At 70.2% G+C, this 54,809-nt stretch carries 62 protein-coding genes and 1 pseudogene (2 of these 63 cut by a window edge); 25 read left to right on the top strand and 38 right to left on the bottom strand.

Going from position 1 to position 54,809, the window contains the following annotated elements; translation table 11 throughout:
* The 4 genes from ABIC28_RS04720 to ABIC28_RS04705 all read left to right on the top strand — a co-directional run.
* Nucleotides 1-749, top strand: the 3' portion of a protein-coding gene (locus ABIC28_RS04720) for a LuxR C-terminal-related transcriptional regulator (protein ID WP_097212712.1). The gene continues 118 nt to the left of window position 1, outside the view; 749 of the gene's 867 nt are visible here — the last part of the coding sequence; its start codon lies beyond the left edge, outside the window; the stop codon is at nt 747-749.
* Nucleotides 750-851: 102 nt separating this feature from the next.
* Entirely contained in the window at nt 852-2,213 is a 1,362-nt protein-coding gene (locus ABIC28_RS04715; RefSeq protein WP_354577981.1) for an APC family permease, read from the top strand.
* Nucleotides 2,214-2,298: 85 nt separating this feature from the next.
* Nucleotides 2,299-3,075: a transporter gene (locus ABIC28_RS04710; protein WP_354577732.1), complete on the top strand. Its 777-nt coding sequence runs from the start codon at nt 2,299-2,301 to the stop codon at nt 3,073-3,075.
* Between the two features lie 24 nt (nt 3,076-3,099).
* Nucleotides 3,100-3,798, top strand: a complete 699-nt coding sequence (locus ABIC28_RS04705; RefSeq protein ID WP_354577730.1) for a GNAT family N-acetyltransferase — start codon at nt 3,100-3,102, stop codon at nt 3,796-3,798.
* A gap of 6 nt (nt 3,799-3,804) precedes the next feature.
* Here ABIC28_RS04705 and ABIC28_RS04700 read toward each other — a convergent pair whose 3' ends face one another.
* The 7 genes from ABIC28_RS04700 to ABIC28_RS04670 all read right to left on the bottom strand — a co-directional run bounded on the left by ABIC28_RS04700 (nt 3,805) and on the right by ABIC28_RS04670 (nt 11,832).
* Nucleotides 3,805-4,533, bottom strand: coding sequence for a hypothetical protein (locus ABIC28_RS04700; protein ID WP_354577728.1), 729 nt, complete (start codon nt 4,531-4,533; stop codon nt 3,805-3,807).
* A 10-nt stretch (nt 4,534-4,543) separates the two neighbouring features.
* Nucleotides 4,544-6,346, bottom strand: a complete 1,803-nt coding sequence (locus ABIC28_RS04695) for a penicillin-binding transpeptidase domain-containing protein (protein WP_354577726.1) — start codon at nt 6,344-6,346, stop codon at nt 4,544-4,546.
* A 106-nt stretch (nt 6,347-6,452) separates the two neighbouring features.
* Entirely contained in the window at nt 6,453-7,289 is an 837-nt protein-coding gene (locus tag ABIC28_RS04690; protein ID WP_097212707.1) for a GNAT family N-acetyltransferase, read from the bottom strand.
* Nucleotides 7,290-7,355: 66 nt separating this feature from the next.
* On the bottom strand, nt 7,356-8,516 hold the full coding sequence (ispG, locus tag ABIC28_RS04685; protein WP_027499323.1) for a flavodoxin-dependent (E)-4-hydroxy-3-methylbut-2-enyl-diphosphate synthase: 1,161 nt from the start codon (nt 8,514-8,516) through the stop codon (nt 7,356-7,358).
* Nucleotides 8,517-8,559: 43 nt separating this feature from the next.
* The gene (locus ABIC28_RS04680; protein WP_354577723.1) at nt 8,560-9,789 is read right to left on the bottom strand and encodes a M50 family metallopeptidase; all 1,230 of its coding nucleotides are present in this window, start codon (nt 9,787-9,789) and stop codon (nt 8,560-8,562) included.
* A 6-nt stretch (nt 9,790-9,795) separates the two neighbouring features.
* Nucleotides 9,796-10,944 (bottom strand): 1-deoxy-D-xylulose-5-phosphate reductoisomerase, encoded by a 1,149-nt coding sequence (dxr, locus tag ABIC28_RS04675; protein ID WP_257017554.1) that lies wholly within the window; start codon nt 10,942-10,944, stop codon nt 9,796-9,798.
* 81 nt (nt 10,945-11,025) lie between these two features.
* Nucleotides 11,026-11,832, bottom strand: a complete 807-nt coding sequence (locus ABIC28_RS04670) for an NmrA family NAD(P)-binding protein (protein WP_097212800.1) — start codon at nt 11,830-11,832, stop codon at nt 11,026-11,028.
* A gap of 46 nt (nt 11,833-11,878) precedes the next feature.
* On the opposite strand from ABIC28_RS04670, the gene ABIC28_RS04665 reads away from it, so the two are divergent.
* From ABIC28_RS04665 to ABIC28_RS04655, 3 genes are all read left to right on the top strand, one after another.
* The gene (locus ABIC28_RS04665; RefSeq protein WP_245220888.1) at nt 11,879-12,424 is read left to right on the top strand and encodes a DUF1990 domain-containing protein; all 546 of its coding nucleotides are present in this window, start codon (nt 11,879-11,881) and stop codon (nt 12,422-12,424) included.
* Nucleotides 12,425-12,492: 68 nt separating this feature from the next.
* Nucleotides 12,493-12,759: a DUF2631 domain-containing protein gene (locus tag ABIC28_RS04660; RefSeq protein ID WP_223263706.1), complete on the top strand. Its 267-nt coding sequence runs from the start codon at nt 12,493-12,495 to the stop codon at nt 12,757-12,759.
* 122 nt (nt 12,760-12,881) lie between these two features.
* Nucleotides 12,882-13,433, top strand: a complete 552-nt coding sequence (locus ABIC28_RS04655; protein ID WP_097212704.1) for a hypothetical protein — start codon at nt 12,882-12,884, stop codon at nt 13,431-13,433.
* 6 nt (nt 13,434-13,439) lie between these two features.
* On the opposite strand, the gene rlmN is transcribed toward ABIC28_RS04655, so the two are convergent.
* Nucleotides 13,440-14,549 (bottom strand): dual-specificity RNA methyltransferase RlmN, encoded by a 1,110-nt coding sequence (gene rlmN, locus ABIC28_RS04650; protein WP_097212703.1) that lies wholly within the window; start codon nt 14,547-14,549, stop codon nt 13,440-13,442.
* Between the two features lie 93 nt (nt 14,550-14,642).
* Here rlmN and ABIC28_RS04645 point away from each other — a divergent pair, with 93 nt between their 5' ends.
* The 6 genes from ABIC28_RS04645 (at nt 14,643) to ABIC28_RS04620 (ending at nt 19,375) form a co-directional block, all read left to right on the top strand.
* Nucleotides 14,643-15,026, top strand: a complete 384-nt coding sequence (locus ABIC28_RS04645; RefSeq protein WP_097212702.1) for a lipopolysaccharide assembly protein LapA domain-containing protein — start codon at nt 14,643-14,645, stop codon at nt 15,024-15,026.
* Between the two features lie 105 nt (nt 15,027-15,131).
* Nucleotides 15,132-15,968, top strand: a complete 837-nt coding sequence (locus tag ABIC28_RS04640) for an HpcH/HpaI aldolase/citrate lyase family protein (RefSeq protein WP_373560269.1) — start codon at nt 15,132-15,134, stop codon at nt 15,966-15,968.
* Nucleotides 15,969-16,284: 316 nt separating this feature from the next.
* Nucleotides 16,285-16,797, top strand: coding sequence for a YlcI/YnfO family protein (locus ABIC28_RS04635; RefSeq protein ID WP_354577717.1), 513 nt, complete (start codon nt 16,285-16,287; stop codon nt 16,795-16,797).
* 68 nt (nt 16,798-16,865) lie between these two features.
* Nucleotides 16,866-17,705, top strand: a complete 840-nt coding sequence (locus ABIC28_RS04630) for a DUF4097 family beta strand repeat-containing protein (RefSeq protein ID WP_097212699.1) — start codon at nt 16,866-16,868, stop codon at nt 17,703-17,705.
* A gap of 36 nt (nt 17,706-17,741) precedes the next feature.
* Complete coding sequence (locus tag ABIC28_RS04625; protein ID WP_354577714.1) at nt 17,742-18,542, top strand: ABC transporter ATP-binding protein; 801 nt, start codon at nt 17,742-17,744, stop codon at nt 18,540-18,542.
* A complete protein-coding gene (locus ABIC28_RS04620) occupies nt 18,539-19,375 on the top strand; it encodes an ABC transporter permease (RefSeq protein WP_097212697.1) in 837 nt (278 codons plus the stop codon). The genes ABIC28_RS04625 and ABIC28_RS04620 overlap by 4 nt, the downstream gene beginning before the upstream one ends.
* A gap of 93 nt (nt 19,376-19,468) precedes the next feature.
* On the opposite strand, the gene ABIC28_RS04615 is transcribed toward ABIC28_RS04620, so the two are convergent.
* The 7 genes from ABIC28_RS04615 to rpsB all read right to left on the bottom strand — a co-directional run bounded on the left by ABIC28_RS04615 (nt 19,469) and on the right by rpsB (nt 24,779).
* Entirely contained in the window at nt 19,469-19,819 is a 351-nt protein-coding gene (locus tag ABIC28_RS04615) for an iron chaperone (RefSeq protein ID WP_097212696.1), read from the bottom strand.
* Nucleotides 19,820-19,865: 46 nt separating this feature from the next.
* Nucleotides 19,866-20,570: a class I SAM-dependent methyltransferase gene (locus tag ABIC28_RS04610; protein ID WP_354577710.1), complete on the bottom strand. Its 705-nt coding sequence runs from the start codon at nt 20,568-20,570 to the stop codon at nt 19,866-19,868.
* A 16-nt stretch (nt 20,571-20,586) separates the two neighbouring features.
* A complete protein-coding gene (locus tag ABIC28_RS04605) occupies nt 20,587-21,450 on the bottom strand; it encodes a phosphatidate cytidylyltransferase (protein WP_257017551.1) in 864 nt (287 codons plus the stop codon).
* Nucleotides 21,450-22,007 (bottom strand): ribosome recycling factor, encoded by a 558-nt coding sequence (frr, locus tag ABIC28_RS04600; RefSeq protein WP_097212693.1) that lies wholly within the window; start codon nt 22,005-22,007, stop codon nt 21,450-21,452. The genes ABIC28_RS04605 and frr overlap by 1 nt, the downstream gene beginning before the upstream one ends.
* Nucleotides 22,008-22,044: 37 nt before the next feature.
* The gene (pyrH, locus tag ABIC28_RS04595; RefSeq protein WP_077041244.1) at nt 22,045-22,788 is read right to left on the bottom strand and encodes a UMP kinase; all 744 of its coding nucleotides are present in this window, start codon (nt 22,786-22,788) and stop codon (nt 22,045-22,047) included.
* Nucleotides 22,789-22,992: 204 nt separating this feature from the next.
* A complete protein-coding gene (tsf, locus tag ABIC28_RS04590) occupies nt 22,993-23,817 on the bottom strand; it encodes a translation elongation factor Ts (protein WP_077041243.1) in 825 nt (274 codons plus the stop codon).
* A gap of 89 nt (nt 23,818-23,906) precedes the next feature.
* Complete coding sequence (rpsB, locus tag ABIC28_RS04585) at nt 23,907-24,779, bottom strand: 30S ribosomal protein S2 (protein WP_209925968.1); 873 nt, start codon at nt 24,777-24,779, stop codon at nt 23,907-23,909.
* Between the two features lie 271 nt (nt 24,780-25,050).
* On the opposite strand from rpsB, the gene ABIC28_RS04580 reads away from it, so the two are divergent.
* Complete coding sequence (locus ABIC28_RS04580) at nt 25,051-25,548, top strand: M23 family metallopeptidase (RefSeq protein WP_209925966.1); 498 nt, start codon at nt 25,051-25,053, stop codon at nt 25,546-25,548.
* On the opposite strand, the gene ABIC28_RS04575 is transcribed toward ABIC28_RS04580, so the two are convergent.
* On the bottom strand, nt 25,545-26,522 hold the full coding sequence (locus ABIC28_RS04575; protein WP_502944994.1) for a MinD/ParA family ATP-binding protein: 978 nt from the start codon (nt 26,520-26,522) through the stop codon (nt 25,545-25,547). The genes ABIC28_RS04580 and ABIC28_RS04575 overlap by 4 nt on opposite strands.
* 383 nt (nt 26,523-26,905) lie before the next feature.
* Between ABIC28_RS04575 and ABIC28_RS04570 the strand changes: the two genes are divergently transcribed.
* On the top strand, nt 26,906-27,268 hold the full coding sequence (locus ABIC28_RS04570; RefSeq protein ID WP_209925964.1) for a cupin domain-containing protein: 363 nt from the start codon (nt 26,906-26,908) through the stop codon (nt 27,266-27,268).
* Nucleotides 27,269-27,274: 6 nt separating this feature from the next.
* Here ABIC28_RS04570 and ABIC28_RS04565 read toward each other — a convergent pair whose 3' ends face one another.
* A complete protein-coding gene (locus tag ABIC28_RS04565; RefSeq protein ID WP_209925962.1) occupies nt 27,275-28,225 on the bottom strand; it encodes a tyrosine recombinase XerC in 951 nt (316 codons plus the stop codon).
* 84 nt (nt 28,226-28,309) lie between these two features.
* On the opposite strand from ABIC28_RS04565, the gene ABIC28_RS04560 reads away from it, so the two are divergent.
* Together ABIC28_RS04560 and ABIC28_RS04555 are read left to right on the top strand one after the other, a co-directional pair.
* Nucleotides 28,310-29,497, top strand: coding sequence for a multidrug effflux MFS transporter (locus ABIC28_RS04560; protein ID WP_354577979.1), 1,188 nt, complete (start codon nt 28,310-28,312; stop codon nt 29,495-29,497).
* Nucleotides 29,498-29,564: 67 nt separating this feature from the next.
* Nucleotides 29,565-30,161, top strand: a complete 597-nt coding sequence (locus tag ABIC28_RS04555; RefSeq protein ID WP_209925960.1) for a hypothetical protein — start codon at nt 29,565-29,567, stop codon at nt 30,159-30,161.
* On the opposite strand, the gene ABIC28_RS04550 is transcribed toward ABIC28_RS04555, so the two are convergent.
* A complete protein-coding gene (locus ABIC28_RS04550; RefSeq protein ID WP_209925958.1) occupies nt 30,158-30,943 on the bottom strand; it encodes a siderophore-interacting protein in 786 nt (261 codons plus the stop codon). The genes ABIC28_RS04555 and ABIC28_RS04550 overlap by 4 nt on opposite strands.
* A gap of 198 nt (nt 30,944-31,141) precedes the next feature.
* On the opposite strand from ABIC28_RS04550, the gene ABIC28_RS04545 reads away from it, so the two are divergent.
* Nucleotides 31,142-31,774: a hypothetical protein gene (locus tag ABIC28_RS04545; RefSeq protein ID WP_209925956.1), complete on the top strand. Its 633-nt coding sequence runs from the start codon at nt 31,142-31,144 to the stop codon at nt 31,772-31,774.
* Nucleotides 31,775-31,781: 7 nt separating this feature from the next.
* Here ABIC28_RS04545 and ABIC28_RS04540 read toward each other — a convergent pair whose 3' ends face one another.
* Together ABIC28_RS04540 and ABIC28_RS04535 are read right to left on the bottom strand one after the other, a co-directional pair.
* Nucleotides 31,782-33,308 (bottom strand): alpha/beta hydrolase, encoded by a 1,527-nt coding sequence (locus ABIC28_RS04540; RefSeq protein ID WP_354577700.1) that lies wholly within the window; start codon nt 33,306-33,308, stop codon nt 31,782-31,784.
* A gap of 84 nt (nt 33,309-33,392) precedes the next feature.
* Nucleotides 33,393-34,160: a MerR family transcriptional regulator gene (locus ABIC28_RS04535; RefSeq protein ID WP_354577977.1), complete on the bottom strand. Its 768-nt coding sequence runs from the start codon at nt 34,158-34,160 to the stop codon at nt 33,393-33,395.
* A 338-nt stretch (nt 34,161-34,498) separates the two neighbouring features.
* Between ABIC28_RS04535 and ABIC28_RS04530 the strand changes: the two are divergent.
* Nucleotides 34,499-34,594, top strand: a pseudogene (locus ABIC28_RS04530) (DUF2510 domain-containing protein); the annotation flags it as partial.
* A 146-nt stretch (nt 34,595-34,740) separates the two neighbouring features.
* On the opposite strand, the gene ABIC28_RS04525 reads toward ABIC28_RS04530, so the two are convergent.
* The 4 genes from ABIC28_RS04525 to ABIC28_RS04510 form a co-directional block, all read right to left on the bottom strand.
* Nucleotides 34,741-34,863 (bottom strand): hypothetical protein, encoded by a 123-nt coding sequence (locus ABIC28_RS04525; RefSeq protein ID WP_257017550.1) that lies wholly within the window; start codon nt 34,861-34,863, stop codon nt 34,741-34,743.
* A 413-nt stretch (nt 34,864-35,276) separates the two neighbouring features.
* Nucleotides 35,277-36,395, bottom strand: a complete 1,119-nt coding sequence (gene dprA, locus ABIC28_RS04520) for a DNA-processing protein DprA (protein WP_097212680.1) — start codon at nt 36,393-36,395, stop codon at nt 35,277-35,279.
* Nucleotides 36,392-37,900, bottom strand: a complete 1,509-nt coding sequence (locus ABIC28_RS04515) for a YifB family Mg chelatase-like AAA ATPase (RefSeq protein WP_097212679.1) — start codon at nt 37,898-37,900, stop codon at nt 36,392-36,394. Before ABIC28_RS04515 ends, dprA begins: the two co-directional genes overlap by 4 nt.
* A complete protein-coding gene (locus ABIC28_RS04510) occupies nt 37,900-38,256 on the bottom strand; it encodes a YraN family protein (protein ID WP_097212797.1) in 357 nt (118 codons plus the stop codon). Before ABIC28_RS04510 ends, ABIC28_RS04515 begins: the two co-directional genes overlap by 1 nt.
* Before the next feature lie 166 nt (nt 38,257-38,422).
* Here ABIC28_RS04510 and ABIC28_RS04505 point away from each other — a divergent pair, with 166 nt between their 5' ends.
* From ABIC28_RS04505 to ABIC28_RS04495, 3 genes are read left to right on the top strand one after another with little or no spacing between them, the layout of a single operon-like run.
* A complete protein-coding gene (locus tag ABIC28_RS04505; RefSeq protein ID WP_354577697.1) occupies nt 38,423-39,001 on the top strand; it encodes a DUF7822 domain-containing protein in 579 nt (192 codons plus the stop codon).
* 40 nt (nt 39,002-39,041) lie between these two features.
* Nucleotides 39,042-39,800 carry a DUF2786 domain-containing protein gene (locus ABIC28_RS04500; RefSeq protein ID WP_097212677.1) on the top strand — a complete coding sequence of 253 codons (759 nt, stop codon included), beginning with the start codon at nt 39,042-39,044 and terminating at the stop codon, nt 39,798-39,800.
* Nucleotides 39,797-40,309: a TIGR04338 family metallohydrolase gene (locus ABIC28_RS04495; protein ID WP_354577694.1), complete on the top strand. Its 513-nt coding sequence runs from the start codon at nt 39,797-39,799 to the stop codon at nt 40,307-40,309. The genes ABIC28_RS04500 and ABIC28_RS04495 overlap by 4 nt, the downstream gene beginning before the upstream one ends.
* A gap of 106 nt (nt 40,310-40,415) precedes the next feature.
* Here the strand turns inward: ABIC28_RS04495 and ABIC28_RS04490 are convergent, their stop codons facing one another.
* The 6 genes from ABIC28_RS04490 to ABIC28_RS04465 form a co-directional block, all read right to left on the bottom strand.
* Complete coding sequence (locus ABIC28_RS04490; RefSeq protein WP_072750096.1) at nt 40,416-40,739, bottom strand: DUF2469 domain-containing protein; 324 nt, start codon at nt 40,737-40,739, stop codon at nt 40,416-40,418.
* 37 nt (nt 40,740-40,776) lie between these two features.
* On the bottom strand, nt 40,777-41,508 hold the full coding sequence (locus ABIC28_RS04485) for a ribonuclease HII (RefSeq protein WP_502944985.1): 732 nt from the start codon (nt 41,506-41,508) through the stop codon (nt 40,777-40,779).
* The gene (lepB, locus tag ABIC28_RS04480; protein WP_209925947.1) at nt 41,505-42,287 is read right to left on the bottom strand and encodes a signal peptidase I; all 783 of its coding nucleotides are present in this window, start codon (nt 42,285-42,287) and stop codon (nt 41,505-41,507) included. The genes ABIC28_RS04485 and lepB overlap by 4 nt, the downstream gene beginning before the upstream one ends.
* A gap of 65 nt (nt 42,288-42,352) precedes the next feature.
* A complete protein-coding gene (gene rplS, locus ABIC28_RS04475) occupies nt 42,353-42,694 on the bottom strand; it encodes a 50S ribosomal protein L19 (RefSeq protein ID WP_027499292.1) in 342 nt (113 codons plus the stop codon).
* A 154-nt stretch (nt 42,695-42,848) separates the two neighbouring features.
* Entirely contained in the window at nt 42,849-43,694 is an 846-nt protein-coding gene (locus tag ABIC28_RS04470; RefSeq protein WP_097212673.1) for a hypothetical protein, read from the bottom strand.
* Nucleotides 43,694-44,659, bottom strand: a complete 966-nt coding sequence (locus tag ABIC28_RS04465) for a formylglycine-generating enzyme family protein (RefSeq protein WP_502944984.1) — start codon at nt 44,657-44,659, stop codon at nt 43,694-43,696. The genes ABIC28_RS04470 and ABIC28_RS04465 overlap by 1 nt, the downstream gene beginning before the upstream one ends.
* 99 nt (nt 44,660-44,758) lie before the next feature.
* Between ABIC28_RS04465 and ABIC28_RS04460 the strand changes: the two genes are divergently transcribed.
* Entirely contained in the window at nt 44,759-45,430 is a 672-nt protein-coding gene (locus ABIC28_RS04460) for a GAP family protein (protein ID WP_097212672.1), read from the top strand.
* Nucleotides 45,431-45,498: 68 nt separating this feature from the next.
* Here the strand turns inward: ABIC28_RS04460 and ABIC28_RS04455 are convergent, their stop codons facing one another.
* The 5 genes from ABIC28_RS04455 to rpsP are packed head-to-tail and all read right to left on the bottom strand — an operon-like array spanning nt 45,499 to nt 49,877.
* Nucleotides 45,499-47,880, bottom strand: a complete 2,382-nt coding sequence (locus ABIC28_RS04455; protein WP_097212671.1) for a Tex family protein — start codon at nt 47,878-47,880, stop codon at nt 45,499-45,501.
* 27 nt (nt 47,881-47,907) lie between these two features.
* Nucleotides 47,908-48,639, bottom strand: a complete 732-nt coding sequence (trmD, locus tag ABIC28_RS04450; protein WP_209925945.1) for a tRNA (guanosine(37)-N1)-methyltransferase TrmD — start codon at nt 48,637-48,639, stop codon at nt 47,908-47,910.
* A gap of 2 nt (nt 48,640-48,641) precedes the next feature.
* Nucleotides 48,642-49,169, bottom strand: coding sequence for a ribosome maturation factor RimM (gene rimM / locus ABIC28_RS04445; protein ID WP_097212669.1), 528 nt, complete (start codon nt 49,167-49,169; stop codon nt 48,642-48,644).
* A gap of 4 nt (nt 49,170-49,173) precedes the next feature.
* Nucleotides 49,174-49,416, bottom strand: a complete 243-nt coding sequence (locus ABIC28_RS04440) for an RNA-binding protein (RefSeq protein ID WP_027499286.1) — start codon at nt 49,414-49,416, stop codon at nt 49,174-49,176.
* Nucleotides 49,413-49,877 (bottom strand): 30S ribosomal protein S16, encoded by a 465-nt coding sequence (gene rpsP / locus ABIC28_RS04435; RefSeq protein ID WP_097212668.1) that lies wholly within the window; start codon nt 49,875-49,877, stop codon nt 49,413-49,415. Before rpsP ends, ABIC28_RS04440 begins: the two co-directional genes overlap by 4 nt.
* Nucleotides 49,878-50,160: 283 nt before the next feature.
* Here rpsP and ABIC28_RS04430 point away from each other — a divergent pair, with 283 nt between their 5' ends.
* Both ABIC28_RS04430 and ABIC28_RS04425 read left to right on the top strand, forming a co-directional pair.
* Complete coding sequence (locus ABIC28_RS04430; RefSeq protein WP_354577688.1) at nt 50,161-51,108, top strand: DUF5336 domain-containing protein; 948 nt, start codon at nt 50,161-50,163, stop codon at nt 51,106-51,108.
* A complete protein-coding gene (locus ABIC28_RS04425; protein WP_354577686.1) occupies nt 51,105-51,947 on the top strand; it encodes an NADase-type glycan-binding domain-containing protein in 843 nt (280 codons plus the stop codon). The genes ABIC28_RS04430 and ABIC28_RS04425 overlap by 4 nt, the downstream gene beginning before the upstream one ends.
* A 6-nt stretch (nt 51,948-51,953) precedes the next feature.
* Here ABIC28_RS04425 and ABIC28_RS04420 read toward each other — a convergent pair whose 3' ends face one another.
* The 3 genes in view from ABIC28_RS04420 to ABIC28_RS04410 are tightly spaced (at most 50 nt apart) and all read right to left on the bottom strand, a layout consistent with a single transcriptional unit that may run on beyond the window.
* On the bottom strand, nt 51,954-53,063 hold the full coding sequence (locus tag ABIC28_RS04420) for an amidohydrolase family protein (RefSeq protein ID WP_354577684.1): 1,110 nt from the start codon (nt 53,061-53,063) through the stop codon (nt 51,954-51,956).
* A 2-nt stretch (nt 53,064-53,065) separates the two neighbouring features.
* The gene (gene ffh / locus ABIC28_RS04415) at nt 53,066-54,655 is read right to left on the bottom strand and encodes a signal recognition particle protein (protein ID WP_077041212.1); all 1,590 of its coding nucleotides are present in this window, start codon (nt 54,653-54,655) and stop codon (nt 53,066-53,068) included.
* A 50-nt stretch (nt 54,656-54,705) separates the two neighbouring features.
* Nucleotides 54,706-54,809 carry the 3' end of a [protein-PII] uridylyltransferase gene (locus tag ABIC28_RS04410; protein WP_354577681.1) on the bottom strand. The gene runs 2,425 nt beyond the window's last position, so the window shows 104 of its 2,529 coding nt (coding positions 2,426-2,529); the start codon falls outside the window, past its right edge; the stop codon is at nt 54,706-54,708.

Here is a 54,809-nt window from a genome sequence, read left to right as displayed (position 1 = left end):
CGAGTACGTTGCACCTGACCGAGTTCTTCGGGACCAGGACCAACGGGCTCAAGGGCCTGGTGATCCCGCCGAACTCGGGTCTGGGTGGACGGGTGGTCCTGCAGCGGCAGCCGGTCTCGATCCCCGACTACGGCAGCGCGATGTCGATCACGCATCACTACGACCGGCCGGTCCTCGGCGAGGGCATCCGCTCGGTGCTCGCGGTCCCCGTCCTTGTCGACGGCGCCTCGCGCGCGGTGCTCTACGCCGCGGTCCGGGAATCCATGCCGATCGGCGACCGCACCGCCGAGATACTGGTGCAGGCGGGCCGCAGGCTCAGCACCGAGCTCGCCATCCGCGACGAGGTGGACCGTCGCCTGCAGATGCTCGGGGTGCTCGACAGCAACCGGGGCAACGCGAGCGGGGCGGTGGCCGAGGGCATCCGCGACGCCCACGCCGAACTGCGCGGGCTCGCCCAATCGGTGCCCGAGGGCCCGCTCCGAGGGCGGCTGCGCGCGGTGTCCGACAAGTTGGCTGCGCTGGTCAACGACGAGACAGAGACCGGTGACGCCTCGGTCACGCTGTCGCCCCGGGAACTGGACGTGCTCGCCCACATCGCCCTCGGCTGCACCAACAACGAAGTGGCGCATCGGCTCTCGCTCCAGCCCGAGACGGTCAAGAGCTATCTGCGTGCCGCGATGGGCAAGCTCGACGCCCACTCGCGCCACGAGGCGGTGGTCACCGCCAGGAGGTTGGGTCTGCTTCCGTAAGCACCGCGGCCGGCCAGGCCGCCCTCACCGAGGGGATGCGCAGTGACGAAACCATCAGCCGCCGTGAACGAATCGAAGGACGAACCGACCCTCAAGCGGGTGATGGGCCCGTGGTTGCTGTTGCTGTTCATCGTCGGCGACATCCTCGGCACCGGCATCTACGCCCTCACCGGGCAGGTCGCCAACGATGTCGGCGGAGTGGTGTGGCTACCCTTCCTGGTCGCCTTCGTGGTCGCGCTGATCACCGCGTTCAGCTACCTCGAACTGGTCACCAAGTACCCGCAGGCCGCAGGCGCCGCGCTGTACACCCACAAGGCCTTCGGCATCCAGTTCTTCACCTTCATGGTGACGTTCGCGGTGATGTGCTCCGGGATCACCTCCGCCGCGACCGCCTCGCGGGCGTTCGCCGCCAACTTCGCCGAGGCCTTCGACCTGGACGTGCGGACCGGGATCGGGATCACGCTGATCGGCATCGTCTTCATGATCGCGGTGGCGGCGGTCAACTTCCGGGGCGTCGGCGAGTCCGTCAAGCTGAACGTGCTGCTGACCTGCATCGAGCTGTCCGGGCTGCTGATCATCATCTTCATCGGCATGTGGGCGCTCGGCATCGGCGAGGGCGATTTCTCGCGGGCGGCGACCTTCGACACCGGCGACCGGTCCGCGCTTGGCGGCGTCATCGCGGCCACCACCCTCGCCTTCTACGCGATGGTCGGCTTCGAGGACTCGGTGAACATGGCCGAGGAGTGCAAGGAGCCCAGCCGGATCTTCCCCAAGGTCCTGCTCATCGGCCTCGTCTCGACGGGCATCATCTACGTGCTGGTGTCGGTCACGGCGATCGCCCTTGTCCCCGCGAACGAGCTCGGCGAGGGCGACACCCCGCTGCTCAAGGTCGTGCAGGCGGGCGCGCCGGGCTTCCCGATCGGGATCTTCGCGTTCATCACCATGTTCGCGGTCGCCAACTCCGCGCTGATCAACATGCTGATGGCGAGCCGACTGCTGTACGGCATGAGCCGCCAGCACGTGCTGCCGCCGCAGCTCGGTAGGGTGCACCGCACCCGACGGACCCCGTACATCGCGATCGGGTTCACCACGCTGCTGGCGCTTGGGCTGATCACGATCGTCGGCGAGGTGCCCCAGCTCGGCGGCACCACCGCCCTGCTGCTGCTGTGCGTGTTCACCGTCGTGAACATCGCCGTCCTGGTGCTGCGCAAGGACACCGTGGACCACAAGCACTTCCGCGCGCCGACCGTGCTGCCGATCATCGGCGCGATCAGCTGCGCGTTCCTGGCCACGCCGCTCACCGACCGCGATCCCGCGCAGTACAAGATCGCGGGCGTGCTGCTGGCGATCGGCGTGGTGCTGTGGTTCGTCAACAACCTGGCCAACAAGAAGCTGGGCGTGAAGGCCGAGCTGCACCCCGAGTTCCTCGGCGAGGAGGGCGTGCCGCCCGGACCGATGAACTGAGCGGACGCGAGGACTGAATCTAGAACAAGTTCTACCTTTCCTGGCATACTCCGATCGACCGTCCGACGCCGATCCCAGGGGTGCCATGTCCGCGAATCCGTCCACCGACGACCTGCTGGCCCTCGCGCGCTCCTCCCCCACGGCGGTCGCCGTGCACGACAAGGCCGCGTGGCTCGGCCTGTTCGCGCGCCAGCACATCATCGAGGACCCGGTCGGCGGTCGCCCCGTGCTGGGCGGCCTGTACGACCGGAAGTCGGGCCGACGCGGCGGCGACCCGCTGGCCCGGTTCTGGGACACCTTCATCGCGCCCAACGACATCAGCTTCGACATCGAGCACGAGGACATCGTCGACGGCCTGCACGTGGTCCGCGACGTGACCATCGAGACCCGGCTCTCGGCCGGGGTCGTGGCCAGGGCGCCGATGCACCTGCTCTACGAGGCCACCCTCGACGACGGCGAGCTGCGGATCCGCCGCATCGCCGCACACTGGGAGGTGACGCCGATGTTCGCACAGGTCGCAGGCGTCAGCACCGAGCGGCTGACGGTCGCCGGCTCGATGAGCGCACGGATGCTGCGCCTGCAGGGCCTCGGCGGCACCCTCGCCTTCGGCAAGGCCGCGCTGAGCGTGGGCAAGAAGGGCAAGGACGCGGTCCGGCGACTGATCGACTCCGCGCAGCGCGGCGACGCGCCTGCGCTGAAGATGCTCGGCGGCAACGCGATCACCGACCTGACCAAGGTGATCGCCGCGGGCGACGCGGTCACCGCCACCGGGACCGTGGACGGCGCGCACGCGGTGCTGTTCGCCTACCTGGACCGCAAGACCCACACCGTCAGCGAGTGCAAGGTGTACCGCGCGGCCTGATCGTGGCCGGGTGATACTTCTCGGATGCCGCACCGCATCGCCGACCCCGTTCGCTTCGAACCGGTCCAGGACCCCCGACCGTCCGATCAGCCGTGGCCGGCGATGACGTGGCCGGTCCCGGCCGGTACCGAACTCGTCGGGACATCGGTCCGGCTGACGCCGCTCGACCCGGATACCGACGCGCCCGAGCTGTTCCGCGCCCTTGACCACGACCGCGTCTGGGCACACGTGCCCTGGCGACCGTCGGACCCGGAGCAGTTCGCGGAATTCCTCCGCGAGCGGTGCGCGCAACCGGAGTGGCAGCCGTGGACCGTACGCACGGTCGGCCCGTGCGGAGAACTCCCCGCGGGCGCCGTCGTCGGCATCAGCTCCTATCTGGATGTCGCGGTCCGTGACGCCCGGCTCGAGATCGGGATGACGCTCTACAACCCCGACGTCTGGAGCAGCGCCGTCAACCCCGAGGCGAAGTCTCTCCTGTTGCGCTACGCCTTCGAGGAGCTGGGGGTTGGGCGCGTCCAGCTCAAGACCGATGTGCGTAACGTCCGCTCCCAGCAGGCCATCGCCCGGCTCGGCGCCACCTACGAGGGGATGCTGCGCCGCAGTTTCCGGCGCGAGGACGGCACCGTCCGGGACAGCGTCCTGTTCTCGATCATCGCCGAGGACTGGCCCGACGTGCGGGCCCGGCTCGCGGCGCGACTCGACCGGGCGGGGTCGCCGGCCTGACCCCGCCTACGCCAGGCCGGATCCCTTCCGCGAGCGCAGAAGCCGCCGCCACCGCCCGGCACGCCGACGCCGGAACAACTCGTCGGCCATCGGTTCGTCCACCGCAAGGATCCGCACCTCCCCCTCCTGCCCGCACCACGACTCACCGAGGTGCCGAACGGAGACGCACACCCCGGTCTGCACGTCGAGGCGGATCACCGTGTCCGCATTGGGAACCCAGGTCATCTGATCGAGCGATTCCGAGCCGCTGAGCAGGGCACAACAGTCGCAGCGCGGTTCGTAGTCGGGCGTGGGCCGAACCCGCGCCTCCCAGGCCGAGCGCCCGTGGTGGGTGACCTCGCGGACATCGCCGATCTCGACCCCGACGGACAACTCGACGGGGTCGAGCAGGGCGACCCAGAAGTAGTCGGAGTGAAACGGCGGGTCGTAGTCGATGGTGGTGTCCTCCGGCCGCTCCGATACCAGCCCGTTGTCACCACAGGTTGGATCTACGTCCGTTGGCCACACTCGGGCGATGGGAACGCCCATGCCGCTGCTCGAGTACCCCACCCGTCCGAACGGCGGGGCCTCGGACTGGATGTACGCGACCTGGCCCTTCGATTCCACCCGCAGCCGATCCGGCCGCGCGATCCACGCATGCTCGACCGTCCCCGAGCGATCGACCTCGAACTCGAGTGTCGACCACCGCCACGGTGATGACCTGGCGAGCGCACGAAAGTCGGTGACTGCGGGCATCATCGCCCCCTCAGTAGCCCTCGGGCAACGCCGTGAACATGTCCCGGGTCACGGCCACCGCGTTGTCGGAGCTGCCGCCCCTGACCACCAGCGTCGCGAACGCGATGTCGCCGCGGTACCCGACGAACCACGCGTGCGAGCCGCCGTCGACCTCGGCCTCACCGGTCTTGCCGTAGATCTCGCCCTGGTCGGCGATCCGGGTGGCGGTACCGCTGGTGACCACGTCGCGCATCATCCCGCGCAGGCCCTCGACCATCTCCGGGCTGATCGGTGGGTGGGCGCCCTCGATCTTGGTCTCCTCCCCCGAGATCAGCGTCGGCACGGGCGTCGACCCGTTCGCGATCGTCGCCGCCGCCAGCGCCATCCCGAAGGTGCTCACGACGACCTTGCCCTGGCCGAAACCGTCCTCGGTGCGCTGCACCAGTTCCGGTGCGGGCGGGACGGATCCGGAATCCGTCGGCAGGCCCGGCACGTCGTAGTCGGGCCCGATGCCGTAGCGAGCGGCCGCCACCGTCAGGGCGTCGGGCGCCATCTCGCTGGCCAGCTTGGCGAAGGTGGTGTTGCACGAGCGCGCGAACGCGGTGCTCATCGGCACCGTGCCCAACGCGAACTCGTTGTAGTTGGGCACCGACCGTTCCCCGATGACGATCCGTCCCGGGCAGCCGACGGGGGTACCGGGCTGGGCGAGGCCGTTGTCGATCGCCGCGCCCGCGGTGACGATCTTGAAGGTGGAGCCGGGCGGGTACAGGCCCGTCGTCGCGACCGGGCCGTCCCTGTCGGCGGCCTTGTTCTGCGCGACCGCGAGGATCGCACCGGTGGACGGCTGCAGCACCACCATCATCGCCTGCTCGGCCCTGGCGTTGACCGCGTTCTGCGCGGCCACCTGGATGGGCCGGTCCAGGCTCACGGAGAAGGACGGCGCCGGTTGGGGTTTGGTCTCGGTGAGCACATCGATGTCCACGCCGTTCTTGTTGACGGTGACCACGCTCCAGCCGGCCTTGCCGTCCACCTCGTCGATGACCCGCTTCTTGACCTGACCGATCAGGTCGGGGGCGAAGTCGCGATCGGTGGAGACCAGGTCCGCCTCCTCGGTGACCGAGACCCCGGACACCCCGCTCAGGGCGGCGGCAACCGCGTCGTAGTCCTCCTGCCGCAGGCTCGCCACCAGATAGGCGCCGCTGACCGAGGTCGCCGACTCCACGATGGACTGCGGGGTGAGCGTCGAGTCGAACGGCTCCAGCACTGACGCCAGCGCGGTCGCGGCCGCGGTGGGGTTGGCGGACTCCTTGGCGTTGAACTTGATCCGCTGGATAGTCCCCGGCACCAGCACGTCCGAGCCTGCCCGCTCGTTGACGCGGGCCCGCGGCGCCGGGGTGGCCCGCAGCGTCATCGTCTGGGTGTCGCCGAGCTTCGGGTGCAGGTCGGTGGCGTTCCAGCGGACCGCCCACTCGCCGTTGCGCCTGCCCATCTGCAGGTCGCCGGTGTAGGTCCACACCCGGTCCTTGGGCAGATGCCATTCGTAGGTGTAGCCGACGGTCGCGGTGTCGCCGTCCACCCGGACCGAATCGGTCGTCGCGGTGAGGGATTCGGCCTGCAGCCCCTCCCAGGCGGCGTCGAGCGCGGAGCGGGCGTCCGCAGGCCGGTCGGACAGCGCGGCGGCCCGCTCGGTGTCCCGATCGGCGACGGCGTCGAGGAACTCCTGCGCGGCCGGTTCGGGGCCGTCCGGCTTCGGGGTGCACGCGACCGCGCCGAGTACGAGCGCGCCCGTGACGACGAGCGAGGAGAGGATGCGGGGTGCGGCGGTGGAGATCATCGCCTGCCATCGTAGGTGGGCTCACGGCCGAGACCGGGAAGGCACCCGCACCGTGCGCGCTTTTCACCCCGACCGGGGTACCACTCGCGCGCGGGCGGCGAAGCCGCTAGTCCAGCAGGACCGTCGAGAAGGTGCCGACCTGGGTGAACCCGATGCGCTGGTAGGTCCGCCGCGCCTGGTGGTTGAAGCTGTTCACGTAGAGGCTCGCGGTGCGGCCGGACGCCACCACCGCCGCCGCCACCGCGGCGGTCCCGGCCGCGCCGAGACCGTGGCCCCGGTACTGCGGGTGCACCCACACGCCCTGGATCTGGCCGACCTGCGCGGACATCGAGCCGACCTCCGCCTTGAAGGTCACCTCCTCGCCGTCGAACCTGGCCCAGGCCCGACCCGCGGCGATCAGGCCCGCGACCCGCCGCCGGTAGCCGCGGCCACCGTCGTTGGAGCGCGGGTCGACCCCGACCTCCTCGATGAACATCGCGACCGCGGCCGTGAGGTACGGCTCGAGCTGATCCATCCGCACCGGACGCACGTAGGGATCCGGCGCGACGACGGGCGGCGCCGAGAGCGCGAGCAGCGGCTGCTCGGCGCGCACCTCGCGCGCCGGACCCCAGTCGGTCTCGAGCATCTCCCACAGCGGCAGCGCCAGCTCGCTGCGGCCGACCACCGACGAACACATCCGCGGTCCCCGGCACGCCCGGTCCGCGAAGGCCCGCAGGTCGTCGAGGTCGCCGCGCAGCGGAACCATGTTCGCGCCCGAGAAGCACAGCGATTCGGCCGGGCCGCCCCTGCTCCAGAGCTCGCCATTGATCGCTCGCGGGTCGATCCCGAGGTCCTGGATCCGCGCCGCGACCATGCACGAGGCGATCGGGTCGGCGTCCAGCACGCGCAGCACGTGCACCCTGTCGCGCGCACCGAGCTGCCTGGCGCCGAGCAGTTTGAGCACCGAGTCACCCCCGCGTCGGGTCGTCGGGATTCGAATTGTCTGGTGTTCCCACGATACGTGCGAGTTTCAGCTGACGGTAACGACCGGGGAACCCGATGCAGATTGGTCCTCGCCGAACTCCTCGGCGATCCGCATCGCCTCCTCGATCAACGTTTCCACGATCATCGCCTCGGGCACCGTCTTGATGACCTTGCCCTTGACGAAGATCTGGCCCTTCCCGTTGCCGGACGCGACGCCGAGGTCGGCCTCGCGGGCCTCACCGGGACCGTTGACGACACAGCCCATCACGGCCACCCGCAGCGGGATCTCCATGCCCTCGAGGCCGGCGGTCACCTGCTCGGCGAGCGTGTAGACGTCCACCTGGGCGCGCCCGCAGGACGGGCAGGACACGATCTCCAGCTTGCGCGGACGCAGGTTGAGCGACTGCAGGATCTGCGTGCCGACCTTGATCTCCTCGGCGGGCGGCGCGGACAGCGAGACGCGGATGGTGTCGCCGATGCCCTCCGAGAGCAACGCACCGAACGCGACCGCGGACTTGATGGTGCCCTGGAACGCGGGGCCCGCCTCGGTCACGCCGAGGTGCAGCGGGTAGTCGCACTGCGCGGCGAGCTGGCGGTAGGCCTCGACCATGATCACCGGGTCGTTGTGCTTGACCGAGATCTTGATGTCGCCGAAGCCGTGCTCCTCGAACAGGCCCGCCTCCCACAGCGCCGACTCGACGAGCGCCTCCGGGGTGGCCTTGCCGTACTTCTGCATCAGGCGCGGGTCGAGCGAACCGGCGTTGACGCCGATCCGGATCGGGATGCCCGCGTCGCCCGCGGCCTTGGCCACCTCGGCGACCCGGCCGTCGAACTCCTTGATGTTGCCGGGGTTCACCCGCACCGCCGCGCACCCGGCGTCGATGGCGGCGAAGATGTACCGCGGCTGGAAATGGATGTCCGCGATGACCGGGATCTGGCTCTTCTTCGCGATCGTCGCCAGCGCGTCGGCGTCCTCCTGGCGGGGGCATGCCACCCGCACGATGTCGCAGCCGGACGCGGTGAGCTCGGCGATCTGCTGGAGGGTGGCGTTGACGTCGTGCGTCTTGGTGGTGCACATCGACTGCACCGACACCGGGAAGTCGCTGCCGACCCCGACCGATCCGACCTGGAGCTGTCGGGTCTTGCGGCGCGGCGCGAGGACGGCGGCCGGGCCTTCGGGCATGCCCAATCCGACGGGGCTGGTCACGTGGATGCCTTCTTTCGTAGCGTCAGGACAAGTTTAGCGAGCACTAGAAGATCTTGATCGGGTTGACGATGTCCGCGGTCAGCGTGAGCAGCATGTACGCGCCGCCCAACGCGATGACCACGTAGGTGATCGGCATCAGCTTCATGTAGTTGACGGGTCCGCCCGCGGGCAGGCCGCGGCGCGCGCGGATCGAGTCGCGGATCTTCTCGTAGATGGTCACCGCCATGTGCCCGCCGTCGAGCGGCAGCAGCGGCAGCAGGTTGAAGATGCCGAGGAAGAAGTTCAGCGTCGCCAGCAACCCGATGAACAGGTCGATGTAACCGCGTTCGGCCATCTGGCCGCCGATGACGGAGGCGCCGACGACGCTGATCGGGGTCTCGATGTCGCGTTCGCCGCCGGTGACGGCGGTCCACAGGTCCGCCACCTTCGACGGCATCTGGACCAGGGCGTCCACGCTGCGGACGAAGACGTCGCCGGTGTAGACGAAACTGCCCGGGATGGCGGAGAGCGCCGAGTACTCGAGGAACGTCGGCGGCGCCTTGATGCCGATCGCGCCGACGTCGCGGGAGACGGGCGGCAGCGGGTTGCTGTTCGTGGAGTCGGGGTTGTTGACCCAGCGCTGCGCCTGCTGCACCTGCACGTCGACCACCTGGGTCTGACCGTCACGGTCGACGGTGAACTCCGCGGTGCCCGAGAGCGGCTGCGTGGCCTTGACGACGTCACCGAAGGTCGAGGTCGGCGTCCCGTTGACCGCGACGACCACGTCGCCGGGCAGGATGCCCGCCTGCTGCGCGGGCCCCTCGCCGGTGCAGTCCGCAAGCGCGTAGTCGCCGTCCTTGCCGCTCTGCGTTGGCGCCACGCACGTGACGCCCTCCACGACGGCCCTGGTCTCGGTGTTCGGCAGCCCCCAGCCGACGGCCTGGATGTAGACGAGCACAAATCCGAGGATGAAGTTCATCGCGATGCCGCCGGACATGACGACCAGTCGCTTCCACGTCTTCTGCTTGTACATCGCCCGGTCGATCTCGTCGGGCGCGAGCTCGTCGTGCTGGGTCATGCCCGCGATGTCGCAGAAGCCACCGGCGGGGATCGCCTTGAGTCCGTACTCCGTCTCGCCGCGGCGGAAGGAGAAGATCTTCGGCCCGAAACCGATGTAGTAGCGGCGGACCTTCATCCCCAGCGCACGGGCGGTCCACATGTGGCCGGCCTCGTGCAGAGCGATGGAGACCGTGATGCCCAACGCGAACAGCACCACACCTATGACGAACACCATGCGGCTCTAGTCCTCCTGCTTGACGAGCTCGTGTGCCCGTGCGCGCGCCCACCCGTCCGCGGCGAGCACATCCTCCACGGTAGCCGGTGGCGCGGTCCACTCGTCGCCACCAGCGAGAACGCGTTCGACGGTGCGCACGATCGCCGGGAACCGGACGATCCCGTCGAGGAACGCCTGCGCGACGACCTCGTTGGCCGCGTTGTAGACCGCGGTCAGGCAGCCGCCGGCCTTACCTGCCGCCCTGGCCAGGTCGACGGCCGGGAACACCGATGCGTCGAGCGGCTCGAACGTCCAGGTCGACGCAGTGGAGAAGTCGCAGGCCGCGGCGGCACCGGGTACCCGGTCCGGCCAGCCGAGCGCCAGCGCGATCGGCAGCTTCATGTCCGGCGGGCTGGCCTGGGCGAGGGTGGAGCCGTCGGTGAAGGTGGCCATCGAGTGCACGATCGACTGCGGGTGCACGGTGACGTCGATGCGGTCGTAGTCGATGCCGAACAGCAGGTGGGTCTCGATCAGTTCGAGGCCCTTGTTGACCAGGGTCGCCGAGTTGAGCGTGTTCATCGGGCCCATCGACCAGGTCGGGTGTGCGCCCGCCTGCTCGGGGGTGACGGCCTCGAGGGCGTCGGCGGTCCAGCCGCGGAACGGGCCCCCGGAGGCGGTGAGCACCAGCCGGTCCACCTCCTCGGCGCGCCCGCCGCGCAGGCACTGCGCAAGCGCCGAGTGCTCGGAGTCCACCGGCACGATCTGACCGGGCGCCGCCGCGGCGGTGACCAGCGGGCCGCCCGCGACGAGCGACTCCTTGTTCGCCAGCGCCAGTCGAGCGCCGGATTCGAGCGCCGCGAGCGTCGGTTCGAGGCCGAGGGAGCCGACGAGAGCGTTGAGCACCACGTCCGCCTCGGTGGTCCGGACCAGTTCGGTGACGGCGCCGGGGCCGCTGAGGGCGGGGCCGTCGAGACGGGCGGCAGCCTCGGGGTCGGCGACCGCGACCGCGCTCACCCCGGTCTCGCGGATCTGGCGGGCCAGCAGGTCGATGTTGCCGCCGCCCGCGGCCAGACCGACGACGGTGAACTTGTCGGGATTGGCCGCGATGACCTCGAGGGCCTGGGTGCCGATTGATCCGGTGCTGCCGAGCAGGAGCACGCGCGTAGGTTCTGCCACCCGTCCATTGTTCACGACGGCACCTGAGAAGAAGCTGACAGGACACCGATGCGGGGCGTCGAAGTGATACCTACGCGCGGCCTAACGGAAGGTGTCGGCGTTGGCCGCGGCCCACTGCGCGAAGGTCGTGGCCGGGCGTCCTGCGACCTCCGCGACCGTGGCGGTCGCCCGCTGCGGCGCACCGACCAGCGACGCGACGGCGGTCTCGAGGTAGAACCGGGCATTCACACCCATGACCGGCTCGAGGATCTCGACGGCCTCTTCGACCGGCACCCGGACGTACTCCACGGGCCGGCCCAGCACCGCGCCGAGTTCGTGCACCCGCTCGGCGCGCGAGAGGGCCGTCGGCCCGGTCAGCTCGTAGGTGCGGCCCTCGTGCCCACTGCCGAGCAGCACGGACGCGGCGACCCTGGCGATGTCGTCCATCGCGATCGGCGCGCTGACCACATCGGGGTACGGGTCGCGCACCTGTCCGGTGCGTCGCACCTGGTCACCCCACACGAGGTCGTTCTCGAGGAACTCCCCCGCCCACAGGTGTGTCCAGGCGATCCCGGACCGCTCGACGGCCGAGGTGACCGCGCCCCACCACGATTCGTGCTCCCCGGACAGGTCCACGATGTGCCGGACCCCGGCCTCGGCGGCCAGCGACACCACCTCCTCGACGGTGTCCGGGGTCGGCGCCAGGTACATCCTCTCCACCCCATCGAAGGCGGCGGGCAGCGACTCGGGCCTGCGCAGGTAGCCCTCGGCGACCTCGACGCCACTCGGCAGCATCGCCTTTCTGGGGTTGTTCGTCAGGGCCCGGACATCGGTTGCGCCGGCCGCCAGGAGGTGGTCGACGACCAGTCGGCCGATGTTCGCGGTGGATCCGGTCACCAGAATCGTCATGTAGTACACCGTACGGTTCAGGCCGCCACCCGGCCACCCTGCCAGGATGGCGGGTATGGATCTCGCCAGGCTGCAGACCGCGCGGCTGACCTACCCCGAGGTCGGCGGCACCCGCGCCGTGCTGCCCGACGGGTACCACCACGTGCACGAGAGCGCCGTCATCGGAGTCGGCGTCGAGGACTTCGAGCGAGCGAAACGCGTACTGCTGCAGTGGGACATGCACCGCCGCGCCGGACTGCGCGTGCGGGCCACCGACGATGAGGCCGTCGAGGGCGCCGTCGTGATCCTGCGGCTCGGACCGGGTCCGCTGGCCGTCACGGCGCCGTGCCGGGTGGTGTACCGGATAGACGAGCCGCGGCGGTCCGGCTTCGCCTACGGCACTCTGCCCGGACACCCCGAGCGCGGCGAGGAACGCTTCGCGATCGAGCTCGGCGAGGACGGCCGGGTGCGGGTGGTCATCGACGCCTTTTCGACCGGCGGCGGTGCGCTCACCCGGCTCTTCGGCCCGGCGAATCGGGTGGTGCAGCGGTTGATCACGCGCCGCTACCTCGACGCGTTCACCCGAGCTCCCCTGGCGCGCCGACCCAGCTAGGTACGACGCACGGTCGTATGCCACGATATGCAGGCACACGCACACCCGTACGAGCAGGAGGATCGACCGTGGCCACCGAGCTGGATCCCAGCGTGAACGAGCCCCTCGTCGCCGCACACGTCGACACGGCAGAAGTTCCGTCCGCAGCCTGGGGCTGGAGCGGCGAGGCGCCGCGACTGTTCCGCTTCCTTGGCTGGTTCTTCGCAGCCTTCCTGCTCGTCTACACGATCGGCAACCACGAGGGCAAGGTCGAGGACCTGTGGCTCGTCGGAATCTCCGCCGGCATGGTGTTCCTGCTCGTGCGCGACATCATCCGTCGCCGCAAGCCCCGGTAGCCAAACACTTTCCACAACGGCCGCGCCGCTCCCCTCGGAGCCGCGCGGCCGTTGTGCGTCGAGGCTCGGATAGTGTCCCGGGTGCGATGCGCGCCGGGGGGCGCGCGAACGGGGGGAATCCAATGAGCGTCGTCAACTGTCTACGGGCACTGCGGTTCGCACCGCCGTGGGCGGTCGGGGCCATGTGCGCCTTCATCACCTGCGCTCTCGCTGTGGCGCTTCTCGGCACCCTCGGCCTCGATGTCGGGATCGGCACGGTCGTGCTCGGCCTGGCGTTCGGGCTGGGCGCCGGGGTCGCCATCGCATTCAGCACCGTCCATCGCCGACGCCGCTATCGCGATACCGCGACGATGCGGACCTTTTTCGCGGCGATCGACACCGGCCGCCTCCCCGAGCACCTCGACCAGGAGCAGTGGGGATCGATGATCGGAAGCGAGATCACCGAGCGTACCCGCGCGCAATCCTCGTCATGGGCGTTCCTGATCCTGGCCGCGGGCCTCGTCGTCAACGCCGCCGTCAACGAACCCCGCTGGTTCTACGTCGCGACCGCGGTCTTCCTGCTGGGCCAGTTCGCGTGGATTCGGGTGTCCACCCCGCGAATCCTCGCCTCACTGACCTCACTCGCCGCGCAGGGACGGGCGCGCGGATACCCCGCGATCACCCAGTTCCGCTGAACGGGCTCAGTTCTCGGCGGCGAGCTGCCCGCAGGCCGCGGCGATCTCCTGGCCGCGGGTGTCACGGACGGTGCAGGACACGCCCTGCGCGACGACCCGGCGCACGAACTCACGCTCGACGTCCTTGGGGCTCGCGTCCCACTTGCTGCCCGGTGTCGGGTTCAACGGGATCAGGTTCACGTGCACCCGCGAGCCCAGCGCCTTGTGCAGCTTCTTGCCGAGCATGTCGGCGCGCCACGGCTGGTCGTTGATGTCGCGGATCAGCGCATACTCGATCGACACCCGGCGACCGGTCTGATCGGCGTAGTACTTGGCGGCGTCGAGCACCTCGGCGACAGTCCAGCGGTTGTTGACCGGGACCAGGGTGTCGCGCAGCTCGTCGTCCGGGGTGTGCAGCGACACCGCGAGCGTCACCGACAGCCCCTCGTCGGCGAGCTTGCGGATGGCGGGCGCCAGCCCGACCGTCGACACGGTCACCGAGCGCTGCGACAGCCCGAGGCCGTCCGGCGCGGGCGAGGTGATCCGCCGGACCGCGGCGACCACCCGCTTGTAGTTCGCGAGCGGCTCCCCCATACCCATGAAGACCACATTCGAGAGCCGGCCCTCGCCACCCGCGACGTCGCCGTCCCGCATCGCCGCGGCCGCCGAGCGGACCTGATCCACGATCTCGGCGGTGGAGAGGTTCCTGGTCAGTCCGGCCTGGCCGGTCGCGCAGAACGGGCACGCCATCCCGCAGCCGGCCTGGCTGGAGATGCACAGCGTCGCGCGGTCCGGGTAGCGCATGAGCACGCTCTCGAGCAGCGTGCCGTCGTTCGCCTTCCACAGCGTCTTGCGGGTGGTGCCGTCGTCGCATGCGACGTGCTTGACCGCGGTGAGCAGCGTCGGGAATAGCGCCTCACTCACCTTCTCGCGCACCGACGCGGGCAGGTCCGTCATCTTCTCGGGATCGGCCTCGAGCCGGCCGTAGTACTGACGGGCCAGCTGATCCGCCCGGAATCCGGGCAGGCCCAGCTCCTGAACGGCCGCCTTCCTGCCCTCGGAGTCGAGGTCGGCGAGGTGCGTCGGCGGCATGCCGCGACGCGGAGCGTTGAACACGAGCGGGACTGAAACGGCCATAGTGTGCTCCAGTGTCCCATCCGGCACCCGCGACATGCGAATTCTCGTCGCGATGCGCGTGCAATCACACATCCGGTGCGAAATGATCGGGGCATGGCGCACAGCGACGGACCCAACCCGGACGACCTGAGCGACGACCCGCGTGGTGCGACCCAGCCGGCGCCCGCCGCCGAGCCGCCGGTGGACCCCGCCCAGGCCGCACTCGATCGGCACACCAGCCTCGGGCATACCAAGGCAGCCGCCACCTGGACCGGCCTGGTCATCGGCGTCCTGGTCCTGATCTTGCTGCTGGTGTTCATCCTGCAGAACCTCGACAAGGTCGGGCTCAAGCTGTTCTTCTGGGAGTTCTCGCTGCCGCTCGGCGTGAGCCTGTTGCTGGCCGCGATCGCGGGCGCGCTGATCATGGCCCTCGCGGGCGGCGTCCGCATCGTGCAGATCCGCCGGTTGGCGAAGAAGGCCAGTTCCACCACCCACTGACCCGCCTGTGCGACGGCGCACATTACTTACGCAAACTGGCTCGGCACCCCCGGCGAGAGGACGATGAAAGACGTCGTCCCGATCATCGGAGGAGTTGCTGTGACCATTCACGCGGAGCGTCGAGGGGTTGCCGCCCCACCCGATCTCGCCCGGTCCTGGCTGCTGGTGCCCGCCACCAAGCCCGAGGCTTTCACACCACCCGCCGAATCCGGGGTGGACGCGGTGATCCTCGACCTCGAGGACGCGGTGTCCCCGCCCGCCAAGCCCGCGGCCCGCGCCCGGGTGGTCGAGTGGCTCAGCCGCGGCGGCAGCGCCTGGGTCCGCATCAACGACGCCACCACGCCCTACTGGGCCGACGACCTCGCGGCCCTCGCGGCGGCTCCCGGCCTGGCCGGGGTGATGCTCGCCAAGACCGAGAGCGGCAACCAGGTCGACGCGACCGCGGACCGGCTGCCCGAGGGCACCCGCATCCTCGCGTTGATCGAATCGGCGATGGGCCTGGAGGCCGCGCCCGAGATCGCCAGGGCGGACGGGGTGTTCCGGCTCGCGTTCGGCAGCGGCGACTTCCGCCGCGACACCGGCATGAGCGACGACCCGATGGCGATGGCGTACCCGCGGTCCCGCCTCGTCGTCGCCAGCCGCGCGGCCCGGCTCACCGGACCGATCGACGGCCCGACCATCAGCACGAACGAGACCGTCCTGCAACGCGATTCGGCGCTGACCGCGTCCATGGGGCTGACCGGCAAGCTCTGCATGCACCCCGATCAGGCCCTCGCGGTCAATCGGGCGCTGAGCCCGAGCCAGGACGATGTCGTCTGGGCACGAGATGTGATCGCCGAACTCGGCGAGGACGGCGAACGCGTGCGTGACGGCAGCGACCTGCCGCGCCTGGCCAAGGCGAAGAAGGTCGCGGACCTCGCCAGGTCGTTCGGCCTGGACTAGGCCCCGGCTCCGCGATTCGCCGAACACGGCCCAGGTCCCGATCGCGGGACCTGGGCCTTTTCGGTGAATCCGCGCGGGCTCGTCGAGTGGTGTCGCCGCGACAACCCGTGGTGTCGTCGCGGCCGCAGGCACCGTCGTCATGCCCAAAACTCCCCAAGAACGCCCCATTGCGTCGCATCTCCAAAATCTTCTTCGCGAGCATAAGATCGCCTTGACCTGCATATTTATCAATTTCGCATCACAGTGACACCACTGTGATGCCAGAAGTGACACCCCACCCCTTGTGCCGACACCCGAGTGGTGTCATAGTGGTGTCATGAACCTGACAAGATACGTCGACGAGCTACAGCACCAGCTCGCCACCGCAGCCGCCGCAGGCGGCGACGAGGCACGTGAGCTCGCCGACCGCCTGACCGCCCCGCTCGACGCCGCCGTCCGACTCGTGCTGCTCGAGGCGCTCTCGACAGCGGCGAACGAGATCACGGCCGAGCTCGCCCCCGGGTCCGTCGACGTGCGCCTCCAGGGCCGTGAACCGGAGTTCGTCGTCACTCCCCCGCCGGCCTCGGCATTCGACAACGCAGAGCCCGCGACGGCGGAGCCCGCGCTGCCCACGCCCCTCGACCCCGACGACGTCAGCACGTCCCGCACCACGCTCCGCCTCCCCGACCAGCTCAAGGCCCAGGTCGAGGCGGCGGCGGCCCGTGAGGGCGTATCCCTCAACACCTGGCTCGTGCGCGCGGTCGCGGCCGCTGTTCAGCCCGCCGCACCGTCCCGCGCCACAGCACGCACCTCCAGCACCGCCGGTCGGCTGACCGGCTGGGTGCGCTGATCTAACACCCCGAACCCCAGACCCGCGCCCCGCCAACAGGGGCCGACACCACACCCCGAGGACACACCATGCCTATTTTCGCGACCCCAGAATCGATCACCGTCGCCGTCGACATCGCCGCAGGCGCCGTCAACCTCGTCGCCAGCGATCGCGCCGACACCGTGGTCACCGTCCGCCCCAACGACCCGAACAAGTCCGGCGATGTCAAGGCCGCCGAGGAGACCCGCATCGACTTCCACGACGGCACCCTCACCGTGCAGACGAACACCAGGTGGAAATACCTCACCAAGTCCGCCGTCGACATCACGATCGAGCTCCCGACCGGTTCCGCCCTGCAGGGCGGCGCGCTCGGCCCCCTGTTCGCCCAGGGTCGGCTCGGCGCCTGCTCATTCACGAGCCGCGCGGGCGACGTCCGGATCGACGAGGCCGGCCGGCTCGACCTCCGCGCGACGGCGGGCTCCGTCGTCGTGGGACGCGCCCTCGGCTCCAGCGAGATCGTCGTCACCGCAGGCGGCGTGCGCATCCGCGAGCTCGACGGAGACGCCAGCATCAAGAACCCGAACGGCCCCACCGAGATCGGCCAGTCCACCGGGATCCTGCGGGTGAACGGTGCCCACGGGCCCATCACGATCGAGCGGTCGCTCGGTGACACCACTGCCCGGTCCGCGCACGGAAACATCCGCGTCGAGCAGGCCATCAGCGGCCGGGTCCAGCTCGAGAGCTCGACCGGCGCGATCGAGGTCGGGGTGCCCGAGGGCACGGCCGCCTGGCTCGACGCCACCGCGCAGCACGGCAAGGTCCGCAACCTCCTGCACGACGCCACGGGCCCCGACGAGAACGACAGGACCGTCGAGGCACGAATCAGCAGCACCTACGGCGACATCGTCGTCCGACGTCCGCACGCCTGAACCGAGCCCCAACAACCCACCATCGAAGGAGAACCCATGACCACCACCGTCCGCGGTCCCGCGATCGAGGTCGCCGGTCTGCGCAAGTCGTACCGGTCGAAGGCAGGCGAGCAGCTCGTGCTCGACGGCGTCGACCTGATCGTCCCTGCCGGCACCGTGACCGCCCTGCTCGGCCCCAACGGGGCAGGCAAGACCACCGCCGTCGGCGTGATGTCCACCTTGCTCGCCGCCGACTCGGGCACGGTCCGCGTCGCGGGCCACGACGTGGCGAGTGAGCCCGAGGCGGTGCGCGCGTCCATCGGCGTGACCGGCCAGATCACCGCCGTCGACGAGCTGCTCAACGCCACCGAGAACCTGCGGCTCATGGCCGACCTCAACCACCTCGGCCGCACCGAGGGACGCCGCCGGATCACCGACCTGCTCGATCGCTTCGACCTCGCCGACGCCGCGCGCAAGCCCGTGGCGACCTTCTCCGGCGGCATGAAACGCAAGCTCGACCTCGCGATGACGCTCGTCGGCGCACCGTCCGTGGTGTTCCTCGACGAGCCGACGACGGGCCTCGACCCGCGCAGCCGTCGAGTCCTGTGGGACGAGGTGCGGACGCTCGTCGCCGCGGGCACCACGATCCTGCTCACCACGCAGTACCTCGAGGAGGCCGACAAGCTCGCCGACTCGGTCGCCGTTCTGAACGAAGGCCGCATCGTCGCCGAGGGGACGCCCGCCGAACTCAAGGCCGCGCACGACACCGGCTCGCTCGACGACGTGTTCCTCGCCCTCACCGAGCCCCCCACCGAGACCGAGAACGACCCCGCCACCACCGAGGAGAACGTCCGATGACCACCATCGCCACCACCGCTCCCGCCACCCTGCGCTCGCGCCCGGCGACGGATGTCCTCACCATGCTGCGGCGCAACCTCCTTCGCGCGGTGCGCTACCCGGGGCTCACCATGTTCCTCGTCGCCGGCCCGCTGGTGATGCTCGTGCTGTTCGTGTACATCTTCGGCGGCGCCCTCGGCGCAGGCGTCATGCCAGGGGTCGCCCCCGGTGCCGACGGGCGAGCGGCGTACCTGGACTACATCACGCCCACCCTGTTCATCCTCACCATCGTCGGCGCGGGACAGTCCGTGGCCATCAGCGCCGCCATGGACGCCGCGAGCGGGATCATGGCGCGGTTCAAGACCATGGCGATCTCGCCGGGGTCCGTGCTCTCCGGGCAGGTGCTCGGCACGGTGCTCCAGTCGCTGGCAGCGCTCGTCCTCGTGCTCGGCGCCGCACTCGCGATGGGCTACCGTCCCGACGCCGACGTGCTCGACTGGGCCGCGCTCCTGGGTCTGTTCGTGCTGCTGGGCCTCGCCCTCAGCTGGCTGTGCGTCGCCATGGGGCTGAACGCTCGCAGCGTGGAGACGGCCAGCAATACCCCGATGATCCTGCTGCTGCTGCCCTTCCTCGGTAGCGGGTTCGTGCCGGTCGAGACCATGCCGACGGCGGTGCGCTGGTTTGCGGAGTACCAGCCGTTCACGCCGATCATCGAGACCGTGCGCGGGCTGCTCGCCGGCGGCGCGGGGCTCGAGGGAGCGGTGGTTGCGCAGGCCGTCGGCTGGACCGTGGCGATCGGCGTCGCCGGATACGCATGGGCGCGCTCGCTCTACCGCCGCGAGCGTCGCCTCTGAACCATCCACGAGCTGTCAGGGTCGCACCGGGGAATCTCCCGGAGTGGCCCTCACAGCTCGTTGGTGGAGGGGATCGGTTGGGTCGCGAACCGGTCAGCGCGCGGCATCGATCTCCTCGCGGCGCAGGGCGATGATGCGGGTGAGCACCTGCGGCGGCAGCGGCCGGTCCGCGGTGAACCTGATCGTGCCCTTCGAGAGCGAGTAGCCGCCCAGCTCGGGCGCGACCGCCTCGACGACCGCCGCGCTGAACGGGAACACCGACAGGTGCGTGGCCGCGGCGCGCACGGCGAGCAGCGGCCTGTCCCGGTAGCGCAACGCCGGCATGCCGTAGCTCACGCCCTCGGTCGCGTCGGGGGCCAGTTCCAGCGCGCGCACCCGGATGCCGTCGAGCAACGACCGCTCGGGTTCGTCGAGCGTCGCCAGATAATCGGTCAGCTCAGCCATCGGGCCATCATGCCCCCGCCCGGCGGTCTCGGGCAGGCGGATCGACTCAATACAGCAGCCCGGCGGGCGCGCGCCTGGTGTGGATCCGGTAGCCGACCTCGAGCGACAGTCCCGGGGTCTGCGCATAGGCGCGCTGCGCGATCTTTCCGCTGAACTCGATCCCGAGCACGGCGCGCAGGGACCCCCTGCTGTCGAACTCCCACCGGGTCCGCACCCGCGAGAGCTCGAATCCCTGTGCGGCGAAGAAGGACTCGACTCGGGCCGGGTCGTAGTGCGGCAGGTCCGTGCGCATCCACTCGCCGTACGGGCCGACGGTGGCGTCCAGGTCGACCACCGCGAGCACTCCCCCTGGCCGCAGGACCCGCATGGATTCGATGATGCCCGGCCCGCAGCCCGCGCCGAAGAAGTACGCGGTCCGCGCGTGCACGATGTCCACGGAGTTCTCGGGCAGCGGGATCCGCTCGGCGGAGCCCGCCAGCACCGTGACGGTGTCGAGTCCCGCCGTGCGCCTGCGCGCCCGGTCGACCAGCGGTGGGTGCGGCTCGACGCCGACCACCGACCGGGCCCCCGCCGCGAACACCGGCAGGTGGAAACCGGTGCCGCAGCCGAGGTCCAGCACGTCGCGCCCGGCCCAGTCCGCGACCCGCCGCAACTCCGCGAAGACGGCGCCGTCGGCGTCCTGGGCGCGGTTCTCCACCTCGTAGACGTCCGGCCAGTGCCAGATGTTGGGGCTCGGGATCGGTGCCGTCACGACTGCGCTCGCACGGTCACAGCAGCGCGGTGAACACCAGCCAGGTGACGAACGCGGACGGCAGCAGCGAGTCCAGCCGGTCCATGATCCCGCCGTGCCCTGGCAGCAGCGTGCCCATGTCCTTGATGCCGAGCTCGCGCTTGACCTGCGACTCGATCAGGTCGCCGGTGGTGGCCACCAGGACCAGCACGACGCCGAGCACCACACCGACCACCGCGTCGGCATCGAGGATGAGGGTGACGGTGAGGACCGAGCCGATCACACAGAAGAGCAGGGAACCGGCGAAGCCCTCCCAGGACTTCTTCGGGCTGATCGCGGGCACCATCGGGTGCTTGCCGAACAGCACACCCGCCGCGTAGCCGCCGACGTCGGAGCACACCACCCCGATGATCAGGCAGAAGATCCGTCCCGGACCGTCCTCCTGACGCACCATCAGCGTCGCGAACGAGGCAAGCAGCGGGATCCACGCGGCGACGAAGACCGCGACACCGGTGTCGCGGAGGAAGTTCTGCGGGGTGGCCTTCAGCCCGCCCTGCAGCAGTCGCCACACCATGCACACGAGCACTGTGCCTGCGAACCCACCGAGTACGCCGGTGGTGCCGTACGGCCAGCCCAGCCAGATCGTGGCCTGCCCACCGAGCAGCAGCGGGACGAACGGGACCGCGATCCCGCCCTCGCGCAGCCGCTTGGTGACCTCCCACGTCGCGACGGCCATGGCGGCCGCCACGATGGCGAAGAACAGGTTCGGGACGTAGAGCAGCGCGACGACGAGCATCGCCCCGAGTCCAACGCCGACCCCGATCGCCGCGGGCAGGTCGCGTCCTGCCTTGGCGTTCACGGCCGCGGCGGCGCCCTGGGGCGCCGAGCCTTCGGTTGACACTAAACCTCCAGCAATTCAGCTTCCTTGTGCTTCACAAGTTCGTCGATGTGCGCCACATACTTGGCGGTGGTCTTGTCGAGTTCCTTCTCGGCGCGCCCGACCTCGTCTTCGCCCGCGTCGCCGTCCTTCTGGATGCGCGAGAGCTCGTCCATCGCCTTGCGGCGGACGTTGCGGATGGAGACCTTGGCGTCCTCGCCCTTGCCCTTCGCCTGCTTGACGAACTCGCGGCGACGTTCCTCGGTCAGCTGCGGCACCGAGATGCGGATGATGCTGCCGTCGTTGCTGGGGTTGAGCCCCAGGTCCGAGTTGCGGATCGCGGTCTCGATCGGACCGAGCTGCGCGGCCTCGTAGGGCTTGATGATGACCATCCGCGCCTCGGGCACGTTGATGCTCGCCAGCTGGGTGATCGGCGTGATCGACCCGTAGTACTCGATCACGATCCGGTTGAACATGCCCGGGTTCGCCCGGCCGGTGCGGATTCCGCCGAGGTCCTCCTTGGCCACCGCGACGGCCTTCTCCATCTTCTCCTCGGCGTCGAAGAGAGCTTCATCAATCACGGTGTTCCTCCAGGCTCGGCGGGTGCGGTGGGATGGTTCATGACTTGACGAGTGTTCCGATCTTCTCACCGGCCACCGCGCGCGCGATGTTCCCCTCGGTGAGCAGGTTGAACACCAACATCGGCATCTGGTTGTCCATGCACAGGCTGAACGCGGTGGCGTCGGCCACCTTCAGTCCCTGCTCGATGACCTCGCGGTGGGTGATGTCGGTGTACATGGTCGCGTCCGGGTCCTCGCGCGGATCCGCGGTGTAGACGCCGTCGACGGCCTTGGCCATCAGCACGACCTCTGCCCCGATCTCGAGGGCGCGCTGCGCGGCCGTCGTGTCGGTGGAGAAGTACGGCATGCCCATGCCGGCACCGAAGATGACGACGCGGCCCTTCTCGAGGTGCCTGCGCGCCCGCAGCGGCAGGTACGGCTCGGCGACCTGGCCCATGGTGATGGCGGTCTGCACGCGGGTGGCGACGCCCTGCTTCTCGAGGAAGTCCTGCAGCGCAAGGCAGTTCATCACGGTGCCGAGCATGCCCATGTAGTCGGACCGGGACCGGTCCATGCCGCGCTGCTGCAGTTCGGCGCCGCGGAAGAAGTTGCCGCCGCCGATGACGACCGCGACCTGCACGCCGGAGTTGACGACATCGGCGATCTGCTCAGCCACGGTCTGCACCACGTCGGGGTCCAGTCCGACCTCGCCACCACCGAACATCTCGCCACCGAGCTTGAGGAGGACGCGCTTGAAGCCGTCCCGTCGGGGCGCGGAATCGGTCGGTGCGGGTTCGGTCATGGCTCTCCTCGATCGTCGGTGCCGCGCTGGGCGGTGTGTGGCCAGCATGAATGGGCCACCCGGTGTTCTGGCCACAGATGACCACTCCATCCTGCCTTATCCACCCCCGCGAACGGCGCCCGGGGCCGACGACGCGCGCGGCACACGCAGAAAGGCCCCGCACCCGGAAACCGGGGCGGGGCCTTTCGGTGGAGCTGGTGCCGTCTAGCTGGCGCCGACCTCGAACCGCGCGAAGCGGGTGATGGTCACGCCGGCCTCGTCGAGAAGGGCCTTGACGGTCTTCTTCGAGTCGGTGACGGACGACTGCTCGGTGAGCACGACATCCTTGAAGAAGCCGTTGACACGGCCCTCGACGATCTTGGGGAGTGCAGCCTCGGGCTTGCCCTCCTCCTTGGCGGTCTCCTCGGCGACGCGGCGCTCGGCCTCGACGATCTCCGCGGGGACCTCGTCACGGGTGACGTACTTCGCCTTCAGCGCGGCGACCTGCATGGCGGCGGCGCGAGCGGCCTCCGCAGCGGCGTCGCCCTCGCCCTGGTACTCGACCAGGACGCCGACGGCGGGCGGCAGGTCGGCACTGCGCTTGTGCAGGTAGGTCGCGACCGGGCCGTCGAACGCGACGACGCGACGCAGCTCGAGCTTCTCGCCGATCTTCGCGGACAGCGCCGCGACGAGCTCGTCAGCGGTCTGGTCGCCCGCGGAGGCGGCCTTGAGTGCGTCGAGGTCGGCAGGCTTGGCGGCGGCGGCCGCGGTGACGACCTTGTCCGCGAGCTCCTGGAACTCGGCGTTCTTGGCGACGAAGTCGGTCTCGCAGTTGAGCTCGACCATGACGCCGTCCTTGGCGACGACCAGGCCCTCGGCCGTGGTGCGCTCGGCGCGCTTGCCCACGTCCTTGGCGCCCTTGATGCGGAGCAGCTCGACGGCCTTGTCGAAGTCGCCGTCCGTCTCGGCAAGCGCGTTCTTGCAATCCATCATTCCGGAGCCGGTGAGCTCGCGGAGCCGCTTCACGTCAGCGGCGGTGTAGTTCGCCATTGGGGGCGAGCCTCCTTGAGTGAGATTCGATGCCTGGGGTGGAGCATGAAGTGAAGCGGCCCTGACCTTGGAAGGTCAGGGCCGAGTCACTAGGCCTGCGGGGCCTCGGCTGCGGGAGCCTCGGTCGCCTCGGCTGCGGGAGCCTCAGCTGCGGGAGCCTCGGCTGCTGCCTCCGCCTCGGCGGCGGGGGCGGCCTGCGAGAGCAGCTCCTGCTCCCACTCGGCGAGCGGCTCGGCGCCGGCCTCGGGCTTCGCGTCGTCCGCGGAACCGCGGCCCGCGCGGGCCTGCAGGCCCTCGGCCACCGCGGAGGCGACGACCTTGGTCAGCAGAGCGGCGGAGCGGATCGCGTCGTCGTTACCCGGGATCGGGTAGTCGACCAGGTCGGGATCGCAGTTGGTGTCCAGGATCGCGATGACCGGGATGTTCAGCTTGCGGGCCTCGGAGACCGCGAGGTGCTCCTTGTTGGTGTCGACGACCCAGATGGCCGACGGGACCTTGGCCATGTCCCGGATGCCACCGAGGGTGCGGTCGAGCTTGGTCATCTCACGCGTGAGCATGAGGATTTCCTTCTTGGTGCGACCCTCGAAGCCACCGGTCTGCTCCATCGCCTCGAGATCCTTGAGACGCAGCAGACGCTTGTGGACGGTGGTGAAGTTGGTCAGCATGCCGCCGAGCCAGCGCTGGTTCACGTAGGGCATGCCCACGCGGGTCGCCTCTTCGGCGATGGACTCCTGCGCCTGCTTCTTGGTGCCGACGAAGAGGACGGTGCCGCCGTGGGCAACGGTCTCCTTGACGAACTCGTACGCCTTGTCGATGTACGTGAGGGTCTGCTGCAGGTCGATGATGTAGATGCCGTTGCGGTCCGTGAGGATGAAACGCTTCATCTTCGGGTTCCAGCGACGGGTCTGGTGCCCGAAGTGGGTACCACTGTCGAGCATCTGCTTCATGGTTACGACAGCCATGGCTGTGTACCTCTTTCATAGCCGGTTGACGCAGGCGATCGGTGATCCCTGCCCTGGCGCCCGCCAGCCCCCGGACCTGCACGAGTGCAGGACCAGCCGGAGGCCGTTGTTCATGCGCGGGCGCGCGAAGTCGGACTGTGCGTGCACAGACCGCATGGACAGTGTACGGGCTGAGACCAGCAGGTCATAACCAGCGCTGTGGACAGCCGATCTGTCCACAGATCGCCCGACGCGGCCCCGGCGGCGACCCGGCGTGGCCCAGGGTGAAGTGATGCGGATCCTGACCGTTCTCGGATTGTGCGCGATCGTCCTGCTCGGTGGTCCGTCACCGAGCACGGCCGCGCCCGACGGCTACTCCTGGCCGCTGCGTCCGCGCCCGGCGCTCGCGCGGGCCTTCGACCCACCCGAACACGACTGGCTGCCCGGGCACCGCGGCGTCGACCTGGTCGGCAGCCCCGGCCAGGCGGTGCTCGCGGCGGGCGAGGGGGTGGTGGCGTTCGCGGGCGTGGTGGCGGGCAAGCCGGTGGTCTCGATCGATCACCCCGGCGGGCTGCGGACCACCTACGAGCCGGTCCGCGCGGCGGTCGCCGTCGGCGGGCGGGTGGGGCGCGGAACGCCGCTCGGCACCCTGGAGCCCGGACATCCCGGGTGCGGGACGTGCCTGCACTGGGGGCTGCGGCGGGGCCGCGAGTACCTCGACCCGCTCGGCCTGGTGCGCACGGCGCCGGTCCGGCTCAAGCCGCTGGGCGCGGAGGGCAGGCGGAACTAGCTCCACTCGGCGACGGCATGCCTGCCCGAGGAAGCCGGGAAGTCGTCGGCGACCATCGCCGCGAGCTCGACGAAGGCCCGTCGGGTGGCGGGCCGGAGCAGGTTGAGGTCGATCTCGGCGCCCTCGGCCAGGTGCTCGTCGAAGGGCACCACCTGCACGGCCCGGCACCGGGCGAGGAAGTGCCTGCTCAACTCGTCGAGATCGATCGTCGACGCGCCCGGCCGGGCCGAACTGATCACCACGACCGTCCGTTCGACCAGGTGCCCGTAGCCGTGATGTTGCAGCCAGTCCAGGGTGGCCGCGGCGCTGCGGGCACCGTCGATCGCGGGTGAGCTCACCAGCACGAGCGAATTGGCAAGCTGCAGAACGCCGTTCATCGCCGAGTGCATGATGCCGGTGCCGCAGTCGGTGAGGATGATGTTGTAGTACACCTGCAGGATGTCGATGACCGACCGGTAGTCGGCCTCGCTGAACGCCTCCGACATGGCCGGATCCTGTTCGCTGGCCAGCACCTCCAGCCGACTCTCGGCCTGCGAGGTGTGCCTGCGTACATCGGAGTAGCGGCGCAGGTTCGGCGCGTCGGCGAGCAGATCGCGCACCGTCGAGGCGGTCCGCAGCGGGACCCGGGTCGCCAGGGTGCCCATGTCCGGGTTCGCGTCCACCGCGATCACCTGGTCCCCGCGCATCGAGGCGAAGGTCGAACCGAGCCCGACCGTGGTGGTGGTCTTGCCGACTCCGCCCTTGAGCGAGAGGAACGCGATCCGGTAGTCGCCTCGGATCGGCTGGTTGATCCGCTCGACCAGCGCCTGCAGTCGCTGTTCCTCGCCGGACTGACCGGGGTTGATGGCCCCGCCGGAGATGCGGTGCACGGCAGCGCGCCAGCCGGCATCGGGGGCACGTCGCGGCCGCTTGAGCAGCGCCCCGGCGACCAGGTCCCGGTTGGTGGGCTGGTGCGGCGGCGCCGGTGGGCGGATCGGCTCGGTCCAGGTCTGCTCGACCGGGGCGGGTTCGGGCTGTGCCCAGTCGGGTTCGACGGCGCGGTTGGGCCCGGTCCACGGCCCCTCTGGTGCGACGGCGCGGTTCGGCCCGGTCCACGGTCCCTCGGGGGCGGCTGTCGACCACGCGGGCACGGCGGCGGGCGGCGCACTCCGATCCGTCCAGGCCGGCTCCTCCGCGGGCGCGGCGGCTCCCTGCAGCCAGGCCGGCGTCGAATGATCGCGGTTCACAATTCCCCCGAATGTGTGGCAGATCTGCGGGTTCGACCCGCAGCAGTCTGGGCGAGGCTACCAAGTGGAGCCTGGACATCGCCCCCCGCCGGGGAGAAGCATCGGTGACAGGCAACCACAGGAGGCAAGCCATGTCCGGATTGGTTCGCAAGAGTTTCGATTCACCCGAGGAGACCCGCCCGTTCGCGGACGGCAAGGGCAAGATCGATCTGGTCGACCTCGCAGGCGGAGCGGTCGGGCGTGGGGTTTTCGAACCCGGCTGGAAGTGGTCCGACCACGTCAAGCCGATCGCCAAGACCGACAGCTGCCAGGCGGCCCACGTGGGCTACTGCGTCTCTGGACGCATGGTCGTGGTCATGGATGACGGCGAACGGCAGGAGTTCGGTCCCGGCGACGTGATGATCGCCCCGCCCGGTCACGACGCGTGGGTGGTCGGCGACGAGGCCTGCATCCTGGTGGACTGGCAGGGCTTCGCCGACTACGCGAAGCAGTAACCGCCGTCAGGCCCGTGGGTGCGCCTGATCGTGCACCGCGCGCAACCGCGCCACCGACACGTGGGTGTAGAGCTGCGTGGTGGCCAGGCTGCTGTGCCCGAGCAACTCCTGCACCACCCGCAGATCGGCGCCGCCCTCGAGCAGGTGGGTCGCCGCCGAGTGCCGCAGCCCGTGCGGGCCGAGGCTCGGCGCGCCGGGCACCGCCTCGAGGACCTCGTGCACGACGCTCCTGGCCTGCCGCTGATCGATCCGGCCACCGCGCCGGCCGAGCAGCAGCGCCCGGCCGGAGCGCTCGTTCACCAGCGCGGGGCGTCCCGACGTCAGCCAGGCGTCGACGGCGGCGGCCGCCGGTCCCCCGAACGGCACCGAGCGCTGCTTGTTGCCCTTGCCCAGCACCAGGAGCACCCGGCGTTCGAGGTCGACGTCGTCGAGGTCGAGGCCGCACAGCTCCCCGACCCGGATTCCGCTGGCGTACAGCAACTCCACGATAAGCCGGTCCCGCACCGCGATCGGTTCGAGCTGCGCCGCACCGGATTCCGCGGCCTGCATGGCCTCCGCCGCCTGGCCCTGGCGCAACACGGCAGGCAGGGTGCGGTGGGCCTTGGGCGCGACGAGGCGGACGCCGGGATCGCGCGGGATCCGGCGGGTGCGGGTCAGCCAGGAGGTGAACGTGCGGGCGGCCGCGGTTCGGCGGGCCAGGGTGGTGCGCGCCACCCCCGCCGACGCCTGCGCCGACAGCCAGGACCGCAACGCCCGGAGGTCGATGTCCTCGAGATCCGCCTCCGGCGAGGCGGCCGCGACGTGCGCGAGCAGCGACCGCGCATCGGCCAGATACGCCCGGACCGTGTGCTCGGACCGGCCGCGCTCGAGCGACAGGTACTCGCCGTAGGCGTCGAGGTGCGACGCCAACCGCGTTGGCACCTCGCCCGGTTCCTGCCGCTTCGCATGCGAACTCATGTTCGCACCGTCTCCCCCGGACGGGAATAAATCAAGCACCCGCGCCGCTGGGTCCCTCATGTGAGCCGAACCATTCCGATCCCGATGCTGTTGATCCTCGCCCTGCTGTCCGCGATCGCGCCGCTCGCGACGGACATGTACCTGCCGGGCCTGCCCGCGCTCGGCGAGGACCTCGGCACCTCGGCCTCGACGGTCCAGCTCACCCTGACCACCTTCATGGCGGGCCTCGGCATCGGCCAGCTGATCATCGGCCCGCTCTCCGACGGATGGGGGCGGCGCAAGCTGCTCATCGGCGGCACCATCGTCTGCGCGATCAGCGGCGTGGCCTGCGCGCTCGCACCATCGGCGGAGGTGCTCATCGGCGCCCGACTGCTGCAGGGCCTCAGCGGCGGCGCGGGAATCGTGTTGGCGCGCGCGGTGATCGCCGACCGGGCCAAGGGCGACAACGCCGCAAAGCTGTTCAGCATCATGATGATCATCGGCGGCGTCGCCCCCGTGCTGGCCCCACTGATGGGCGGCGCGTTGCTCGGACCGATCGGCTGGCGCGGCATCTTCTGGGTGCTCGCCGCGGCCTCCGTGGTGATGCTCGTCGGCGTGCTCACGCTGGTGCCCGAGACGCTGCCCGTCGAACGAAGGCACGGCGGCGGACTCTCGGCTCTCGCGCACAACATGCGGTACGTGACCGGCAACCCCCGCTACGTCGGGTACGCGCTGACGTTCATGTTCGGATTCGGCGCGCTGTTCTCCTACATCTCCGCCTCCCCCTTCGTGGTCCAGGACGTGCTCGGCCTGACCCCCGGTCAGTTCTCGATCGTGTTCGGCGTCAACTCGATCGGCATCGTCGCGGGCAGCATCGTCAACACGAGACTGATCGGGCGGTTCCACGCCCACCAGCTGCTGAGGTTCGGGGTGTCGATGCTGCTCACCGCAGGCACCCTGCTGCTGCTCGAGGTGACCGTCGGCGCCACCGCGACCGCGGTCGTGCTGCCCCTGCTGTTCCTGGTGACCACCAGCCTCGGATTCATCATGGGCAACGCCACCGCGCTCGGGCAGTCCGAGGTGACGGCCGCCGCGGGCACCGGGTCCGCGCTGATGGGCGCGGGCCAGTTCGGCCTGGCGGCGCTGATCTCGCCGCTGGTCGGCGGGTCCGCGCTGGGGATGTCGATCGGCATCGTGGTCTGCGCGGTCGCGGCGATGACAGCGCTGCTCACCCTTGGCAGGCCGGCAAAGCCGGCGGACACGGGTGCCGACGTCGCGGCGGCCCGGGTCTAGACCGACGGCGTGACGCGCCCGGCGGCAACTACACCGTCTGGGACCCGGTGTCCGCGATGATGATCCGGTGAGCAACCGCAACGGGACGGGCAGCAGGTTCCTGGCACTGGTCGCCGCGCTGGCCGTGTTCGGGCTGGCCGCGGGGGTGCTCGGCGCGATCGGTTGGCGCCACGCGACCCCGTACGCCGACTACTCACCCACGGAGCCGAACGGCCGCCTTGGCGTGCGGACGATCTACTACGGGTTCATGTACTTCCCCGGCCCGCCGTGGCTCCCGGCGCTGCTGATCTTCCCGGCCGTCGGTGCGACGATGCTGGCCGCCGTCGGTGCGCTGGTGGGGTTGTCCGGCTGGCGGTTGGTCCGCCGCGGGGGCGACGGCCGAGGACCGTTGTTCGCGGTCTTCGTGATCTGCGGCCTGGTCTACGGCGCGATCGTCGCGCTCGTCGGCGGCATCCATCCGCCCCAACTGGGCCAGCCCTTCGCGCTGGACCGAACACCGACCGGCGATCCCACCACCGCATCACTGCCGTGGCACGTCGACCTCGGACCGACCTGGCTCAGCTTCCCCGCCATCGGCCTCGCGCTGGGCCTGATCATCGCGATAACGCTCAGCGGCACCGGGATTCGTCTGGTTCGCCGCGGTGCGCCGGTCCCCGTCGGCTAACGCGGGCGTTCCGGGTTCTCGGTGGCCGCGAGCTCCGATTTCCACACCCGGAACCCCTCCTCGGTGCGGCCGCGTCGCCAGTAGCCGGAGATCGACGCCCATTCGGCGGCGACCCCGCGCTCCTTGCGGATGTAGGCGCGCAGACCGTGCATCACGGCATGCGCCTCGCCGTGGATGAACACGTGTGGCTGCCCGGGCAACCACGGCACGGCCTTGACCGCATCGATCAGCGGCGCGTTGTCGCCCGCCCGGTCGTCGCCCACCTCGTCGGCGGCGCCGCCGCGGTGCACCCAGGTGACCTGCACTGGCGCGGGCGATGGCAGGGGCACCTCGTCGTCCGGGCCCGCGACCTCGAGCACCACCCGCGCCACCGCGTCCGCGGGCAGCGCCGCGACCGCCGCCGCGACCGCGGGGATGGCCGATTCGTCGCCTGCGAGCAGGTGCCAGTCGGCGTCCGCGCGCGGCGCATAGGCCCCGCCGGGCCCGTACAGTCGCACGCTCTCCCCCGGCTGGGCGGACGCCGCCCACGGTGCGGCCACTCCCTCGTCGCCGTGCACCACGAAATCGATGGCGACCTCGCGGTTTTCGTCGTCCACGGAGCTCACCGTGTAGGTGCGCAGCACCTGATCATCGTCCGGCCCGAAAATCAGCTTGACGTAGGCGTCGGTGAAGTCGTTGGGGACGAACTCCTCGAATCCGGGGTCGCCGAGGAAGACGCGCACCAGGTGCGGGGTCAGCCGCTCGGTGCGCGAGACCGTGAGTGTGGTGATTCGCCTGGCCATTCCAACACCTCTCGCTAGTTAGCGTTACCTAACACAGTACCGGCTGACTCGAGATGGATGGCGTGATTCCCCTCTCGTTCGGCCACGGCCTGAGATACTGCTGCCTGGCCGATTCGCCGTGTGCGTTCGACCGTCCACGCCGGGGCGAGGTGAACCAACCCCGCCGCCAACGACTTCCGCGTCTTTTCTCGAGGGGCAATGACACACATCCGCCGCATCCGTTCGCTCGCCGTCCTCCTGCCGCTGACCGCCGTCCTGCTCGGCGGGTGCTCGGCGGCCTCCTCCGAGCCCGGAACGGCGGAGGCGGCGGCATGCGTCGACGCGACGCTCCCCAACGCCACCGCCGAGGAGCTCGTCGACGTGCTCCGGCCGAGGGGCGACGGGACCACAGACTCCGTCGAGCAGAACCTGGTGGACCAGTTCGCCGCCTCGCGCCCGGCCCAGGTCGAGCGCGTCGGACAGAGCACGGTCTTCCGGAACGTGCCCGAGGGCGGCGACGCCGGGTACGCGAGCGCCGTCTGCGCGGACAGCCGCTGGGACGACATCACCGCGGGCGCGATCACGCTGAGCCCGCGCGCCGAACGCGCCGCCATCGTGTCCGCGGGCCACGGCTACTGCGAGGCCTACGAGCAGATGCTGCCCGCCGCTGTGTCGACCGGCTCCTGGGACGACTGGGCGGGATACACGGCGGCCCTCATCGGTGCCCGGCAGTCCGCCCTGGACGCCGCGAAGGCCGCGGGTCGCGACTCCTCGGCCGAGCAGCAGGCGCTGGAGGAGGAGACCAGGGCCTACGACGCGGCGCGGCAGCACATCTGCCCGCAGTTCGGCTGACGCCCGGCTACGCCTCGCAGACGACGTCTTCGCTCGGCAGTGTGCCTTCCCTGAGGTAGTCGTTCACCGCGTCGCGCGCGCAATCGTTGGGGTAGTCCGGGAACACGGCATGCGTGCGTCCCGGCACAGTGACCAGCCTCGACCCTCGCATTGCCCGGTGCATGCCAAGGCCCTCCTCGTAAGTGGTCCTGGTGTCCCCGAGCGACTGCACCTGCAGCGCGGGGGTGTCATTGCCGATCTCGACCTGCTCGATCGGTTCCCCACGCCAGAACGCACACGGCGTAATGGAATTGTGCACGGATCCGAAGATGGGCTGGTCGGCGCGAGCGCGTTCGATGTTCTGCCAGTACCACTCCGGGTCCGTCGGCATCGCGCGGTCGCCGCAGAGGATGGCCAGGGTCGACGCGTAGTCGGGTCCCGTGCCTGACTCCGGGCGGAACATCGCTTGCAGCAGGCCCGCGAGTTTCGGCATCGGCGTCACCTGCTTGCCTGCCGCGAACTGACGGAGCTGCACCAGGGCGTCCGCGAAGGCGGCGTTGTCCGTGTCGCTGGTGGCATAGAAGTACAGCACGAACGGCAGCGTGTGGTCGTCGAGCGTGAACTGCCCCACCGTGATCGGGGTCGCCGCCGCGTCGGCGATCAGTTGCTCGATGCCCGCCCGCACCTGCGCCGGGGCGGCCCCAAGGCCGTAGTCGTCGTCGCGCTGCGCCGCCCAGCCGGCGAAGTCGTCGATGGCCTTCTCGTTGGCCGGGCCCATGTCCCGGAACATCTCGATGCCGTACTTGGCCGGATCGGCCGCGCTGTCGAGCACCAGGCGATCGATCCTCTCCGGAAACATCTGGCTGTACGTCGCGCCCAGCACGGTGCCGTAGGACCAGCCGTAGTACGAAGCGGTCTCCTCCCCCAGTGCCTCGCGAATTACGTCGAGGTCCCTGGCGATGTTGGCGGTGTTGATGTGCGGCAACACATCCGGATACTTCTCCCAACACAGGTCGGCGGCCTTCGAGGCCCGTTGCACGTTCTCGTCGAACCCCGATCGCCCGGCGCCGGTCGAGCGGAACCAGGTCATGTCCGTCAACCCACAGTCGAGCGGGGTACTGGCGCCTAGCCCGCGGGTGTCCATCCCGATGATGTCGTAAGCGGCGGACACGTCGGGGGTCATCCCTTCGCGCAGGTTGGCAGGCATACCAAGGCCGCGGCCGCCCGGTCCACCGGGGTTGGTCAGGAGGATGCCGCGCCTGCTGTCGGGGCCGGTGGACGCCATCCGGGAGATCGCGAGTTCGATGGTCGCGCCCTGCGGATCCCGGTAGTCGAGCGGGACGTCGACAGTGGCGCACTCGCTGCCGGTCGCCGCGAGTTGCTCGTCGGCGCAGGCCGCCCACGAGACGGGCTGCCGGTAGTAGCGGTCGAGGTCGGCGGCCGACGCGCTCGATAGCGGGCCTGTGGCCTCCGGATCCGCCTGGGGCTGAGCGCATCCGGCGAGCATGGCGCCCACCGCTGCCGCCGCGGCCGTGATGACTGTCAGTTTTCGCATGCGCGTGTACCTCCTGAATTCGGGCATGACAGATGGACCCGCATGTGACGCGGGCATGAATGGGTGAATCGGTGGTGTGCGGCGCTAGGCGCCGTCGGCGAGCCGGGCGGCCACCGCCCGGACGAACCTCGCGTAACCGGATGAGGCGTTGTTGAAGCGGTGCTCATCCATCAGGGCGGCCATCCGCTCGTCGTCCCTGATGTACGGGACCTCACTGGGACGCATCTGGTCGGGCAGCACCTCCGCCATGAAGGCGCAGTAGTCCGTTGCGAGCGCTTCGATCTCGGCGGCGCCGGCGTCGTCCCCTAGCCGCGAAACCCGGCCGATAAGATCGACGCCGCGCGCCCGATGGGGTTGTGCGAGCACCCGCCGGTGGATACTGAGCAGCCGCTCGCTCACGTCGGGACTCCCGGCCGAGACTGCGAGCACGAGCAGCAGGAACTCCTTCTCCTGCGCGACCCATTCCGGCGACACCCCCGCGGCGAGGTACTCCGACATCACCTTCGCGAACTCGTCGGGCAGCTCCGGATCGAGGCTTCCTCGCAGGTCCGCGATGGTGCGGCGGCGGAGCGCGATGAGCCGGGACTGCTCGGCCAGTTCATGGTCCAGCGCGTCGAGCGCCTGGTGGATGCCGCCGGTCTCGCCATCGAGCAGATCGCCGATCTGGGCGATGGACAGTCCGAGGTCGCGAAGCCTGCGGATGCGGCTGAGCTGGACCAGGTCCTGCGCGCCGTAGCGGCGGTACCCGTTCGCCTCCCGCGGGGGCTCCACGAGCAGGCCACGGGCGTGGTAGTGCCGCACGGTCTTCACAGTGGCGCCCGCCAGTGATGCGAGTTCGCCGACCGTGAGCATCACCGATCACCGCGCCTTCGGGCGTCGCTCGGGGTCTCGGTGCTCGTCATGCCGACCATTCTGCAAGCCTGCCCCAGGGGCAGGGTCAAGTCACAGCGTCATCCCCGCCTGAACCATCGTCTCGTCCGATCCCACCAGCTCCAGCACCGACAGCGCGCCCCACACCGACTCGATCGGCACACCCGCCCCCCAACCGCTCGTGCAACTGGATAACCTCAGCTCAGGCGGTGTCGTCTGACTGAACGACAGCAGTTTCAGGGGACTGCCGACCCGTACCGTTCGGTCTGTCAAACTCTCCGAGCAATCACTGAGCTTGACCCTCAAGAGACGGACTTGGAATGCTCCCTCCCGCTGGCTGGCACTCGGACCCATACGATCCAAGCGCAAGTGAGCGCTACTGGGACGGCGAGAGATGGACCGACCAGGCGCGTCCGCGTGTGGCCGGTAATGGGGCCAAGAAGAAGCATCAAAATTGGCCTTGGCTGGTCGGTGCGGCTGTGGTTGCGTTCATCGCATTCGGGGCAATGACCGACGGCGGTGATACCGGATCCGATGCCGGAACGACGGTTACCGCTACGGTTCAACCGGTTTCCTCGACGCCGCGCGCAACGACAACAACGAGGACGGTTCCGCCCTCATCGCAGCCGGCCACGGTACCGGTTTCACCGGTTGTCGAGTCCACGACGCAGCGGCCGATCACCATCGAACCCACACTGTCACTCGAAGCCTCGTGCAGCGACTCGGACTGGCGGGAGTCGATGGGGCTCGAGGGCGACAGACTCTGCGGATCGACGTGGGTCCCGAGAAACCAGCCGCCAGCTCCTGCACCGCTATTCTCCCCTCCCACGACAACGGTGGCACCTGCGCCCGCACCGGTCTACTCGCCTCCAGCAGTGGAGCGATCCGGAGGAACAGTTCACCCGGGGTCGTTCTGCTCCACTCCAGGAGCGACTGGTGTCACCACGAAGGGCAAATCAATGGTGTGCGATGTCGCCAGCGACGGAAAGGATCGTTGGCAGTCCGCGTACTAGCCGGTGCCCAGCAGCCTGAGTCCCGAACCCTCCGGGCCTGCCACGATGGCCGGAACCCGCGGATTCGTAACTCTTTCTCCCGATTTCACCCGCGCCTGAACCACCCCGTCCCGTCCGAGCCGACCAGCCCTGCCAGCTCCAGCACCGGCAACGCGCCCCGCACCGATCCGATCGGCAGCCCCGAGCCCTCCGACAGCTCGCGGACGCCCACCGACCCCGATGCGGGCAGCGCGTCGTACACCAACGCCGCCTTGGCGGAGAGACCGTCGAGCGCGCGCACCGGGCCGCCGTCCTCGCCTGCCACCCCCACCGGCCCGGCCGCCTCCACCACATCGGCGGCCCGCGCCGCGAGCAGCGCCTCACCCTCCCGGATCATCCGGTGGCACCCCACCGAGGACGCCGAGGTCACCGGGCCGGGCACCGCCAGGACCGGACGGCCCAACCGCGACGCCCACGTCGCGGTGTTACGCGCCCCGCTGCGCGCCCCCGCCTCAACCACCAGCACCGCGTCCGCGAGCGCGGCGACCAGTCGGTTGCGGGCCAGGAAGCGGTGCCGGGCCGGAGGCGTGCCCGGCGCATATTCACTGACGACCGCCCCCTCCCTGGCGATCTCGCGCAGCAACCGCGCGTGCCCCGCCGGATAGGCCCGGTCCACCCCGCACGCCAGCACCGCCACCGTCGCACCACCCGCGGCCAGGGCGGCGCGGTGCGCAGCACCGTCGATCCCGTACGCACCTCCCGAAACGACTGTCCAGCCCCGGCCCGCGAGGTCGTCGACGAACTGCCCGGTCACGTGCTCGCCGTAGCCGCTGGCGGCCCGGGTCCCGACCACCGCGACCGCCCGATCGGTCAGCTCGGCCAGCGGCCGCTCCCCCAACACCCACAGCGCCAACGGCGGCGCCGACTCCCGCTCGCGCCGCGAGTCGAGGCCGTCGAAGGCCAGCAGCCGCCACGCCGGCCAGTCCTCGTCGTCCGGCGTGAGCAGCCTGCCGCCGAGCCGCCCGACGAGGTCGAGATCGCGAGCCGCGGAGTCGATGTGCCTGCGCGCCTCCGTCCGCGTCCGCAGCGCCTCCGGCAACTCCGCCCCGCGCACCGCCCGCGCCGCCTCCAACGGCCCCACCGCCTCGACCAGTTCCACCAGCGGGGCACACGGACCCTGCGCCACCTGCGACAGATACGCCCAGGCCTCCCGTCGCGCACTCATTCGCCCCGCCGATCCCGGTAGCCCAGCGCACACCCCACCTGGTCCTCCCCTGGCAACGCCAGGCCGGACAGGTCCGCGAGCGTCCACGCGACCCTGAGCGCGCGGTCGGCGCCGCGGGCGGTGATCTGCCCCTCCCGCAGCGCCCCCTCCAGCGGGCGGAGTGCCCCACGAGAGATCCGGAACCGTTGCCGCAGAGCCGGGCCCGGCACCTCCGCGTTGGTCCGCCAGCCGAACTCACGCCACCGCTCGACCGCCGTCGCCCGGGCTGCCGCCACCCGCGCGCGAACCTCCGCCGTCGACTCGGCGGCCTCACCGTTCAGTGCGCCGACCGAGAGCGGCTGCATGCTCACCCGCAGATCCACCCGGTCGAGCAGCGGACCCGACAGCTTCCCCAGGTAGCGCCTGCGCGCGGTCGGCGCGCAGACGCAGTCCTCGGTGCGGGGCGGCGCGCACGGACACGGATTCGCCGCCAACACCAGCTGGAACCGCGCCGGATAGCAGGCCACCCCGTCCCGCCGCGCGATCCGGACCTCACCGTCCTCGAGCGGGGTGCGCAGTGCCTCCAGCGCCTTGACGCCCAACTCGGCGCACTCGTCAAGGAAGAGCACGCCCCGGTGCGCCCGGCTCACCGCGCCCGGCCTTGCCATCCCGGACCCGCCGCCGACCAGCGCGCTGATCGAGCAGGTGTGGTGCGGGGCGACGAACGGCGGTTCGGTGATCAGCGGCCGCTCGCTGGTGAGCAGTCCCGCCACCGAATGGATCGCGGTCACCTCGAGCGCCTCCTGCTCGCTCAGCGGCGGCAGCACCCCCGGAAGACGTTGCGCCAGCATCGTCTTCCCGATACCGGGCGGACCGGTCAGCATCAGGTGGTGTGCCCCCGCAGCCGCCACCTCCAGTGCCAGGCGCGCTTCCCCCTGGCCCGCCACGTCGCTGAGGTCGGCCGTCGTCCGCTCGGGCGGCACCTCCAGCGGGGCAGGCCCCGGCAGCACCAGCTCCCCGCGCAGCCACTCGATCACCTCCCGTAGGTTGCGCGCGCCCCAGACCTCGATGCCGTCCACCAGACCGGCCTCGGCCAGCGCCGGGTACGGCACCACCACGCTGGGTCGTCCCGCGGACTTGGCCGCCAGCACCGCGGGCAGCACGCCGCGGACCCCGCGCAGCCGGCCGTCCAGGGCGAGCTCGCCGAGCAGCACCGCCTTGTCCAGGTCCGTGCTCGGCACCCGTCCGTCCGCGACCAGGACCGCGCAGGCCAGCGCGAGGTCGAATCCGCTGCCGCCCTTCGGCAGGGTCGCGGGCGAGAGCGCCAGGATCACCCGCGAATCCGGCCATCGCTCACCGGAGTTGGTGACCGCGGCACGCACCCGGTCCCGCGATTCCTGTAGCGCGGTGTCGGGCAGCCCGACCAGGTGCACCCCGGGCAGCCCGCGGCCGATGTCCGCCTCGATCTCCACCAGCTGACCGTCGACACCGCGCACCGCCACCGCGTAGGCCCGCCCGAGCGCCATCAGAACACCGCGCGCAGGTGCTCGAGCACCGGATCCCGGCCGGACTCCACGACGACGGCGACCACGTCGAACCGCACGTGCCGCCAGCCGTGTGGCTGCTCGGCCAGCCACAACCCGGCCAGCCGGCGGATCCGGCCCTGCTTCGCGAACGTCACCGCCTCGGCGGGCGTGCCGTAGCCCCGGCCCGATCGCGTCTTCACCTCGACGAAGACGACCGCGTCCCCCTCCCGGGCGATGAGATCCAGCTCGCCGTAGCGGCACCGCCAGTTCCGCGCGAGGATCGTCAGGCCCGCTCGGGCGAGGTGGCCCGCGGCCAGCTCCTCACCCCATGCCCCCAGCTCCAGGTTTCGTGCCATGACCAGACCCTGCACCGCGTCCGGGACGAATCACGTCCGGCGGCGGCCGATTTCGCGTTACCTGTGGACGGATCCCGGCCTGTGGAGAACGCAGCCGACCGACCCTGTCACCGGCGACACCTACACTCGGCCGGTCGCCCGATCCCGCACACAGACAGGAGGCGGCGTGGCCAACCGCACGTACCTCTACACCACTCCCCTTGCCCCACAGACGGATCCGGCCGCGGCCCGTACCCAACGTGTCGCGGGCGTCTCCGAGTGGTCGTACGCGATACCGCTGGTCCCCCGGATCCTGGTCTCCGTGGACCCCTGCACCCGCCAGTCGATCATCTGGGACGACACCCCCGGCCTGATCGCGGTCACCGCGCGCTGCGGCCCCGGCATCGCCCGGCTCGAGAAGTTCCTCAGCCGCATCGACCACCCCGGTCTCGGCACGATGGCCGAGGACGCGCTGCGCTTCCTGCGCGCCCACACCGACCCCGACGACCACTTCGTCCTCGAATGCGGCGAGATCTTCGCGATGGACGACGAGCCGTTCGCCGACCAGGGCGCGGCACTGGTGGCCGGGCTTGCCGACATCGACGCCGAGATGGAGGCCGCGCTTGCCGGGCTCGCGCCCACCGAGCCGAGCTTCTGGCAGCGGCTGTTCACGCCGTCGCAGGAGAGCATCGAGGAACCCCTCCGCGAGCTCGGACTGGGCTACTGGTCCGACGCGCTGTACTTCGAGCTCGACGGCCCGCGATAGGCCCGGCCGCGCGTCGGTGCCGCGGTCTACGCTCGTCCGGGTGAGTTCCGAGAAGATGCTGGCCCGGATCGGCGGTCTGCTCCGCCAGGCCGAGTCCACCACCAACCCGCACGAGGCCCAGGCCTTCATGGAGGCCGCGCAGCGCCTTGCCACCGCGACCTCGATCGACCTCGCCGTCGCGCGCTCGCACACCTCGCGCCGCGAGCAGCGCGTCACCCCCACCCAGCGGGTCATCGCGATCGGCGAGACCGGCAAGAAGGGCCTGCGCACCTACGTGCACCTGTTCGTCAGCATCGCTGCCGCCAACGACGTGCAGTGCGACGTCGCGCACAACTCGACGCAGGTGTTCGCCTACGGCTTCGGCACCGACATCGACGCCTGCGAGGCGCTGTACTCGAGCCTGCTCGTGCAGATGGTGCGGGCCTCCGACGCGTTCATCAAGTCGGGCGCTCACCGCCCGGTGGCGGGGGTCACCGCCCGGCTGAACTTCCAGCTCGCGTTCGCGGCCCGGATCGGCGAGCGGCTGGCCACCGCGAAGAGGGCCGCCGAGGCAGACGCGGTGCGCGCGGACGAGTCCACGGGCCCCGAACTGACCGGCACCGCGCTGGTGCTGCGCGACAAGCAGCTCGAGCTGTCCGACTTCTACCGTCAGACGTCGCAGGCGCGCGGGACCTGGCGGGGATCCAAGGCCACCGCGGGGCACTCCTCGACCGCGCGGCGGGCGGGCGACCGGGCAGGCAGGGCCGCACGCCTCGGCCACGCGCCGGAGCTGGCGGGCGCGAGGAAGCAGCTCGAGTGAGCACCGACCGCGACAGCCAGCGCTCCCGGGTCTACGAGGCCGAGACCGTGGTGCGGACGGTGTTCGACCGCGCCGACAAGGGGGCACGCGAACTCGAGCTGTTCGGCTCCACGATCACCCTGCCGGTGGAGCGGAAGTTCGCCTCGGTCGACTCGGTGCAGGACTACGCGGACCGGGTCCTGGCCCTGAACTGGGTGCGCGCACGCTGGTCGGGCGCGGCCGTCCCGGTCACCGTCCGCGCGCGAGCCGGGGCGGCCGCCGCCCACTACGAGGCCGGCGCGGCGACCATCGCTGTCCCGCTGCACACCCGCGGCACGGCATGGGCGCTGCGCGAGCTGGTGATGCTGCACGAACTCGCCCATCACCTCGAGCCGGACGGCGCGGCGCTCGCCCCGCACGGCCCCGAGTTCGTCGACCGCTACCTGGTCCTGGTCGACAAGATCATCGGCGGCGAGGCCGCCTTCGTGCTGCGGACCACGATGCTGGAGAACGGCGTCCGGATCGCCTGACCCGCGCCTGCCCGACATCGCGCACCCCCATTGACGAGAACGCACACCCCGTGAGCGATCAAGGGGTGTGCGAACTCGGCAAAAAGTGTGCGGCGGTGCGCTCGCCCTACTCCCCGAACGGCCCGTTCTCGGGCAACCGCAGGTCGGACTTCTCCAGCTCCTCGATGTTGACGTCCTTGAAGGTGATGACCCGGACGTGCTTGACGAACCGCGCGGGGCGGTACATGTCCCACACCCAGGCATCGGCCATCCGCACCTCGAAGTAGATCTCCCCGTCCGCGTTGTGCGGGATCAGCTCGACGGAGTTCGCCAGGTAGAACCGGCGTTCGGTCTCCACTACGTAGGCGAACTGGCCGACGATGTCCTTGTACTCACGGTAGAGCGAGAGCTCCATCTCCGTTTCGTACTTCTCGAGATCTTCGGCACTCATCTGTTTCGCCGTCCTCCTGCTCTGTGGTGAACCATCATCATCCCGCACGCACCTCCGCGGTGTACATTTCGCCCACCTCATCGGCCACCAAGCGGTCCTCGCGCACCGGATCGCGCTGCCTCAGTCGCGCTGCTGCGACGTTCGCGTACGACATCCGGTGCTCACGACTCGGGCCGAGCGCGGCCATCGCCGCGGTGTGCGCGGCCGTGCTGTACCCCTTGTGCGCGGCAAAACCGTACCCGGGCAGTTCCGTGTCCATCGCCACCATCGTGCGGTCGCGCGAGACCTTCGCCAGCACGCTGGCCGCCGCGATGCACGCCGCCGACGCGTCGCCGCCGATCACCGGCAGCGACGGCGCCGGCAGGCCCGGCACCCGAAACCCGTCCGTCAGAACGTATCCCGGGGACAACGCCAGGCCCGCGACCGCGCGCCGCATGCCCTCGATGTTCGCCACGTGCACGCCGAGCGAGTCGACCTCCCACGCCGGGATCTCCACGATGCACCAGGCCCTGGCGATGCGCGTGATGGCGGGGAACAGTTCCTCCCGCGTCCGCTCGGTCAGCTTCTTGGAGTCGTCGAGGTTCGCCAGGGCCGGGTGCAGCTTGGGCCCGAGCGCGCAGGCGGCGACCACGAGCGGACCCGCGCACGCGCCGCGGCCGGCCTCGTCGACGCCAACCACGGGGCCGAGGCCGCTACGGATGAGGGCAGACTCCATCGTCCGCAGGCCAGCCGCTCTGCGGATGATCGTCCTCGGTGGCCAGGTACTCACTGTCCTTGGATATCAGGCGAATCGATGAGGCCCCAGCGCGAGGGCGGCAGCACGATGGCGACGGCCTTGCCGATGACGTTGTCCACGGGCACGCTTCCGTTGTACTCGTCGCCGACGTGATAGCGCGAGTCCGCGGAATTGTTGCGGTTGTCGCCCATCATCCAGAGGTTGCCCTCGGGGACGGTGACGGGACCGAAGCAGCGCCCCGACTTGAGCGGGGTGTCGCAGGTCTGGGTGCCAGGGGTGAAGGGGAAGTCGGTGACGACGTACGGCTCGTCGATCGGCTTGCCGTCGACCAGGATCCGGCCCTGGTCGTCGCAGCATTCGACGGTCTGACCACCGGTCGCGATGACCCGCTTGACGAGATCGTTCTCGTCCGGCGGCACCAGGCCGACCAGGGAACCGAACTCCTCCAATCCGCGGACCACCGGGTTGTCGGAGCGGGTGGATGACCAGCCGGCGTTCCAGGACTCCGGGCCCTTGAACACGATCACGTCACCGGGCTGCGGGTCGCCGAAGCGGTAGCTGATCTTCTCGACGGCGATCCGGTCGCCGGTGCAGCCGGCGCAGCCGTGCAGCGTGGGTTCCATCGACTCCGACGGAATCAGGTACACCCTGACGATGAAGGTCTGCAGCAGAAAGCTCATCACGAGCGCGACGAGAATGAGGATGGGGAGTTCCCGCCAGAACGAGCGGGGTTTCTTCTCGACCCTCCCCGACGTCGGTTCGGGGGATTCGGCACCGTCCGGCGCCGTCGATTCCTGAGGGGTATTTACCACCGGAACAGGTTAGCCCGGCCCCGGAACGGTCGTGCTGTTCCGGGGCCGGGCCGACGTGAAAAAGATCAGCGCTTTTCCTTGATCTTGGCGGCCTTGCCACGCAGATCGCGGAGGTAGTACAGCTTGGCGCGACGGACGTCACCACGGGTGAGGACCTCGACCTGAGCGATGTTGGGGCTGTGCACCGGGAAGGTGCGCTCGACGCCGACGCCGAAGGAGACCTTGCGAACAGTGAAGGTCTCGCGGATGCCGCCGCCCTGGCGACGGATCACGACGCCCTTGAAGACCTGCACGCGCTCCTTCGAGCCTTCGATGACCTTGACGTGCACGTTCAGGGTGTCGCCGGGACGGAACTCCGGAATGTCGTCGCGGAGAGAGCGGGCGTCCAGAAAGTCCAGGGTGTTCATCGGTTGTTCCATCCTTGCGTTTTCGCACGAGTAGAGGAACCGAGCGGCACTGCTCACGCTGTGCTCGGCTGGTTCGTACTCCGATTAGGTAGGTGTTGCCTGTACAGGCAACCCGTCAATTGTGCCAGACGACCAGGACGGGACGAAATCGGGACTACCGAGGCACCCGCTCGTGGTGCGGGGCCGGGGGCGCGGCCTGCACTGTCCGCTCCAGCTCCTGCTCGGTCGCGACCTTCGCGTGCTCGACGCTCGGCTTGCCCGCGACGAGGTCCTGGACATAGATCTTCGCCCGGACCACCGGCCGGTGGTAGCGCTTCTCCCGTTCGATGGCCCGCAGCATCCGCTTCGGCCGCTCCTCATAGCGCCACCGCGCCCACGGCGCCCCCGGTCGGCTCAACCGGATCGCGCCGACCAGGAGCACCGGGAAGACGAACATCCCCAGCATGGCGGTCCAGATCTTGCCCTTGGCGATCACCACCGCCGCGACCATCAGGCCCAACACGGTGATCAGCACCACCAACCCACGCACCCACCAGGGCTCCTGCCCGCGGAAGTCCTCGACGTCCAGGATCGCCGTCGGGCGGGCACCGAGCAGCAGCAGTCCGGTGACCCCGATGGCGACGAACACCGCATCGACGGAGGTTCGGCCCTGCTCCGCCCAGTAGACGTCCTTGAGGTAGAAGATCAGCGCGAACTCGTCGAGGACCAGCGCGGCGCCGACCCCGAAGACGCCGGCGAGCACCGCGCCGGTGGTCGAGCTGCCGTCCTCGAAGACCGCGATCAACCACCCGCCGCTGACGAGCATGGCCACCACGCCGAACACCACGTGATGCACGTGCTGGCCGCCAGGGGTGACGTTGCCGGGCCACCACCGGACCTGGGCGCGGATCATCCGCACGCTGAGCCGGATGAACGCGAAGCCACCGATGAAACCCAGGAAGAACATGAGCAGCGGCAGCTTGCCCGGCTCGATGATCGCCCGCTGCAGCCAGTGGTTCATCAGCGCGGCCCCGGCGACCTGACGATGCAGCGGAACCCGACGTGGCAGGTGGAGGTCTCCTCGGTCTCCCCCTGGCGGGCGGCGGGGCGATAACGGAGGCAGTAGTTGGGCGCGCACAGGTGCGAGCCGCCCTTGATGACCCGGCGCGGGTAGCTCTCGCCCTCGGTCCGCGCCGCCGACTCCGACCTCGGGTTGCGCGGGATGCAGCACGAGCTCGCCGGGTTGACGTTCTTCCCGCCCGCGCTGTGATCGGCGGTGTGGAAGTCGGTGGTCCACTCCCAGACGTTGCCCGCGACGTCCAGGAGCCCGTAGCCGTTGGGCTTGAAACTCCCGACCGGCGAGGTCCCGACGAACCCGTCCTCGACGAGGTTCTGCCACGGGAACTGGCCCTGCCAGGTGTTGGCCTGCTGCTTACCGCCGGGGGTGTACTCGTCGCCCCACGCGTAGGCCGTGCGGTCGAGACCGCCACGGGCGGCGAACTCCCACTCGGCCTCGGTCGGCAGTTCCTTGCCCGCCCACGCGGCGTAGGCCTGGGCGTCCGCGTACGCGACGTGCGTCACCGGGTGCCGCTCGCGCCCGCCGACGTTGGTGTCCGGGCCCTCCGGGTGACGCCAGTCCGCGCCCGGCACCCAGGACCACCACTGCTGGTAGTCGTCGAGCGAGACCGGGCCGGGCGGCGGGGTGAACACCAGCGAGCCGGGCACCAGCAGCGCCGGGTCGGCGCCGGGATAGTCGGCGGGGTCGGGCGCGGTCTCGGCGACGGTGACGTGGCCGGTGTCCTTCACGAAACGCCGGAACTCCGCGACGGTCACCTGGTGGGTGTCCATCCAGAAGCCGTCCACCTCGACCTGATGGACGGGCTTCTCCTCCGGGTAGAAGTCCTCCGAGCCCATCCAGAAGAGACCGCCCGGCACCCAGGACATGTTCTTGAGTGGGGTGTTCAACGACTGGGTGTTCGACGCCATGCAAGGAAGCATGTCACCTCACCCGCACCGGGCGCAGCCACCACCGGTCACCCTTTTCGGGTGGTTCCCGCCCACCGGCCGACTGAGACCATGCCAACCATGGGAACTGCCATTGGTGACATTCTTCCGCTCGCGCTCGGCGTCGCGATCAGTCCGATCCCGATCATCGCCGCGATCCTCATGCTGCTGACGCCGAAGGCGGGGAGCACCGCGACCGCGTTCACCGCCGGCTGGGTTCTCGGCATCGCGCTCGGATACACGGTGATCGTCACGATCGCCAGCGCGGTCGGCCTGGACAGCTCGTCGGGCGGGAACGCGACGACCGCGACCATCAAGATCATCCTGGGTGTCGCGCTGCTCGGGCTGGCGCTCAAGCAGTGGCGGGGCAGGCCCGCGCCCGGCGAGGAACCGACCATGCCCGGCTGGCTCGCCGCCATCGACAAGGTCACCCCCGGCAAGGCGCTTGGGCTCGGCTTCGCGCTGTCCGCGGTGAACCCGAAGAACCTGCTGATGATCGTCGGCGCGGCGGTGGCCGTCGCCAACCTGGGGGTCAGCGGCGCCACGCTGGTGGTCACCGGGGTGGTCTTCACGATCCTGGCCGCCAGCACGGTGGCCGTGCCGGTGATCGCCTACTTCGTCGCCAGGGAGAAGGCCACGGTCTGGCTGCAGAACCTCAAGTCCTGGCTGACCGCCAACAATGCGGCCGTGATGGCGACGCTGCTGCTGGTGATCGGTGTGGTGATGATCGGCAAGGGTCTCGGCGGTTACTAGGCGCTGCGCGCCTGTGCGCGATTGACGAGTCCAGAGACTCGTCAACCGCGCACGGGCGGCGGAGCCGCCTACTTGCCGAAGCCGGCCTTGCGGAGGGCGTCCGCCATCGAGCCGCTCGCCGGGCTGCTGCCGCCCGATCCGCCGCCCTGACGCTGACCGCCGCCCCGCTGCCCGCCCTGGCGCTGACCGCCACCCTGACGTGATCCGCCGTCCCGCTGGCCGCCGCCCTGACGCTGACCGCCTGCGGCGCGCTGTCCGCCGCCCTGTCCGTCCTGCTTGGCCGCGCCGGGCTCGTCGTCCAGGCGCAGGCTCAGCCCGATGCGCTGGCGCGGCAGGTCGACCTCCATCACCTTCACCTTCACGACGTCGCCGGACTTGACCACCTCGCGCGGGTCCTTCACGAAGTTGTGTGACATCGCGGAGACGTGCACGAGCCCGTCCTGGTGCACGCCGACGTCGACGAAGGCGCCGAAGGCCGCGACGTTGGTGACCACGCCCTCCAGCGTCATGCCGGGCTTGAGGTCGGCGACCTTCTCCACACCCGACGCGAACGTCGCGGTCTTGAACTCGGGGCGCGGGTCGCGGCCCGGCTTCTCCAGCTCGGCGATGATGTCGGTGACGGTCGGGATACCGAACTTGTCGTCGGAGAAGTCCTGCGGCCGCAGCGCCCGCAGCGCCGTGGTGTTGCCGATGATCTCCTTGACGCCGGTTCCTGTGGCCTCCACGATCCGCCGCACGACGGGATACGCCTCGGGGTGCACCGCGGAGGCGTCAAGCGGGTCGTCGCCGTCGGTGATCTTGAGGAAGCCCGCGCACTGCTCGAATGCCTTGGGGCCCAGCCGCGCCACGTCGAGGATGCCGGCGCGGGCACGGAAGGGACCGTTCGCGTCGCGGTGCGCGACGATGGATTCGGCCAGCGAGCCGGTGATGCCCGAGACCCGCGAGAGCAGCGGCACCGAGGCGGTGTTGACGTCGACGCCCACCGCGTTCACCGCGTCCTCGACCACCGCGGCCAGCGAGCGCGCCAGCAGCGTCTCGGAGATGTCGTGCTGGTACTGGCCGACGCCGATCGACTTCGGGTCGATCTTCACCAGCTCGGCCAGCGGGTCCTGCAGCCGGCGCGCGATCGACACCGCGCCGCGGATGGACACGTCCAGGTCCGGCAGCTCGGCGGAGGCGTACGCGGAGGCGGAGTACACCGAGGCGCCCGCCTCCGAGACCATCACCTTGGTGAGCCCGGCCTCCGGGAACTTCTTGATCAGGTCCGCCGCCAGCGCGTCCGTCTCGCGCGAGGCGGTGCCGTTGCCGATCGCGATCAGGTCGACCTTGTGCTTGGCGGCCAGCGCGGCGAGCGTGGCCAGGGACTGGTCCCACTTGTTGGCCGGCTGGTGCGGGTAGATGGTGTCGTACGCGAGCACCTTGCCGGTGGAGTCGACGACGGCGACCTTGGTGCCGGTCCGGAAGCCGGGGTCGAGGCCCATCGTGGCGCGGGTGCCCGCGGGCGCGGCCAGCAGCAGGTCCTTGAGGTTCATCGCGAACACGTCGACGGCGTCCCGCTCGGCGGACTGTCGCAGCCGCATCCGGGTGTCGATGCCGAGCGTGATGAGCATCTTGGTCTTCCAGGCCCAGCGGACCGTGTCGAGCAGCCACCTGTCGGCGGGCCGTCCGCGGTCCGCGACGCCGAACCGGCCTGCGATGCGGCCCTCGTAGACGCTGACCTCGCCGAGCGGGAGCTCCTCGGTCTCGGGGTCGAGGGTCAGCGAGAGCACCTCCTCCTTCTCGCCGCGGAACATGGCGAGGATGCGGTGGCTGGGTAGCTTGCCGAAGGGCTCGGAGAACTCGAAGTAGTCGGCAAACTTGGCGCCCTCGGTCTCCTTGCCCTTGCGGACCGCGGACTTGACCTGGCCGCGGGTCCACATCAGCTCGCGCAGCTCGCCGACCAGGTCGGCGTCCTCGGCGAACTGCTCGACCAGGATGGCGCGGGCACCCTCGAGCTGCTCGGCGGTGTACTGCGCGGGGTCGGTGGTCGGGTCCGACAGCAGGGCGTCGGCGACGGGCTGGTGCCCGGCCTCGCGCGCGATCTGCGCCTTGGTGCGGCGCTTCGGCTTGAACGGCAGGTAGATGTCCTCGAGGCGGGCCTTGGTGTCCGCGAGCATGATCTGCGCCTCGAGCTCGGGATCGAGCTTGTCCTGGGAGCGGATCGACTCGAGCACCGCGACCCGGCGCTCGTCGAGCTCACGCAGGTACCGCAGCCGCTCCTCGAGCGTGCGCAGCTGGGCATCGTCGAGGGTCCCGGTGACCTCCTTGCGGTACCGGGCGATGAAGGGAACCGTCGCGCCGCCGTCGAGCAGTTCGACCGCCGCGCGGACCTGCTCTTCCCGGACGCCGAGTTCCTCCGCGATGCGCGCGTTGACTGATTTCAGAGCTGGTGCATTCGGAGCTGAGGTCACGGCGATCGACCCTACCGGCAGGCACCGTCAGGGCTCGAGAACAGCGCGATCCGAGTCGGAGAGCTCGACGTGTTCGAGCAGGTCGGGGCGGCGTTCGCCGGTGCGCAATAGCGACTGTTCCCGGCGCCAGCGGGCCACCTTGGCGTGGTCACCGGAGAGCAGGATCGGCGGCACGTCGAGCTCGCGCCAGCTCACCGGCCGGGTGTAACTCGGACCCTCCAGCAGGCCGTCGGAGAACGAATCCTCTTGGTGCGACTGCTGATTGCCGAGCACGCCGGGGAGCAGCCGGACGACGGCCTCAGCCATCACCAGCACCGCGGCCTCGCCCCCGATGAGGACGTAGTCGCCGATGCTGACCTCCTCGACCCGCACCCGCCTGGCCGCATCGTCGAACACCCGCTGATCGATGCCCTCGTAACGGCCGCAGGCGAACACGAGGCGCTTCTCCCCCGCCCATCGGTGCGCGGTGTCCTGTGTGAAGGGCACGCCTGCCGGAGTGGGGACCACCAGCAGCGTGTCGGGGTCAGGCTCGGTGCCGAGCACCTCGTCCATGGCCTCGCCCCAGACGGTCGGCTTCATCACCATGCCCGGGCCGCCGCCGTACGGCGAGTCGTCGACCGCCTTGTGGACGTCGTGCGTCCAGTCCCGCAGGTCGTGCACGCCGACGGAGATCAGGCCCTTGTCGATGGCCTTGCCCAGCAACGCCGTTCGCAACGGCTCGAGGTACTCGGGGAAGATCGTGATGACGTCGAGGCGCACAGCTACTCCGGATTCAGAAGTCCCTCAGGCGGATCGATCTCGATGACTCCGTCGGCGACGGACACGGAGGTGACGATGGCCGCGACGAACGGGATCAGGATCTCGCCGGTCTTCTGCCCCTCCGGACGCACGGAGAGCAGCTCGCCCGCGGCCGAGTGCAGCACCTCGATGACGGAGCCGACCGCGGTGCCGTCGCCAAGCCGCACGGCGAGGCCCTCGAGCTCGTGGTCATAGAACTCGTCGGGATCATCCGACGGCGGCAGGTCCGCGGTGTCGACGATGAACAGCGTGCCGCGGATCGCGTCCGACGCCGTGCGGTCGTCGATCCCCTTGAGACGCAGCAGAAGCCGCCCGGAGTGTTCCCGGGCGGCTTCCACCGTGTAGCTGGTGAGTTTCTGCTCGCGGGGCTTGCGGCCGTGCAGCACGGTGCCGACCGCAAAACGCTCTTCGGGATCGTCGGTCCGTATGTCTACGGCCAATTCACCCCTGATGCCGTGTGACTTGGCCACACGCCCGATGACGAGCTCCACTGATTTACTGATCGGTGTCGACCACGTCGACGCGGATGCCGCGACCACCGATACCGGTGACCAGGGTCCGCAACGCGGTGGCGGTGCGTCCGCCACGACCGATGACCTTGCCCAGGTCCTCGGGGTTCACGTGCACCTCGACCGTCCGCCCACGGCGTCCGGTCGAGAGCTCGACCCGGACGTCGTCGGGGTTGGCGACGATGCCGCGAACGAGCTGTTCGACGGCATCGGCGACAACGGCACTCACTTGTCAGCAGCCTCGGAATCCGCGGCGGCCTCGGCCTCGGCGGGAGCCTCGGTGGCCTCCGCGTCGGCCTTCTTGGCGGCCTTCTTCTTCGGGGTGATGGCCTCGGCCACCGGCTCGCTGTCGGCCTGCGCCAGCGCGGCCTGGAACAGCTCCAGCTTGGACGGCTTCTCAGCCTTGACGCGCAGGGTGCCCTCGGTGCCCGGCAGGCCCTTGAACTTCTGCCAGTCGCCGGTGATCTTGAGCAGGTTCTCGACCGGCTCGGTCGGCTGCGCGCCGACACCCAGCCAGTACTGCGCACGCTCCGAGTCGATCTCGATCAGGGAGGGCTCTTCCTTGGGGTGGTACTTGCCGATGGTCTCGATCGCACGGCCGTTGCGGCGGGTGCGAGAGTCGGCGATGACGATGCGGTAGTGCGGGGTGCGGATCTTGCCGAGCCGCATGAGCTTGATCTTGACAGCCATGGTGGAGCCTTTCAGATGGTCACGGCGCAATTCAGCGATGCGCAAGGCCTGCGCACCCGGTTTCGCGTTGAGGGGTTGTCGTGACCGCCGCGCGGTACGTAACCGGAGACGGGCGAACAGCGGTCCATTCTGCCAGACGATGAGGTCGCGCCGTTAATCGCCCGCGGCCGCCGGTGTTTCGCCCTTCCGCGGGCGCCCCCGCGGCCTAGACTTCGTTGGCACGTCATCACCGCAGGTCGGTGACGAATTCGACCGAAGTCGTCGCTCGTTCACAAGGGGGATCATGTCCAACGCGCCGTTCGCAGCGCCCATCGCGGGGCCACCTGTTCCGGCCGTCGGCCGACCGAACGCACTGGGCATCGCAGTGCTCACGCTCGGCCTACTCAACCTGTTGCTCGGCTTCGGCCCCTATTTCGTCGTCCGAACCTCCGGCGATGTGATCAACGTCAGCGGCTTCCTCCTCCCGCAGGCCCTGCTCGTTGTCGTCTTCCTGCTGTTCTCCGGCATCAGTGCGGGCCTGTCCACCGTGTCTCGGCTGTCCCAGTTCCCGGGCGCGGCGCCGGCCCTGCGGGCCATCGCGACCGCCGCGGCCGCGGTCGGCGCCCTGCTGGCCCTGTTCCTGCTGATCGCGATCAGCAACGTTCCCACCTTCACCGGCAACTTCTTCGACGATTCCGACGACGAGAGCCTGGCCGTCTCGCTCGGCTGGGGCGGCATCGCGATCCTGGTCCTGTCGATCCTGCAGACCATCGCGGCGTTCCTCGCCCTGGCCTACGACCTCGGCCTGGTGCAGCCCCGCGCCGCCCGCGTGCTCGATCAGGGCGCCGGTCTCGCGCCCGCACCGGCCGAGCCCGTCGACGCGGAGGCACCCGGGACGCCGCCGCCCGCGGTCGGGTCTCCCGCCCCGACCAAGCCCTACACGCAGGCACTCGCGCTCGATCCGTACACCCCGCTGCAGACGCTCGGCCACATCGCCCAGTCCGATGCCGCGTTGCGTCCGTACGTCGCGGCGAACCCCAGCGCCTATCCCGACCTGCTGGACTGGCTGGCGGAACTGGACGACCCCGAGGTGGACGCCGCGCTGAAGGCACGCCCGGACCGCACCGAAGCCAAGTCCGGGGACGAGACGACGGACAAGGACGCGGACGCGGACGAGCCCACCGACAAGAACAAAGACAAAGACGCGAAGCAGTCCGCCGACAAGGCCGCCGAGAAGGTGGAGGCCCCGTGACCCCCGACGACGGACCTCGTCCCACCGCCGAGGCGACTCCCCCGCCGCCGCCGCCACCGCCTCCGCCGCCCGCCCAGCCCTTTTTCGATGCGCCCAATGGGCCAGCTCCCGGGCCCGCGCCCGCGCGCGGGCCGCTGTCCTGGAAGGGCTGGCTCGGCATCATCGCGGCCGTCACCGCCGCAGTCGTGCTGCTCGCGGGCGGCGGCCTCCTGCTCAACCGGACGCTGGCCCGCGACACGAACGGCGAGGCGACCGCCGCCACCAATGAGGCCTACGACGGCGACGCCTTCAGCAGTGGCGCCGGCGAAGGCGATGGCAGCCCCGCCGCGATCACCCCGACCGGCGCCGTCCCCACCTGCGCCGCCTACCCGCCCGCGGTCGACTCCACCGGGCGCAAGAACTCCTACGAGGCCCCGAACGCCACCGACGGCGACGTCACCACCGCGTGGCGCTGCGCAGGCACCAAGGGCCAGGTGCTCTCGGTGAGCTTCGCCTGCAAGCTCGACCTCACCTCCGTCGGGATCGATCCCGGCTACGACAAGAAAGACGTGGACGGCTCCGACCGGTTCGCCCAGAACCGCAAGGTCACGAAGGTGACCTGGGCGTTCGACGACGGCACCTCGGTCGTCCAGGAGGTCCGGCCGGAGCGCGGCATCCAGGCGCTCGACGTCGACAAGGCGGCCAAGACGGTCACCCTGACGATCAACGAGACGGTGGACGGTCAGCCTGTCAAGAACGCGGCGGGCCAGGAATCCGCGCCGTTCAACGACGTCACCTCGGTCAGCGAGGTCCGGTTCACCGGTCGCGCCGATGCCGGGGCCGATCCCTGCGTCAAATAGACCGCATCACACGACCCGGCCGCGCACCTCGACCACCCGGCCGCGCAGCATGACCAGGTCCGGGGCGGCGAGCACCTCGGGCCCGGTGCGCGGGTCCTGCTCGTAGACGAGCAGGTCGGCGGGCGCGCCGGGCTCGAGCCCTGGCCGACCAAGCCAGGCCCTGGCGTCCCAGCAGGCCGCGCCGAGGGCTCGGGTCGGTCCCATTCCGGCCTGCGCGAGCGCGGCGACCTCGTCGGCGACCCGCCCGTGCACGATCGAGCCGCCGGCGTCGGTGCCCGCATAGATCGGGATGCCTGCGTCGTGCGCGTCGCCGACGGTGCGACGGACCCGCGAGTGCAGCTCCCGCATGTGGCGTGCGTAGACCGGGTACCGGGTGGCCGAGTCCGCGATGCCGGGGAAGGTGTCGATGTTGATCAGCGTCGGTACCAGCGCGGTGCCGCGTTCGACCATCAGCTCGATCGTCTCCGAGGTGAGTCCGGTGCCGTGCTCGATGCAGTCGATGCCTGCGTTGATCAGGCCCGGCAGCGCGTCCTCGGAGAAGACGTGCGCTGTCACCCGGGCGCCGACCCGGTGTGCCGCCTCGATGGACTCCTTGAGGATGTCGTCGCTCCACAACGGACGCAGGTCCCCCTCCGAGCGGTCGATCCAGTCCCCGACGATCTTGACCCAGCCGTCGCCGAGCAGCGCCTGCTGGGTGACCGCCTCCGGCAGCTGCGACTCGTCCTCGAGATCGACCGCAAGGCCGGGGATGTACCGCTTCGGCATCGCGATGTGCCGACCGGCCCGGATGATCCGCGGCAGGTCCTCGCGCGCGTCGAGATCCCGGGTGTCCACCGGTGACCCCGCGTCGCGCAGCAGCAGCGCCCCGACCCCGCGTTCGGCCTCGGCCTGCGCGATCATTCCCGGCCGGTCCTCGTGACCCCCGCCGTACTTGATACCGACGTGGCAGTGCGCGTCGACCAGCCCGGGCAGGATCCAGCCCGATTCGCACAGCGACTCCGCGCCGGGCACCGGCTGATCCGAGATCACCCCGCCGCCGACCCACAGTTCCAGCGGCTGGCCGTCGGGCAGCCCGACACCGCGCAGCCGGAAGGACCCAGGGCGGGCAGGCGCCACGGCTACTTCTTGGGCAGCTTCAGCTGGGACAGGTCGATGCCCTCGAGGCCGGGCGGCAGCTCGTCGAGCCCCTTCGGCATCTTCGACAAGTCCATGCCCGCGGGCAGTCCGGGGAACCCGGCGGGCATCCCGCCCGGCATCCCGCCGGGCATGCCGGGGAAGCCGCCGCGGATCTTCGGCTGCGTCGGCCCCTTGCCGCCCTTCTTGCCCTTCTTGCCCTTCTTGCTGCGCTGGCTCGAGCGGGCCCCTGGCATCCCCATCCGGCCCGCCATCGCGGCCATCATCTTGCGGGCCTCGAAGAACCGGTCCACCAACTGGTTGACGTCGGAGACCTTGACGCCGGAGCCGTTGGCGATGCGCAGCCGCCGGGAGGCGTTGATGATCTTCGGGTCATCGCGCTCCGCGGGAGTCATGCCGCGGATGATCGCCTGGACCCGGTCGAGCTGCTTCTCGTCGACGTTGGCCAGCGCGTCCTTCATCTGCCCGGCGCCGGGCAACATGCCCAGCAGGTTGCCGATCGGGCCCATCTTCCGCACGGCCATCATCTGCTCGAGGAAGTCCTCGAGGGTGAGCTGGCCGGAACCGATCTTCTGGGCGGTGGCCTCGGCCTGCTTCGCGTCGAAGACCTGCTCGGCCTGCTCGATCAGGCTGAGCACGTCGCCCATGCCGAGGATCCGGCTGGCCATCCGGTCCGGGTGGAAGACGTCGAAGTCCTCGAGCTTCTCGCCCGTGGAGGCGAACATGATCGGCTCGCCGGTGATCTCGCGGACGCTCAGCGCGGCACCGCCGCGGGCGTCGCCGTCGAGCTTGGTGAGCACCACGCCGGTGAAGCCGACGCCCGCGCGGAACGCCTCCGCGGTCTGGACGGCGTCCTGACCGGTCATCGCGTCGAGGACGAACAGGATCTCGTCCGGGTTGACGGCGTCGCGGATGCCCGCCGCCTGACCCATCAGCTCCTCGTCGATGCCGAGGCGTCCGGCGGTGTCGACGATCACCACGTCGTGCTGCTTGGCCCTGGCCTCCGCGATGCCCTGCCGGGCGATGTCGACCGGGTCGGCCGCCGACTGACCCAGCGCGTTCTCGCCGCCGCCGATCGAGGTGCCCGGGTGCGGCGCGTACACCGCGGCGCCCGCGCGCTCACCGACGATCTGGAGCTGGCTGACCGCGCCGGGACGCTGCAGATCGCAGGCCACCAGGAGCGGCGTGTGTCCCTGCCCGGTCAGCCACTTCGCGAGCTTGCCCGCGAGGGTGGTCTTACCGGAACCCTGCAGGCCGGCCAGCATGATGACGGTCGGTGGGTTCTTCGCGAACCGGAGCCGCCGGGTCTCGCCGCCGAGGATCCCGACGAGCTCCTCGTTGACGATCTTGACGACCTGCTGCGCCGGGTTCAGCGCGCCGGAGACCTCGGCACCCTTGGCGCGCACCTTGATCTTCTCGATGAAGGCACGCACCACGGGCAGTGCAACGTCGGCCTCGAGCAGGGCGAGCCGGATCTCCCTGCAGGTGGCGTCGATGTCGGCGCCGGAGAGGCGCCCCTTGCCCCGGAGGTCCTTGAGGGCACCGGTCAACCTGTCGGAAAGGGATTCGAACACCGATCGGGCTCCTGGCTGTCGCGTGGGCGTTTCGGTCAAGCCTAGCCGCTCTACCCGGCGCCCCCGTCCGTGGCGCCATCCTCGGCGCCCTCGCTCGTGCGCGGGCGGGGCGCCGGAACCACCGCGAGCATCGCCGCCTCGAACTCTTCCCTGG

It is taken from the genome of Rhodococcus sp. PvR044, assembly GCF_040548995.1.
Taxonomy (GTDB): domain Bacteria; phylum Actinomycetota; class Actinomycetes; order Mycobacteriales; family Mycobacteriaceae; genus Rhodococcus_G; species Rhodococcus_G oryzae.
The sequence above is the reverse complement of the archived record's forward strand: the minus strand, read 5'-3'. Positions and strand labels throughout refer to the sequence as shown.

Coding starts and splice junctions, on each gene's coding strand:
- ABIC28_RS04710 (WP_354577732.1), top strand. CDS start 2,299: ATGTCCGCGAATCCGTCCACCGACGACCTGCTGGCCCTCGCGCGCTCC.
- dprA (WP_097212680.1), bottom strand. CDS start 36,395: ATGAGTGCGCGACGGGAGGCCTGGGCGTATCTGTCGCAGGTGGCGCAG.
- ABIC28_RS04635 (WP_354577717.1), top strand. CDS start 16,285: ATGAACCTGACAAGATACGTCGACGAGCTACAGCACCAGCTCGCCACC.
- ABIC28_RS04625 (WP_354577714.1), top strand. CDS start 17,742: ATGACCACCACCGTCCGCGGTCCCGCGATCGAGGTCGCCGGTCTGCGC.
- ABIC28_RS04645 (WP_097212702.1), top strand. CDS start 14,643: ATGGCGCACAGCGACGGACCCAACCCGGACGACCTGAGCGACGACCCG.
- ABIC28_RS04465 (WP_502944984.1), bottom strand. CDS start 44,659: ATGGCGTCGAACACCCAGTCGTTGAACACCCCACTCAAGAACATGTCC.
- pyrH (WP_077041244.1), bottom strand. CDS start 22,788: ATGACCGAACCCGCACCGACCGATTCCGCGCCCCGACGGGACGGCTTC.
- ABIC28_RS04620 (WP_097212697.1), top strand. CDS start 18,539: ATGACCACCATCGCCACCACCGCTCCCGCCACCCTGCGCTCGCGCCCG.
- ABIC28_RS04655 (WP_097212704.1), top strand. CDS start 12,882: ATGAGCGTCGTCAACTGTCTACGGGCACTGCGGTTCGCACCGCCGTGG.
- ABIC28_RS04490 (WP_072750096.1), bottom strand. CDS start 40,739: ATGAGTGCCGAAGATCTCGAGAAGTACGAAACGGAGATGGAGCTCTCG.
- ABIC28_RS04630 (WP_097212699.1), top strand. CDS start 16,866: ATGCCTATTTTCGCGACCCCAGAATCGATCACCGTCGCCGTCGACATC.
- ABIC28_RS04470 (WP_097212673.1), bottom strand. CDS start 43,694: ATGAACCACTGGCTGCAGCGGGCGATCATCGAGCCGGGCAAGCTGCCG.
- ABIC28_RS04540 (WP_354577700.1), bottom strand. CDS start 33,308: ATGCGAAAACTGACAGTCATCACGGCCGCGGCGGCAGCGGTGGGCGCC.
- ABIC28_RS04715 (WP_354577981.1), top strand. CDS start 852: ATGGGCCCGTGGTTGCTGTTGCTGTTCATCGTCGGCGACATCCTCGGC.
- ABIC28_RS04700 (WP_354577728.1), bottom strand. CDS start 4,533: ATGCCCGCAGTCACCGACTTTCGTGCGCTCGCCAGGTCATCACCGTGG.
- ABIC28_RS04560 (WP_354577979.1), top strand. CDS start 28,310: ATGCTGTTGATCCTCGCCCTGCTGTCCGCGATCGCGCCGCTCGCGACG.
- rpsP (WP_097212668.1), bottom strand. CDS start 49,877: ATGGCTGTCAAGATCAAGCTCATGCGGCTCGGCAAGATCCGCACCCCG.
- tsf (WP_077041243.1), bottom strand. CDS start 23,817: ATGGCGAACTACACCGCCGCTGACGTGAAGCGGCTCCGCGAGCTCACC.
- ABIC28_RS04665 (WP_245220888.1), top strand. CDS start 11,879: ATGGCGGGTATGGATCTCGCCAGGCTGCAGACCGCGCGGCTGACCTAC.
- ABIC28_RS04430 (WP_354577688.1), top strand. CDS start 50,161: ATGTCCAACGCGCCGTTCGCAGCGCCCATCGCGGGGCCACCTGTTCCG.
- ABIC28_RS04515 (WP_097212679.1), bottom strand. CDS start 37,900: ATGGCGCTCGGGCGGGCCTACGCGGTGGCGGTGCGCGGTGTCGACGGT.
- ABIC28_RS04695 (WP_354577726.1), bottom strand. CDS start 6,346: ATGATCTCCACCGCCGCACCCCGCATCCTCTCCTCGCTCGTCGTCACG.
- ABIC28_RS04705 (WP_354577730.1), top strand. CDS start 3,100: ATGCCGCACCGCATCGCCGACCCCGTTCGCTTCGAACCGGTCCAGGAC.
- ABIC28_RS04525 (WP_257017550.1), bottom strand. CDS start 34,863: ATGGTGATCGGCCGCTGCGTCGTGGACTCGACAACCGGTGAAACCGGT.
- rplS (WP_027499292.1), bottom strand. CDS start 42,694: ATGAACACCCTGGACTTTCTGGACGCCCGCTCTCTCCGCGACGACATT.
- ABIC28_RS04545 (WP_209925956.1), top strand. CDS start 31,142: ATGACACACATCCGCCGCATCCGTTCGCTCGCCGTCCTCCTGCCGCTG.
- ABIC28_RS04570 (WP_209925964.1), top strand. CDS start 26,906: ATGTCCGGATTGGTTCGCAAGAGTTTCGATTCACCCGAGGAGACCCGC.
- rlmN (WP_097212703.1), bottom strand. CDS start 14,549: ATGGCCGTTTCAGTCCCGCTCGTGTTCAACGCTCCGCGTCGCGGCATG.
- ABIC28_RS04510 (WP_097212797.1), bottom strand. CDS start 38,256: ATGGCACGAAACCTGGAGCTGGGGGCATGGGGTGAGGAGCTGGCCGCG.
- ABIC28_RS04680 (WP_354577723.1), bottom strand. CDS start 9,789: ATGGTGTTCGTCATAGGTGTGGTGCTGTTCGCGTTGGGCATCACGGTC.
- ABIC28_RS04670 (WP_097212800.1), bottom strand. CDS start 11,832: ATGACGATTCTGGTGACCGGATCCACCGCGAACATCGGCCGACTGGTC.
- rpsB (WP_209925968.1), bottom strand. CDS start 24,779: ATGGCTGTCGTAACCATGAAGCAGATGCTCGACAGTGGTACCCACTTC.
- ABIC28_RS04565 (WP_209925962.1), bottom strand. CDS start 28,225: ATGAGTTCGCATGCGAAGCGGCAGGAACCGGGCGAGGTGCCAACGCGG.
- ABIC28_RS04580 (WP_209925966.1), top strand. CDS start 25,051: ATGCGGATCCTGACCGTTCTCGGATTGTGCGCGATCGTCCTGCTCGGT.
- ABIC28_RS04615 (WP_097212696.1), bottom strand. CDS start 19,819: ATGGCTGAGCTGACCGATTATCTGGCGACGCTCGACGAACCCGAGCGG.
- ABIC28_RS04535 (WP_354577977.1), bottom strand. CDS start 34,160: ATGCTCACGGTCGGCGAACTCGCATCACTGGCGGGCGCCACTGTGAAG.
- ABIC28_RS04550 (WP_209925958.1), bottom strand. CDS start 30,943: ATGGCCAGGCGAATCACCACACTCACGGTCTCGCGCACCGAGCGGCTG.
- ABIC28_RS04460 (WP_097212672.1), top strand. CDS start 44,759: ATGGGAACTGCCATTGGTGACATTCTTCCGCTCGCGCTCGGCGTCGCG.